Origin of the sequence: Bradyrhizobium sp. (assembly GCF_035570375.1) — a bacterium.
In the GTDB taxonomy this organism is placed as follows: Bacteria; Pseudomonadota; Alphaproteobacteria; order Rhizobiales; family Xanthobacteraceae; genus Bradyrhizobium.
Window position 1 is genome coordinate 1 of the sequence record NZ_DATMLW010000018.1, and the last position, 57337, is coordinate 57337.

Genomic DNA, 57337 nt, shown 5'->3' on the forward strand with positions numbered 1-57337 from the left:
TTTCGTTTGTTTTCAAGCGGGAAGCATTGTGTCTGTTGCGCCTATAACCAGCGTTTTCATATGCTTTATCCGCGGTTTTGCCTTGAGCGAGGGCGTGAGCGAATAGTTCTTGGCGCTGGTTTCTAAGTGCAGGCATTAGCTAATTCGTCAGATCACCGCACCAACAGGATCAATGACCCGCACCTTGGATGCCGCGCCCAATTTGCCAAGCCGCTTTTTGCAATAGCGACGATATCGGACATTTGCCCTCGGCTCTTTCGGACATTCAGCGCTCCGCCGACGCTCCTGCGCTATCGCATTGCCCTTGCGATGCAACCCCTGGCTCAGGCCACGATCGGCACGCCATTGCTCCTCAGCTTCGCGTGCGCGCTCGGGCAGCGATTTGGAGCTATTCTTCTTGGCACTGTTCTTCAGTTCTTGTTCGCTAATGGGCATCTCTGCATCTCCAGTTGATTGAGTGTTTAGGTTTCGCTTCGCGCTTCCGGTGAAGGCGCCCCTGTCACTGAGTTCGACCTGATCCGTGGACGCACCTCGCCTTCCCACAAGAAGAAGGCGGGGTTTGCGTTGGTTTCTGTCACTTGAGACAGACCGTCACCGGCCCTTTCGGGCGCGCGTCGATCTACGATCTGCTCAATTACTTGTTGAGCGCGGGCCGGGGTCATCCTGTCGGTCCTAATCGTGTCCTCGTAATTGCTTAATGGCGGCGGCAACGCATCACTGATCGACCGGCGATGCGTTGCGTCCGGCTCCTTCTGGGCCGGGTCTCTGGCGCGGCGTGCCTCGCTCTGCACGCTTTGCTCTTTCGGCGTACACCGGGTTTTCCCCGGCTTCTCCCCCCACGGTCGATGATCCCATGGTTCGGCCCCGGCTGCTTTCACGGGGGACACGGCACACATGCGCCGTTCATCCTCACCATGGATCAGTCAGGAAGTATCGATGTAGATGGTGGTCGCGGCCGGTGCGGAAATCGTGCGACAGGTCATGACCGCGCCCTCCGTTCGATCCGCTCTGGCAGTGAGGCCAGGAGGGCGGCCGCGGTGGGGTCAATGGCGCCAGCGTGCCTACGGGAGAGCCGATTTAAAGCCTGGCCGGTCCTGCAATAGCTCCGACCCTCCCAGCGCGCTCTCCCGTGCCTTTCTCCGGTACGGCGCTGCAAAACCCACTGGATGCCTGCTGCGCACAAGATGACCCGCCAATTGTCGTTCAGATCGACGACAACAGAGTGGTAGTCGTCCGCCTCTTCGGACGTCGAGTACGGCGTGACCGAATCTTGCTTACTTCGCACTTACTTGCTCAAGTTTTCGGTCAAGCGCAGCCATCGGAACGCGGCGATCGAGATGGGCGCTGAAACCGGCCAAGCGATGGACATGCCGGAGCATGATTTGCAAAACGCCCAGATTTACATTCGAGGCGAAGGCGCTCATGAATTCGCCCTCAGAAGTGGAAGGCTTTTTAACCAGTTTTCGGCGTCGTCCTCGGCGATGATCGTCCGCCTGCCGATTTTCCGAGCCCGCAGGCGGCCTTCTTTGATTTCTCTGTAGGTCAATGTCCTCCCAACAGCATATCGCCCGCAGAAGGCTTCGACGCTCATCGCCCTCTGCGGAGCATGGCACTGCGGTTCCGGTTGGGGGACCTTCTCGGGCTTATTTGGCTGCTTTGAACTTGTCTGGATCTCGAACAAAAACCACCTCCGTGTGCGAGGCGGATATCGACGCTGGTTCGAGGCTGATCGGCAAAAAAGGCAAAGCAAGCCGCGCACCGGTCAATAACCGCTGTTGGTTGCTCCACCGATTCTCGGCTCGAGAAACAGGAGGGTGGATTAAGTGCGACGACCGAAGCGCTCGGTCCAAGATCACGGAAACGGCCCGCGAATCACCACTTAACAGAACATATGTTACACGCCAAAGGTCACCAGCGAAAGGCAGTGGTGACCAATGGCCCGATCAGTTTCACCGCGACCTTCACCGAGGCGGTGACGGGAGTCTCGGCCAGCAGCCTCACCGCGACCGACGGCACGGTGGCGAGCGTATCGCCGGTGGATTCCAGCCACTACACCATCGTGGTCAATCCGAGCCGAGGCTGGCGTCCGGGGCCGTGGCGCTGAGTCTGGTGGCGGGCGGCGCGACTGACGCGGCCGGCAATGTCGCGGTGGCGGCGGGGGCGGCGGCGGTGACCGTCAATGTCGCCGGGCCAGCGGCGGTTAGGCGAGCAGTCTGGAACGGCCTTAATCCGAGTAGCCCGGGCATTAGGCGGAAGCCATAGTGTGGTCTCGTCGACTGCGCATGGGCTCACGCTTTATTGGCGCGGCGCGTCGGGATCACGTCAGCGCCGTCGGACAACCTGAGCACGGGGAAATTCGCCCGAATAGTCTGCGCGACGTAGGACGGTGCCAAGTGGGCGTAATGCTTTTCGGTCATGCAGGGTGTTGGCGCCTCCGTAGAACACCCGCTCGCAACCGCGGGTCGTATCATAGTTGTGTTTCGGAACGATGGCAGCGTCGAGTGCCACGATAGAAATCCGGACGTTTCGGGGCAGGGAATGGCTTCGCTTCGGCCAGGATGATCCCGCCGGGTCAGTATCGATCGTCGAGTTGGCAACCCAGGCAAGTCCGGTGGTTTCTCTACTGTTCGGAAACCCGACGTCCACCCGAGCAACGCCGGCTTTCATGTCACGCCTTGTTGGCGCGGCGCAGCGGGATCACCTCGGCGCCGTCGCCAATGCCAAGCACCGGAAAATTCGCTCGGATGGTTTGTGCGACATAGCTCGGTGCCAGGTGGGCATAGTGTTTTTCGGTCATGCGGGTGTCGGCATGGCCGAGCTGCGCGGCGACGACGCCCATCGGGACGCCGCTCATGGCAAGAAGCGATCCATGGGTATGGCGCAGGATGTGGAAATTCACCGGCGGCGAGATTGCGGCCCGCTCGCTGGCCTCGTCGAGCGGCCGCTTCTGGTGCGAGGTGCCCCAGACGCCGCCGTCGTCGCGCAGGAACACATGATCGGATGGGCTCTTGTTCTTGGTCCAGCCGGCAAACGACCCCTTGGCTTCGTCGGTCAGCACGACGTGACGGATTTTTCCCTTGCTGAGGCGGATCGCCAACGTGCCACTGTCGCTGTTGAAATTTGCGCATTTCAGGCGGGCGAGTTCGGAATAGCGGCAGCCGGTCAGCATTGCGGCCTGCACCAGCTTGCGGAATTCCCCGGGGCAGGCGTCGACCAGCCGGCGCGCCTCGGCCGCGCTGAGATAGCGCACCACGGCTTCGTCGACCTTTCCAAAGGGTTTTACCTTACGCCAGGCGCCGTCGGAGGAGACGCGGTCGGCCTGGAAGGCGCGGTTGAGCGCGGCCTTCAGCATCGTGAGGATGCGGTTGGTGGTGGCCTTGCGCGCCCGGCGGGCATCCTCGTCGTCGGCAGTCGCGCGAGTGGCCGGCTCGGTCGCGGTCCGCTTGCTGCGAACCCGCTTGGGCTGGGTCGCCAGCTTGTTGCGCCATCGGTTGATGCGCTCGGTGGTCAGTTTTTCGATCTGGATGGCGCCAAGCTCCGGCAGGATCCAGGCATCGAACACATACTTCGCCCCGCGCACGGCAGTCGGGCTTTTCTCGGCAGTGATTTCGGCGAGATAGTCCTTCACGGTGTCGGCGACGGAGTAGGTGCCTTCGCGGACCATGCCTTCGGCAATCAGCCGCTGCCGCTCGCCCCAGCGCCGTGCCTGTTCCTGGGCCTGCCAGTAGTCGAGCACCTTGATGCCATCGGCATCAACCGTGTCGTCGGCGACACCAAGCGCCTCGGTGGCGTAGACGCCGGCGCCGCGATAGCAGCGGGCGATCCATGAGCCGGCGACAGCGCCACGGTAATAACCGAGCCGCAGACCCTTCGCGATTTTTGCGAAATACGGCGTGCGGCGAATCCGCAATCGCGCGCGCGCGGTTCGGCTTTCGAGGAAGGAATTGCGGGCCGTGCGCGCCATCCGGCTTTGTTCCATTTCTTCAACTTTTCTCCAACAGACGGGAGAAAATCGCAATGGACTCTAGCGGACGCAGGCGACTTAAGCAATTGATACTATTTAGTTTGTGGACGTCCATGGACGTCCGCCAACGTCCGGGTTACAACTCTCTCAAGGCTGAAACAGGGGTTCGATTCCCCTTGGGAGCGCCATGTCTCGATGTCTGAACCCTTTTGCATCTAAACACTTGGCGGTGGCGCAGATGTCGATGGTCTTCCGCAGCTTGGGTCTAGCGCTCGCCTTGGCAGTGCTTTGTCTCGACGTGCGTGCGGTCCACGCCCAGGCTCTGCCATATTGGACCTCGACCTGGCCACCAAGCCTCAACTCGGCCGGATTTGGCGGCAGCGAGGCCACAGACAGCTTCTCGTCGCGCTACAACCTGCCGAACGGCTGGTTTGTCGGCGGCGAGCGCGGCGGGTTGGGTCTTGCCATCAACAGTTTCAGCCCGGGCGGAGCATGGGGAAGCACATCATTCGCATACGAAGGCGTGCAGTTCGGTTACAATTTCAAAAGCGCGCCCGTCACGGTCTATGCCGGTTTCGACACGTTGAAATACAACACCGGCATCGGCAGTCCTTTGGCCGGTTTCGACTCCTTGTCGTCGAGCTCGGCGCCCGGCTACGGCGCGCATGCCGGCGTCGAATTCCGCCCCACCTCAAATCTCAGCCTGTCGCTCGCGGTCGGTTTCGCCCAGCAGGGCGGCCGCATCGACAGCGACATCAATTCCTCGCTGCCGCCCGGCGCTACACCGCTTTATTTCGGCGCTCGCCGCTGACGCGCGCCTCTTTGTTGTCCTGCTAACGGATCTGGTGGAGCAGCTTTCGTTATGAAAGCTAACGACCTCGTCACGAAGCGCCGCGCGAAAACTCTCCGCACGGCGCCTTGAGCGCGCAAGCGATGAATCAGGGGGCGCGCGTTACTTCAGGTAACCGACGTAGTAGATGCCGATCGTCTTTTTCGAAGCGTCGAGGATCGGCTTGTATCCGGTGATGTAGGGTTTGCCGAGAATGTCAGCCTCGCCATAGAACGGCTCGTCCTTCCTGATGGACTCGATGGCCTTGCCCGCGGGGTCCAGGACGGTGCCGATGGCGCGGGAGCCATCATCCTTTTTAACGTTGGTCGCGACGCGCACATACTCGTTGCCCTGCTTGACGAAGATCGTGGCCGTGCCGCGTGTCTTCTTCGCCACCTCATCAACCAGTTCGAAATTGTTGTTCATCCTGGTGGAGCCGAAATAGATTGCGGGCACCTCCTTGCCCGCGACAGTATCGGTACCCTCGACTTTGGCCGGACCAAGTTGGGTCGCCATGGATTCCAGGAGCTGCATTGCGGACCTCACCCTTTCGTCCTGAGCCAGGCCACTCCGCGGCAGAAGCGCAAGCGCAGCGACGCACGCGAGCGCCAGAACAGCGAGTTTGATTTGCGTGATTTTCATGAGCTTCCCTCCTCTGAGAACGGAACAATTCCATCTGCGTGATCTCAGAATTGACCGCTGGAGTTTTTTCATTGGAGGTTAAAGCGTGTCGTCAGCTCGCTTTTCGCGAGCTTTCCCTGACCAAACAGACGCATTCGCTATCGCAGTGATTTTTGCTGGAGCTGTCAAATATTCGCCCACGATGTTTATGCGCCAAGGCAGACTCAAAGTTCAGCGATGGGACGAAACGTCGCGGGTGATGCCGTCCTCACTCCACGCTTTCGCGCTCTATCGAGGAGCGGGACGGATATCGCGCTGGTTTCGAACTGCTGTGACCTCGCTACCGACCCGATTGAGGCGAGAGAACAAGGAGTGTGGCGACCATGGGCATCTACTTCGAAATCCAGGCAGACCAGACCGACCGCGCCAAGCGTTTCTATACGGATGTCTTCGCCTGGAAGTTCACGAAGGCGCAAGGCACGCCGGTTGAGTACTGGCGCATCGAAACCGGCGAGGGCCGCGGCGGTCTTCTCAGACGTCCCGCACCCGCGCCACCTGCCCATAGTGGAACGAACGCCTATGTTTGTTCGTTTGAGGCGACCAGCTTCGACCAGGTGGCCGATGCGATCATCAAACATGGCGGCAGTATTGCGCTTCCGAAGTTCGCGGTGCCCGGCGTCTGCTGGCAGGGCTATTTTCTCGATACGGAAGGAAACACGTTCGGCGTTTTCCAGCCGGATTCAAGTGCCGGTTGATCAGGAGGCGCTCTGGGCGCGCATTTACTTCCCATGAAGCGGTGCTGCCCGGCGTATCGCCGCCGCGCTGTGGCCGCGGCACGCGCTGCATGGAAAGCGATAACAACAGAACGGACCTGACCCTCAATTCCGGTTCAGCGCGCCGACGGTGGTGCCGGCAAGAAGCTCCTTCACCGCTTGCGTCGTGGCGATGGTGGCCGCTTCGTCATAGGCCACCGTCGTTCCCCGCTCGACGCATGGATCGTTCAGATCGAAATGCTTGCCCGTCCTGCTGTTCAAAATCTCCCCGTTCTCACCTTCAACAAGCCGGCAGTTGCGCGTGGTCTGTGCCCGCTGAAGTTTCAGCGGCTGCTTCAGCATGAAGGCGTCGAAAGCGTGATACGCACCCGGAAATTCGGTCAGAACCACGTCTGCACCGGACTTTTTCAGACGGGCAACGTAGTCGCGGCACGGCTCGATGGAGACCCAATCATCGGCGATGCCATGGAAAAGACGTATCGGCTTTCCGGTGACCTTGTCGTCATCCTTCAGGGTGACGTTGCACGGTGTATAGAGGCCGATATGCGCGGCGAATTGCAGGTTTGGCGGACCGTACATTTTCCGGAATCGCTCGTTGCTGGAATAAACGGCCGCCACCGCGCCCTTTGAAAAGCCCATCACGGCGATGCGGTTCGTATCGATCCGAGGATGTTGGGCCAGCGTTGCTAACGCCCGATAAGCATCGACCATCATCGCAAGCGTAGCGAGCTGCGACTGATCGTCGATCGTGTTGTTGATGCCGCGTCCGGAGAAGCTGTCGACAACAAAAGTGGCCACACCAGCGCCGTTGAGTTCCTGAATCCATCGTTCATGGGTCGACCCAAGTCCTCCCGATCCGTGGACCAGGATGACGGCCGGAAGCCTGTCGGTCCCGGGCCTCGGAATACGCAGTTCTCCGCCCAGCACGGTGGAGTTGCCGCTGCTGTCACCGGTCAGGAATTGCGGCGTGCTGAGCGTGATCGTCTCTATCGGGCGAATTTCTATCCGCGCCTGTGCATGGGCCTGGCTCGGCAGGTTGATGAAGAGGCCCAACGTCATCGCGAGGGGGATCGAAAGAAGCCATGACCTGAACTTGGTTGGGTTCATCTGTTCCTCCTGGACCAGCTTGCCAATTATTTGTAGCACTTTTGTGCTCGCTGTGGAGGCTCGGCTCTTTCAGCGCCAACTGGCTATGACGCCTTGCGGAAGGGACGGGACGCCCGACCGTCCCATCCGAAGGTATCGATCGAGATCGCCTGGATTCCAGTTGCAAACCTGCAAGACAGGCGCAATCCTTGACCCGCAATAGGCGGGAAAAACAGGTCGGGAGGAAACGATGGCTTTGGAAACCAGTCGGCGCGCCTTCGTCAAAGGTGCGGCGGGCATATTGGCGACGCCCTGTCTTTCCCGCAAAGTGTTCGCGCAGGACGTGATCAAGCTGCGCTGCTCGCTCGATACGGCGCCTTCACACCCGCGCAACCAGGCGATAACAGACTATCTCGACAAGCTCGACCAAGCGAGCAACGGCAAGATCAAGTCCGAACTGTTCCACTCCGGCCAGCTGTTCGCCGATCTCAATGTCACCAAAGCCTTGATCCAGGGCCAGATCGACATGGCCGCTCCCGGCACCTGGACCATGACGGGGCTCGTGCCCGACAGCGACTTCTGCCAGTTGCCGGCCCTCTACAGTCCCTCGATCGACGTGTTTCGCCGTTGCAGCGACGGCGCGCCGGGCGAACTTGTCGGAAAGCAGATCGAGGCCAAGCTGCGCTCGCACATCCTCGGGCACTGGCTCGAACTCGGCTTCGAGAACTGGTACACGACCAGGAAGCCGATTCAGACCCTCGATGATTTCAGCGGATTGAAGATCCGCAGCCCCGGAGGCGCGGGGATCTCCTGGCGCATCGCGTTGGTGCGCGCAATCCCGAACGTCACGCCCTGGCCGAACGTGCCGCTCGCTTTGTCGCAAGGCACCTTCGACGGTTTTGTCAGCACCGACGAGAGCTGTACGTCGGCCAAGCTCTGGGAAGCCGGCGTCAGATATTCCTACGCCGATCACCAGTTCTTCGGCAATTACGTGCCGATGGTCAGCGATGGCTTCTGGTCGAAGCTTGGTGACGCCGAGCGGAAATTGATGCGCGATGTCTGGGCGGCCAACATCGCGCGCTACCGGGCAATGTCGGCAAAATCGCAAGCCGACGCCCGCGAAACCATGAAGTCGCACGGCGTCACGTTTGTCGATCCCTCAGCCGAGCAACTGGCCACCGATCGCAAGCGCATGATTGCGGCGCAAGCCGATCTCATTCGCGACGCCAAGCTTTCACCCGACATCGTCAAGCTCGTGAACGATACCGTCGCCAGTCACAGCTGATACCGACAGAAATAACCCGAAGGGAATTTGCCTTTGCGCGATCCGTGGTGGGACAGGGCCGAGCGGGTTCTGATCGGCCTGCTGGGCGCGCTCGCGATGCTGGTCGGGTTGGTGCAGGTCGTCGGGCGTTATGTCGCCCCGCGCTATGCCATTTCCTGGGCGGAAGAAGTGATCGTCTACCTGGTCGTCTGGGGCATCATGCTCGCCGCGTCCCAGCTTGTGCGCACCGATGGTCACGTCCGGCCCGATCTTCTGCTCAGGGCCGTGCCGCCGCGCGCCCAGCGCTGGATGGAGGTGACCAATTGCATCGCTGCGCTTTTGTTTTGCGCTGGTCTAGCCTGGTACGGCTGGAGCATCGTTGAGACCTCGTGGGAGCTGGACGAACGCAGTTCATCGGACCTGCAGTTTCCGATGTGGATTTACTCGGCAGCGGTCCCGACCGGGGCCGTGCTCATGACGGGGCGTTATCTGATCAGGCTCTACCGCTATCTTTTTGCTTTTGATCCGCAAACCATGACGGTCGGTCATATCCCCGCGCACGAACAAGCCGGCGGATCGAGCCCTTCTCCGCCGCAAGTCTAGTGGGGGGCGGGCGCGACCGGTCATGCTGTTGATTTTGTTTCTGGTGCTGTTCTTCGGCCTTCTCGCCGTTGGAATGCCGATCTTCCTCGTGCTCGGACTGTGCGCTGCGGTTCTCTACTTTGCCTCCGGTGAGCCACTGATCGGCGTCGCGCAGGTCATCATCGATCATCTCAATTCGCCGACGCTGATGTCGCTGCCCTTGTTCGTGATGGCGGCGACCTTCATGCGTCATGGCGGCGTCGCTAAGGCGCTGGTGGACTTTTCCGCCGCCTGGCTCGGCGGTATCCGCGGTTCGCTCGGGCTTGTGACAGTCGTCGCCTGCACGCTGTTTGCGGCGATCTCCGGCTCTTCGGTGGCGACCGCGCTCGCGATGGGAACGATTCTGCTCCCGGCCATGATCGAGAAAGGCTATCCGCGCAGTTTCGCGCTCGGCGTGGTCGGCGCCTCCGGCACCATCGGCATCGTCATCCCGCCTTCGCTGGCGCTGATCCTGTACGGCATCGTCGCCGAACAATCGGTGCCGCGCCTGTTTCTGGCCGGCGTGTTGCCGGGCCTGTTGCAGGCCGCGGTATTCTTCGGCTGGGTCTGGTACGACGCGCGGCGGCGCAAATTCCCGGTCGAGCCGACGCTGCCGTTCGCCGAACGCGTTCGGGTGACGGCGAGGGCGATTCCCGCCCTGATCGTGCCGGCGATCGTGCTCGTCGGCATTTATGGCGGGGTCGTCACCGTGACCGAAGCAGCCGCCATTGCCGCGGTGGTATCGCTCACGGTAAGTCTCGCCTATTACCGGGGCTTCCACTGGTCGGAAACGTTGTGGGTGGTGGCCGATGCGCTGAAAAGCGCCGGCGCGATCATGCTGATCGTCGCCACCGCATTGGCCTTCGGTCACTGGATGACGGCCTCCGGCATCCCGGCGGAACTCGTCAAGTGGGTTTTGGCGCGCAACATGGCGCCGTGGCAGTTCCTGCTCGCGATCAATGTGCTGCTGCTCGTGCTCGGCTGCTTCCTCGAGGTCATCGCGACGTTGCTCCTGGTGCTGCCGATCCTGGCGCCGGTGCTGCCCGCGCTCGGCGTCGATCCGGTGCATTTCTCGATCATTTTCACCCACAACATGGAGATCGCGCTGGTGCATCCGCCGGTCGGATTGAACCTGTTCGTGTTATCCACGATTTCGCATGCGCCGATCGGCGAGGTCGTGCGCGGCGTTCTGCCGTTCCTCATTCTGCTGCTGATCGTCCTGATGATCATCACCTACGTACCCGCGCTCACGCTGTGGCTGCCGCACGCAGTGTACGGGAACTAGATCCGGATGATCTTGTTTCACCTCTCCCCGCCGGGGAGAGGTGAATTTGCGTAGCAAATCGGGTGAGGGGCCATTGCTCTCACGAGAGATCGTAACCCCTCACCCCAACTCCTCTCCCAACGGGAGAGGGGGCGCACCTTCCGTTGCCGCGATCGTTCAATTTAGTCTCACCATGTTCATGGAAGGCGCGCCTCACTCCCAGCGAAACGCGCTTTTGATCCCGTCCACGACGAACTGCGTGGCGAACGCGGCGAGCACGATGCCGAGCAGCCGCGCCAGCACGATATTGCCAGTCCGTCCCAGCACGCGTGCCAATTGCCCCGCGAGCAGAAACGACAGGGCCGAGGCGAGCGCAACCGCGGCAATGATCAGGACCAGCGCGAGGAGGAGCGAGGGATCGCCACCGGTGCGGCTCGCCAGCAGCAGCGTGGCGGTAATGGCGCCGGGACCCGCGATCAAGGGGATCGCGAGCGGGAAGGCGGCAAGATCGGCGATTTTCTCGCGCGCGGCGCTCTCGGCTTCGCGGCTCTCCTGGCGCATGTGTTCGCCAAAGATCATCCGCGTCGCCACGCCGAACAGCAGGATGCCGCCGGAAATCTGGAAGGCCGCAAGTCCAATGCGAAGCTGCGCCAGGAACCAGTTGCCGAGCAGCGCGGTCACGATCAGGATCGCTGCGGCAATGACGGAGGAGCGCAACGCGAGCGCGCGCTTTTGCGTAACTTCAAGCCCCTGCGTGAGCGCGATGAAAGCGGGCGCGAGCCCGATCGGATCGATCACGAGCACCAGTGGAGTGGATTTGACATTCGCGACCCACCTAGCCGCAAGCTCGCAACGCGAATGTCAAATCCTAAACTCCACTGGAATCCTATATTTGCTAGTGGTCCTCTGATTCTAACATTCGCAAGAGTGCCTGCAGCAATGGGAGGCGAATGTTAGAATCGGACCACTAGCGTGACAAAGGATGAAGTCACGTAGTTCAGCATGGATCACGACAGTGGTGGATGCGTAACCGGTTTATCGGCTGAGTTGGACCGTCTTGTGTCGTTCTCTATCGGCGGATAGCCTGTTCAGCGGCCTCAGGGAAAGCAACATGACCATTGAGAGAATTCAGCCCGCCTTCCTGTCCAAGCGAAATGTCGGCATCGGCTAACCTCGGATTTGGAACAATCTCACCATGCCTGATTTCCACGGCGTCTTTCCCTATCTGGTTTCGCCCGTCGACGCCGACGGGCGGGTCCGCGACCGCGTGCTCGGCCGTCTGTGCGAGGATCTCATCGCCTCCGGCGTGCACGGATTGACGCCACTCGGCTCGACCGGCGAATTTGCCTACCTGAACAATGCGCAGCGCTCCGACATCGTGCAGGCGACGATCGAGGCGGCACGCGGCCGCGTTCCCGTGGTCGCCGGCGTCGCCTCGACCTCGACTTGGGATGCGGTGGCGCAGGCGAAATCGTACCAAAAGCTCGGCGCCGATGGCATTTTGGCGATTCTGGAAGCATATTTTCCGCTGACCGATGCGCAGGTCGAATCCTATTTTCGCAGCGTCGCGGATGCGGTCGACATTCCCGTCGTGATCTACACCAATCCGCAATTCCAGCGCTCCGACCTTTCGCTTGACTGCATCGCGCGGCTTTCGGCCCATCCGCGCATTCAATACATCAAGGACGCATCCACCAATACCGGGCGGTTGCTGTCGATCATCAATCGCTGTGGCGATGCAATCGGCGTGTTCTCGGCTTCCGCCCACATCCCGGCCGCGGTGATGCTGATCGGCGGCGTGGGATGGCGGGACCGGCCTGCATCATTCCACGGCAAAGCGTCGAGCTCTATAATCTCTGCAAGGGGAAGCGCTGGGACGACGCGATGGCGCTGCAACGCAGACTATGGCGCGTCAACGAAGCTTTCGCGCGCTACAACCTCGCCGCCTGCATCAAGGCCGCCCTCGCCATCCAGGGCTATGAGGTCGGCGATCCAGTGCCGCCGCAGGCGGCGCTGTCGGCGGAGGAGCGCAAGGTGGTCGAGGCGGTGTTGCGGGAGGTGGGGTGAGGGGACTCTCGTCATGGCCGGGCATAGCCGCTCGAAGAACGGCGTCGCTTCCGCTCGCCTGTGACCCGGCCATCCACGACTTTTTTGGCGTGACAGAACACCAAGACGTGGATGCCCGGCACAAGGCCGGGCATGACGATTCGTGCTGCAGGGCTTGGCCTCCTCCGTCTCGATCCGCTAAGAGAACCCTAACAAGAACGGACTCGAAGGATACAGCGGATGAACATTCTTCCCGGCAATATGCGTTTCGGTGCGGGCCAGCCCGTCAAGCGCCTTGAGGATCAAAGGCTGCTCACCGGAAAGGGCCAGTTTCTCGACGACAAGCCGGAAGATGGCGCGCTGTGGCTGCATGTGCTGCGCTCGCCGCATGCCCATGCGAAGATCGTGTCGGTTGACACCCGGCCGGCCGCCGGCATGGCCGACGTGGTTGCCGTCTATACCGGCGCAGATCTCGTCGCCGACGATGTCGGCACGCTTCCGACCTTGATGGTTTTTCAGCGGCCCGACGGTTCGCCGATGAATGTGCCGCCGCGCCGCTTGCTGGCCCATGGGGTGGTGCGCTTTGCTGGCGAAGCGGTGGCGGCCGTGGTGGCAAAATCGCGTGTCGCGGCGCAGGAAGCAACCGAAGCGATCGCGGTCGAATATGAAGTGCTGCCGGCGGCGGTCGATCCCGTCGCCGCCACCCAAGAAGGTGCGCCGGTGGTGTGGGAGGGCGCGCCCGACAATGTCGCGGCGGCGATGAGCTATGGTGACGCGGCCGCGGTGGAAGCGGCGTTCGCCAAGGCCGCCCATGTCGTCTCGCTCGAAGTCGTCAGCCAGCGCCTGGTCCCTTCCGCCATGGAGCCGCGCTCATCCATTGCCGAAGTCGAGAAGAAGAGCGGCCGCCTTCTGTTGCATGTGCAATCGCAGACGCCGGGTTCGACGCGCGATCTGCTTGCGGATGCCGTGCTGAAGCGGCCGAAGGAAAGCGTGCGCGTGCTGGTCGGCGATATCGGCGGCGGCTTCGGTCAGAAGACCGGGCTTTATCCGGAAGACGCGCTGGTGGCTTATGCCGCAACCAAGCTGAATCGCAAGGTGCGCTGGCGCGGCGACCGCACCGACGAGTTCGTCGGCGGCACCCACGGCCGCGACCTGACGTCAACCGCCGAGATGGCGCTCGACGCCAAAGGCCGCGTGCTGGCCTATCGGGTGCGCTCGATCGGCGGCACCGGCGCCTATCTGTCGGGCGCCGGCGCCATCATTCCGCTGGTGCTTGGGCCGTTCGTGCAGTCGGGCGTGTACGACCTGCCGCTGGTGCACTACGAGGTCAAGGCGGTGATGACACACACGGCGCCGGTGGGCGCCTATCGCGGCGCGGGACGGCCCGAGGGCGTGTTCGTCGTGGAGCGGTTGATGGATGCCGCCGCGCGCCAGATCGGGATCGATCCACGCGCTATTCGTAAAGTCAATTTCATCAAGCCGACGCAAATGCCTTACACCAATCCCGTTGGCCAGGTGTACGATTCCGGCGCGTTCGCGCACATGCTCGACCGCTCCGCCAAGCTCGCCGATTGGGATGGTTTTGCCGCGCGCAAGCGGGCGGCGAAGAAAAAGGGCCTGCTCTATGGCCGCGGCCTGACAAGTTATATCGAATGGACCGGCGGGCGTGCCCACACCGAGAAAGTCAGCCTGCATGCGACCGCCGAAGGGCGCATCGTCCTGCATTCGGGCACGCAGGCGATGGGGCAGGGGCTGCAAACCGCCTATTCGCAAATGATCGCGGCATCGCTCGGCATTCCGCTGGAGCGGATCGACGTGGTGCAGGGCGACACCGATCTCGCAGTTGGATTCGGCAGCGTCGGTTCGCGCTCGCTTTTCGTTGGCGGCACGGCCGTGGCGGTCTCGGCGAATGATCTGATCGCAAGCGCGCGCGACAAAGCCTCGCATCTGCTCGAGGCCGCCATTGGCGATATCGAATATCGCGACGGCTTTCTCACCGTGGTCGGCACCGACAAGCGCGTCGGCCTGTTCGAGATCGCAGAAAAGGAAAAAGGCGGCAAGCTGAGCGTCGACAGCGAAGGCGAAGTCGACGGGCCAAGCTGGCCGAATGGCACGCATATCTGCGAGGTCGAGATCGATCCCGAGACCGGCATCACGCGCGTGGTGCGCTACACGACGGTCGACGACGTCGGCGTCGCCGTCAATCCGATGCTGGTGACGGGACAGGTTCACGGCGGCGTCGCGCAGGGTATCGGGCAGGCGCTGTATGAGGCCGTGGCCTACGACGCGGAAGGCCAGTTGCTGACCGCGAGCTATCAGGATTACTGCCTGCCCCGCGCCGGCGACATCCCGCCTATCGCCGTCACGCTCGACGATTCCGCGCCCTGCCGCACCAACCCGTTGGGTGCCAAGGGTTGCGGCGAATCGGGTGCGATCGGCGGACCGCCCTGCATCACCAATGGCGTGATGGATGCGCTGAGCGATCTCGGCATCAAATCGATCACCACGCCCTTGTCGCCCATGAAGGTCTGGCAGGCGATACGGGACGCAAGGGCGGCGGGTGGTTGACGCGCAAATAGCGGGTCCCCCGTCATGCCCGGGCATAGCCGTTCGAAGAACGGCGTCGCTTCCGCTCGCCTATGCCCGGGCATCCACGTCTTGGTCTCATGCGCGATGAAAGTCGTGGATGGCCGGGTCAAGCCCGGCCATGACGATTGCACTACCATTTCCAATTGGTTGTCAGGCACCGTTGAATGACGGTGTTCGCTGTCACATCGTTCTGATACCCTGCACTGCAGTCAAGCAGGAGGGATGCGATGCGCAAATTATGGACGATGCTGGCGGCGCTGGCGATGCTGAGCCTCACCAATTGCGGCTACAACACGATTCAGTCCAATGACGAGCAGGTCAAATCGGCCTGGTCCGAGGTTTTGAACCAATATCAGCGGCGCGCCGATCTCGTGCCCAACCTGGTCAACTCGGTGAAGGGTTTTGCGCAGCAGGAGAAGGACGTGCTCTTGGGCGTGACCAACGCGCGCGCCAAGGTCGGCAGCGTCCAGGCGACGCCGGAAACCATCAACGATCCCGGCGCATTCGCCAAATTCCAGCAGGCCCAGGGCGAGCTTTCGAGCGCGCTGTCGCGGCTTCTGGTGGTGACCGAGAATTATCCGCAGCTCAAATCGGATGCGCTGTTTCGCGATCTGATGTCGCAGCTCGAAGGCACCGAGAACCGCATCACGGTGGCGCGCAATCGCTACATCAAGTCGGTGCAGGATTACAACGTCGGCATCCGAACCTTCCCGAACAACCTGACCGCGATGATGTTCGGATACAAGGAGAAGGCGAATTTCACGGTCGACAACGAAAAGGAAATCTCGACCGCGCCGAAAGTGGATTTCAACCCCTCGCCGGCACCAGCGAAGTAACTCCAGCGAGCGGAGCTGGCTCGCGATGATGGTCTCTGCAAGAGCATCCCTTCTCGCGCTTCTGGTGTGCTGGGCCTTCGTGGCGCTGGCCGATGTCGCCGTGCCGCCGCTGTCGGGACGCGTGGTCGACCAGACCGGTACGTTGTCGGCTGGCGACATCTCGTCGCTAACGCAAAAGCTCAAGGATCTTGAAACGCGCAAGGGCAGCCAGGTCGCGGTGCTGATCGTGCCGACCACCGAGCCCGAGACCATCGAGCAATTTTCGATTCGCGCGGCGGAAGCCTGGAAAATCGGCCGAAGAAGAATCGACGATGGCGCCTTGCTGGTCGTTGCCAAGAACGACCGCAAGCTTCGCATCGAGGTCGGCTATGGGCTCGAGGGTTCGCTCACCGACGCCACGGCCAGCCGCATCATCAACGAAATCGTCGTGCCGAAATTCCGAAGCGGCGATTTCGCCGGCGGCATTTCGGCCGGCGTCGACAAGATGATCGCGGTGATCGACGGCGAGAAACTGCCGGCGCCGGTGTCGCAGCGGCAAAATGCGGATTGGGTGAACAATTTCGATCTGCTCAATCCGTTTTGGCTGTTCGCCCTGCTGATCTTCGGCGGTATCCTGCGCTCGGTGCTGGGCAGGCTGCTGGGAGCGCTCACCATGGGTGGCGTCGTCGGCGTGTTGGCCTGGTTCATCGCCGGATCGCTGGCGGCGTCGCTCATTGTCAGTGTCATTGCCTTCCTCCTGACGATGTTCGGCGAAACCATGGCCTCGCCGGGCGGCGGCAGGGGCGGATGGGTCTCCGGCGGCGGTTCGTGGTCCGGGGGCAGTTCGGGTGGAGGCGGGGGATTTTCCGGCGGGGGTGGTGGTTTCGGCGGCGGCGGCGCGTCGGGAAGCTGGTAGGCAACCATGAGCATGAAGCGCATCGGCAAGCATCTCGTCGAGCATCACTGGCGGGCCAGGCGGATTTTTCCGCCGCAGGCGCTTTCGCTGATCGAGCAGGCGATCAAGACGGGCGAGGCGACGCATTCCGGCCAGGTCCGCTTTGTGGTCGAAGGCGCGCTCGACGGCAAGCCGCTGTTCAGGAACCAATCGGCGCGGGAAAGAGCGCTCGATATTTTTTCGCACTTGCGGATATGGGACACCGCTCACAACAATGGCGTGCTGATCTATCTTCTGCTCGCCGACCACGACGTCGAGATCATCGCCGATCGCGGCATTGATGCCAAGGTCGGCGCTGCCGGCTGGCAGAAGATATGCACGGCGATGGAAGACGACTTCAAGGCCGGCAACTTCTCAGGCGGCGTGATCCGGGGCATTCAGGCGGTCTCGCGTGAGCTTGCCGCGCATTTCCCGAAACACGGCAGGGGTCCGAACGAACTTCCGGACGCGCCGGTGGTGCTTTGAGATTTTAGATAGTGCTGACATTGCGAACCAATGGGCCGCGCGAATCCGCGCCCAAAGACCGGCTCCGCGAAGCAATCCAGGGAGCGTCTTCAAGGAAGTCGTCATCACCGGGCCTGTCCCGGTGATCCACGTCTTGCTTCCTATTCGTGAGACAAAGACGTGGATGGCCGGGTCAAGCCCGGCCATGACGGAAAGGAGAGACTCGCTTTGACGGCGAGCTAAAGGATGCTCAGCTACGCCTTCGCCGACGCGCGCTTGCCGACACGCTCAAACCACGCCGCGAGATTGCTATTGGCGGGATCGAGCGGCTGGCCGACCTTACTGCCGAAATCGAGCCAGCAATAGAGCAGGATGTCGGCCAGCGTGAAGCGCTTGCCGCAGAGATATTCCCTGCCGTCCGCCATCTGGCCGTCGAGCCATTGCAGGCGGTTGGCCGCGATCATCTTCAGCCCCGGCGAGGCGTCAGGTGCCACCGGAATCCGCTTTTCGAAAAATGCCAGCGCCTCGCCGAAGCGGTAGCCGTTGGCAAGGTGCTCGCAGATATTGAGGTCGACGCGGCGCGTCCACATCCGGCACTCGGCGCGCTCTTCGGCGTTGCGTCCGATCATCGCCGGCTCCGGCTTCTTCTCTTCGAGATATTCGCAGATGGCGGTGATCTCGGAAAGATAGCTGCCGTCGTCGAGCTCGAGAGCAGGCATCTGGCCGTGCGGATTGCGCTTGAGATGGTCGGCTTGCCGGTTCTCGCCGCCGCGCAGGTCGACGGCCTGTTTCGGCATTTCGATGCCCTTCTCCGCCATGAACATGCGGACAATGCGCGGGTTTGGCCCGATCGAATCGTAGAGCTTCATGAACTGATCCCCCATTTGTGTCGGCCGTTCTGCTTTGAGCAGACCGCAGGCGCCCTTGTCAAACCTCACGGCCAGGCTTTAGAGCATGATCCGGACCCGAAGGGCCGCGCTGGCGCAAAGTGGAAACCGGCTTTCCCTTGGCTAACAAACGCGAAAACGCGTTTGCGCGGAGATCATGCTCAAACAAAGAGATGGGATCACGATGCGATTGCATTTGATCGCATCATGATCTAGTTGTCGTCGAGCTTGTTGAGGTCGCGCACCGACTGCATGATCGGCTCGAAATTCGACCGCGCGTCGAGCGCGTCGAACAACTGCCCGGTGTCAGACAGCAGCGCATGCGACCGCTGGATCGCGATCCTGACGTCTTTCTGTGGCGTGTCGGAAAGCCGGCCGTGGCCAGACAGCAGGATGTTCGAATTCAGGCCCTTGAGCCGCTCAAGCGAGTGGATGTAGTCGCTGATGCTGCCCGATCCGAACACCCCGCCCATCACGCCGCCGGGCATCAGCGTGTCGGCGGCGAAAAGCAACCCGCTACCCTGATCGAACAGGCTAATGCACGCGGAAGTGTGGCCCGGCGTGTGCATCACGTCGAGGCGGAAATCGCCGATGTCGAGCAAATTGCCTTCCTCCAGCCAGATATCGACATTGATCGGCACGTTCGGCTCGTTGAACATCTTGCGCAGCATCGAGAAATCATCGCGCAGCATGATCTTGTTGGAGGCAAGGCGATGCGCGGCGATCAGGGTGCGGCCGCCGAAATGCCAGGCCGCGCCGATGTGATCGATATGCTCATGGCTCAGCACCACGATATCGATTTTTTCCGGTGGGCAGTCGAGGTGATGCAGACATTCCAGAAGCGAGGGATAGTCCGAGGACAGTCCGACGTCGATCATGATGGTTCTGGATTTTCCCCTCACCAGATAAGCGTTGGCGCCGCGGTTCTTGAAGCGGACCTGGTAGACGTTCTCGGCCGCCTGGATCAGCGAGCAGATGTCGTTGTTCAGGAGGATCGGAAACGGACTCGGCTTGCGGTCGCTCATGGATTGCCGGTCCCGAAATTGACAGCGTTGGACGCGCGCAGCCGCTTGCTCAGCGCATCCATGACCATCAGCGCGAACGCGGGTTGCTGGCTGACCAGATAGACGAAGCGGGCATGGTTGATCCGCATCACGCGGGTCCCGGGCGCGGCCGCAATCGCGGTCGCCGAGCGGGACGATCCGTCGATCACCGCCATCTCGCCGAAAAACTCGCCCTTGCCGAGCGTAACGATCACGGTCTTGCCGGCGCCGTTGACCTTGGCGATGTCGACCCTGCCGTCGAGCACGACGAACAGTTCGCGCCCGGTCGAGCCTTCCTCGAAAATGATCTCGTCGACCTCAAATTCGTCGATGCATTTTTCGATGGCCATGGTGACCCCGCGCCCCTTGCGGCCATGTTCCGTTTTCGAAACGCACGCCACGCGGGAACTTCGACCCGCAAGCATACTTCCGCGAAAGCATGTTAGTCGGGAAAGGCGGCGCTGCAAACGACCGGGCGGATACGGCTTAAGTTGAAAGCCGCATCCCCCGAGGTTTCCTTAAAGTTCCGTAAGAGGGTCGACCATTAACGATTTGGCAAGAAATCAGGTTACCAAATGGTCAATCAATTCTGGAGATTGTGATCATGGATGAAGAAAAGGCCAAACAGACCAGTGGTTCACTCAGCATCCAGCCGGCCCCCTGCGGCTTGTCGGAACCGAACCATGAGGTGGCAGCTGACAGCGTCGGGGAAATGACGCAAGAACCGGCGAAAGGGTTGGTCGAGGCACCGGTATCGCTGCAGCCGGCCGATCTTGAATCACCTCTGGTCGACGAGCCGGTCGTGGAGGTGGAGATCGCGGAGGCGGTCGCCTGCGAGGCGGCACAGGTCGTAAACGAAGATGCGGCAGGCGCTGGCGCAGAAGTTGCCGAAATGTCCCCCGCCGATGCCGCCACCGATGCCCCTGCCGCCGCGGAAGCGGAAGCGGAAGCACCTCGCGCCGCCGGCAAGTTCCTCGTGCTGGCACCCCGGAATCGTGACGGGACGCATGATGGCGCCCGTTCGCAATCCCAAAAGCGCGAGCGGACGTTCGACGAGCGCCGCATCGCGGCCGTTGCGGCGGTCGTGGTGGTGGCGACGGTGGCCGGCGCGGTTGGCGGCGCGATGGCAACCGCTGCGCTGATGCGCACCGGTGGCCAAATCACAAACGGCAATCACGCGCTTGAAGCGTCCGTGGCGCGGATCGATGCCGAAATCCTCGCGCTGAAGGTGAGCCTTGAAAACAATTCCAAACTCGCCGCCAACCAGTTCCACAAGGCCGGCGATCGCCTCGACAGGATCGAAAAGGCGCAAGCCGAGCCGACGGCCAGGCTTACAAGACTGAGCGAAGCGGTGGAAAAACTCCGCGCGGCGCCCGTGCCTTTGCCCGCACCGCCGCCGATTGCCGCCCCGGCCACGACCACCGCCGTCAAGGATGTGACCGGCTCGATCACGCCAACGCCAGCCCTACCCAAGACCGAAGTGGGCCGGTTGCCGACGGTTGAAGGCTGGGTGCTGCGCGATGTCGCCTACGGGGGTGCGCTGATCGAAGGCCGGCGCGGCATCTACGAGGTATATGCCGGCGATCCGGTTCCCGGCCTGGGCCGGGTCGATGCCATCCGCCGCCAGGACGGCCGCTGGGTGGTCGTGACCAGCCGGGGCCTGATCGTCGCGCGATAACATCACCGCGCTTCACCGCAATGTGAAGCGCAGCCGATGATGTTGATCTTCGTGCGAACCAACGGTTCGGTTGGACTGTTTTCCTGACATAGCATGGCCGCGCGTACGAGGTTCGTTTGGTTGAACTTCGAGCTTCCCTCTGGCCCGGTCAAAAGCCGGGCCATGACTTCGCATGGTCAGACCGCTATCGTGGAATGAGATTTTTGCCACGGTGTTTGTCACGATATGGTCCGACTGTTGCGAGTTCCTGCCGTCATATTGGTTCTGCTTTGCCTTGCGCTGTCAGAGGCCCAGAGCGCGCCTGCGCTCGAACGCGGCGCGGCGATCACCGATCCCCTCGCGCTGCGCGAACTTGATCGCGACCGGTTTGGCCTTGGGCGCATGCTGGTCCCGGACCGGTCGGCAGACGAGGCGCTGAACGACAGCGGGCTGTTCGCTCTGCCTGCGCTTCGTCCCCTCCGCAAGGCGCTCGACGAGGAGTTCGAGCGATACGTTGAAGAGCACAAGGTCGCCTCTCCCGAAAAGACCATCGGCGTCGGAGAGAAGTTCGATGTTCAGTTGTTCGATCGCGAAAAACTCTATTCCGCTTCGACGCGTTTCGTTTTGGCGGGAATCGTCAACCGGATGGACCGCGCGTACCTGTCGAAGGAAAATTGCGGAGAGATCCGGCTGATCTATCGCCTGGTCGAGGTCGATGCGGCTCCGGTCGGCGATCATTTGATCTCGCCGCGACTTCCGATGACGCTCAATATCGTGCTCAAGGCAAGACCCGACCATGCTGTGGATGGCAAGGGAGCAGCGCTCAGCTGCGCCGAGATCGCGCGTCGCTGGTTGGCCGCAGGCGAGGCGACACTGACCGGCGCTGCGCTCGCGGAAAGACTGACCGCAAACGGTGGCCCGCTGGAACTGATCGCGCCTGCCAACATCGACCGCCTGGAGACCAATCTTCAGATCGCGCACCCGTCGAGTTCGGCGAAGGGTGATTTCCGCGCCGACTATCTCCTGAAGGTTTTTGATTATAACGAAGGGACACGCGCCTTCGAGGAGGCGACGCTCGAAAATCAGATCGACCGCGAGAAGATCCTTGCCGACGAGAAGCTGAAGCGCGAATTCAAGGCGTGGGTGCTCGAGCCAACGCATTTTGCCGAGCTTGACCGCGGCACGATCGTTATTCCGAAAGATTTTTTGGCAAGGCGCGCGATCGCGCCGACCCCGGTCGGCTTTTCACCCTCCACCCTGCAACCGGCCTTCGGTCTGGTGGAGGGCGAGGGGAGCGCGGCTGCCGTATTTGCCGCCGGCGACGTCGTCACAGCACTGGAAAAGGCAGCGGCGCGTGGCGTGAACTTGCAGAACATTCGCTCAGTCGCGGGCTTCGAGCGCCGTCTCAACGACATCACTTGCGCGGGATGCCATCAGAGCCGCGGCATCGGCGGTTTCCATTTCCCGGGCGTCGACTGGATGGCGGCCAATCCCTCCAACTCGACCGTGGTGCCGGGCTCACCGCATTTCTTCGGCGATCAGGTCCGCCGCCGCAGCATTCTGGCTTCGATCCGCGATGACGGGCCGGTGGACTATTCGCGCGGATTTTCCAGCCGGCCGCAATTGCGCGGCAGCCGTGAACTCGCCGGCACCGAATACGAGGACGGCTGGGGCGCGCCCTGTTACAGCCCGGGTGTCAACGCCGCCGAGAGCGACCGCAGCTTCAAATCGTGGACCTGCTCCAAAGGTCTCGCCTGCCAGGTCATGAGCGACGTCTCGCGGATGGGAATGTGTTTTGTGGGAAATCGGTGACAAGTCCCCCACGCCGTCATTGCGAGCCAACGGGTCGCGCGAATGCGCGCCCGATGACAGGCTCTGCGAAGCCATCCAGTTCTCGTCGTCATGGCCGGGCTTGACCCGGCCATCCACGTCTTGGTCTCGCGAAGGAAGAACCAGGACATGGATCACCGCGACAAGCGCGGTGATGACAGCTAGTATGTAGAGGCAAGCGGGATTGCTTCGTCGCTAGCGCTCCTCGCATGACGCATGTGGATCCCAACGAGTTGAACCGGTGAGCTTTCGACTAGCGGGTAACGCTCGCAAATAACCGCCGCCACGGTAGCGGGGCAAGCAGCAAGGCGATCACAAGGAGCGCAGGGCTCGCGGCCCACCTGATCCGCTCCCTCGCGCGTGCGCGGACTTCGCCCATCACAAACTGCTCGCCCTTGCGCATTTCGGCATAGGATTTCAAAAACGAGGAAATCCGCTGCACCGTCGTCTCATCCATCGCCTCGCCCTGGGTGCGGCTGCGTCTTTCCTGTTCGATCAATTGCTCCGCCGCCAGACGATGGCGCTCGGCGGTCTCGACCGCGTCCTGATAGGCGGCAGCCTCGGCTCTGGTGAAATAGAGGTGGCGCAAGGAGGGCGCGGCTTGTTCAAGCATGTCCAGCAGCGGCTGGTCGGCACGCGGCGCGATCAAAAGCTCAATCGCCGAGCCCGCAACCACGGCGGCAACCACCCAGCGCGCGGCACTGAGCGTGGTCCTGACCGCAGCGACGCGGTCGCCGCGGATGAACGGATAAGCGAGCCCGGCAAGCGCCAGTGCCGCGCCGAACGCGCATACAATGGCCGCACCCGTCGGCAGGTCGAAGGCGAAGGAGGCGGCGAAGCCAGCGGCGCTGGTCAGGATGCCCGCGACCCATCCGATCGCAAGCTGCCGTGTCAACGTCGAGGCAAACATCACGCCGATCGCGGCCGGGATGATCAGGAAGGAAAAAACCAGCAGCACGCCGGCGAGCGCGACCGAGCTCGTCACGACCATGCCGAAGGTGGCGTAGAACACGAACTCCCAGAACAGCGAGCCGGACTTTGCGAGCCTGTGGCGAAGAAGAAAATGCAACAGCCCAATCGCGAGGTAGAGCGGAACGATCACGGCGATTTCGGAAAGCCCGCTGGTCAGGATATTCCCGGTCAGGATCTGCTTGAGATGCTCGGCGCCTTGCGGGGCGCGGTCGATCAAGAGGATCGATGCAGCCGCCGCCACGACATAGATGACCCCGATCAGCGCTTCCTGCGGCACGCGTACGGCCCAGGCGCGGGTGAACGCCAGCAGCACGGCCGCGAGCATTGTAAAGCCCAACGAATAGCCGTAAGTCGCAAGGCTTTGCGCGCCATGGCCGAGCATGAAGGCCACCGTTGCGCCCAGCGCCGCGATCTGCGCCAGCGCGAGGTCGACGAAGATGACGTTGCGCGCGAGCACCTGAATCCCGAAATAGGCGTGGATGCCGACGAGGCACACCGCCACCAGGAAGGACGGCCAGATAAATCCGATCGCTTCGATCATCTTGATCCTGCCGCGTTGACGAGCGCGGCGACATCGGTGTCGAACAAGGCGAGGTAATCGCCCGTTCCCGGCAGCGCGCCGACGGAAGTGGCGAGCACCACCACCGACGCTCCGGTTTTTGCCGCCACGAAAGCGACGTCCCGTTCCGGCTCGTGCGGCTCGCGTACGACAAGACGCACGTTGCGGGCCTGCATTTTTTCGATGATGCCGGCAAGGTGCGACGGCGTCGACGGCACGCCTGGCTTGATTTCGAGAAAATCGATGAAATCCAGCCGAAACCTGCGCGCGAAATACGGCCAGCTGTTGTGATAGGCGACGACCGGCGTGGTTCGCAGCTGCGTGAGTTTCGCTTCCCATTCGGTCAATTTGGCGGAAAGGCGAGCGAGAAACGCACTTCGGTTCGATTCATACGCCTTCGCGTGAAGAGGGTCGATGCGCGCGAGGCCCTCCAGAATATTGGCGGTGATGAACTCAGCATTTTTGGGATCGAGCCAGTAATGCGGATTGCCGCTGCCATGGGCGTGGCCGTCGCCCGGTCCGACCGCAACGCCACGCACCTCGAGCGGTGCAATCGCGAACGAGGCGTCGACATAACCCTCGCCACCGCGTCTCAGGTCGCGCTGACGCGCCGCCTCCAGCAGGCGATCGAACCACAGGTCGTAATCGAGCCCGACACGCACGACAAGGCGCGCTTCCTTCAAACGCAGCACATCCTGCGGCTTTGGCTGATACTCCTCCGCATCGAAATTGGCCGGCACAAGGCTCACGGCTTCGACGAACTCGCCACCCACGGCTTCCGTCAGGCTGCGCAGATCGGTGGTCGTGGTGACGACGCGAATGCGATCCTGTGCCCATCCCGGCATCGGCCCAAAGATCAGACCAAAGGCCAGGCATAGTGCGACAACAAATTTGCGCATTACGATGAGCTGGCGAACGCAGGAGACGTCATTGCAAGCGCGAGCGAAGCAATCCAGAGCCTGTCGAGAGGCAACATGGATTGCTTCGTCGCTTCCGCTCCTCGCAATGACAGTCTCCTTGGCTGCGATCCGACATTCAGCCTACTGCTTGACCCAGATGCTCTTCGGCATGAGGCAATGAACGTTTTTCTCGGCATCCGAGATCGCGCCGATCCGGCAGTCCATCGCGACGCTGGCCAACCCATAGGCATCGAGGCGCGCGATCTTCCTGTCGTTTTCGAGCATCTTGATCATGCCCATCGAGGCCGTGTCCATCGCCTTGTTGAGATCCGCATCCTTGGCGTAGGAGACGAGATATTTCGCCGTCTCCTTGGTCGGTCGCTCCATGTCTTCCGTCTCGCGCGGGTTTTTCGGCGTGAGGCAATGGATGCCCTTCTTGACATTGACCACCTGGGAGACCCGGCAATCGGAGACAGTGGGCATCAGCTTCTCGGCCTGTTCGGCCGAGACGCCGCGCAGCTCAGAGATCACTTTCACCGTCTGCGCCTTGGCCTGCGTCCAGGCCTTGTTCATATCCTGGTCAAAGCCCATGCTGATCCAGGATTTCCTTGTTTCGATGCGCGGGAAGTCGAGCGGCTTGCCCTTGATGACTTCGACCGTGATGTTGAGTTCCTTGTAGGCGGTTTCAAGCGCGGTGAGATTGATCTCGCCGTTGCCCTGGCCGGCATGGGAATCGCCGGTCCACAGCAACGCGCCCGGCATGAACACCGGCACGTAGAGTGAGGAACCGGCCACGAAATCGCGGATGTCCATATTCCCTGCGTATTCCCCGGGCGGCACGCTGCCGAACCGTCCCGGCTCCTTGCGCGCCACGCCAATCGTGCCCGGAAACGGCTTGAGCGGGATCACGACGCCCGGCAGGAACTCGGTCGTCATCTTGCCGAGGTCGAGATAGAGATATTTGACCTGGCCATCCGAATAAACCGAAGGAAACTCGCCGAACATGCCGGGCACGTTGAAGTTCGTCGCGTAAGCGCGTGGCACGATCTTGTTGAGCGTCACCTTCAGCACGTCGCCCGGTTGCGCTTCCTCGATATAGATCGGCCCGGTCAGCGTATGCGGCCCGCGGCCGGGGAAATCCGTGCGCGTCTTCTTGATCTGTTCGATGGTCGTGCCCGGCACCACCTGATTGTGGCTGTGCATCATGGTTTCGAGCGCGATGGTGTCGCCGGAATGAACGCGAAGGACGGGCGGTTGCGCGCTGTCGTACCAGCCCCATTGCGTGGTCTCGAGGGTCGCGGGCAGCAAGTGGATCTTCTTGCCGTTCGGCTGGTTGGTGACGCGGAGGTTGAAGTCGGCTGGTCCGACGCCGGGGTAACCGGGCGTGGTGATGGTTGCGGTTGGCGGGAATGGCGGGGAGGCGGCGGGCGCAGCAGACGCAGGGGAAGATGGAGAGGTCTGCGCCAGCGCCAGATTGCAGGTGATGATCGTGCCAAGAACGAGAGCTCCGCAGGCGCCGAAGGCGTTGCGGGAGGACGACGTCAGTGATTTCATGTTTGCCCCTTGATCAGCCGAACGGCTGCTTTTTTGTTTGGTTCAAGTATAGGGCAGTCACGCGCTTTACGGCAATCCTCTGCCGCCTCCGTTTTTGCCCACAACAGGCCCGCCGCGCCCGATCGACGTACAACGTCAGATTGACAGTAGGCTCACTGTTCGTGTTTCATCTGGCTTCAACGGGCAGTGTCCAGCGAATGTTGGAATCAGGCCGCTGGAACATGCCGGGAGGAAACATGGACGACATCATCATCGTCGGCGGCGGCATCGGTGGTCTGACGCTTGGGCTTGCGCTGCATGCAGTGGGAATTCCCTGCAGGATATTCGAATCCGCTCCCGAAATCCGCGCCGTCGGCGTCGGCATCAATCTTTTGCCGCACGCCACCAGGGAATTGGCTGCGCTCGGGCTAGAGGCCGATCTGGCGCGGGTCGCAATCGCCACGCAGGATGCGACCTTCTTCAACCGCTTCGGCCAGTTGATCTATCAGGAACCGCTCGGCCGCGCCGCCGGCTACGACCATCCGCAGTTCTCGATCCACCGCGGCGATCTGCAAATGGTGTTGCTGGAAACCTTCCGCTCCCGCGCCGGCGCGGAGCGGCTTTTTACCAACCATCATTGCATCGGGCTCGAGCAAGACGATTCCGGAGTGAGAGTGCATTTCTCGGCGGGTCCTGGCGGCGCGAGATGCGGCACCGTGCGCGGCCGCGCGGCGATTGCCTGCGACGGCATCAATTCCGTCGTCCGCAAGCAGTTGTTTCCGGACGAGGGCGAGCCGCGCTACTCCGGCGTCAACATGTGGCGCGGCGTGACGCGATGGAGGCCCATCCTGTCGGGCGCGAGCCTGGCCCGCGCAGGATGGCTGTCGCACGGCAAGATGGTGATCTATCCGATCCGCGCCGCGGGTGATGACGGGTTGCAACTCGTCAACTGGGTAGCCGAAATCGAAACGCCCGTCTATCGCAAGCGCGACTGGAACCGGGAAGGGTCGCTCGACGACTTCATCGGCGCATTCGCCGACTGGCATTTCGGCTGGCTCGATGTTCCCGCCTTCATCCGCGCCGCCGATCATGTACTCGAATTTCCGATGGTCGATCAGGATCCGTTGCCGCGCTGGAGCTTTGGCCGCGTGACGTTGCTCGGCGACGCCGCGCACCCGATGGTGCCGCGCGGCTCCAATGGCGCCGGACAGGCGATCCTCGATACGCGGGCGCTGACCGCGGCGCTGGTCGAGCACAGCGATGTCGTGGCCGCGTTCGCCGCTTACGAGCAACAGCGACTGGAGGCGACCACGCGTGTGGTGCTGACCAATCGCACCAATCCGCCGGACGCGATCCTGCGTGAGGTATATCAGCGCACCAACGACTCCCCGTTTACGTCGATCGACGACGTCATCAGCCGCGCGGAGCTGGTCGCCTTGTCCGAGAGCTACAAGCAGATCGCCGGCTATTCGAAGGAAGCCTTGCGCGCGTGAGTGGTCATTTCCGTCCTGCGGCCGTCATTCCGGGATGCTCCGAAGGACCAGATCCGGAATCCATACTTGCGATGGTGGTTATGGATTGCGGGTTCGCTCGGTTCACTCGCGCCCCGGAATGACGAAAGACGAAATACTGGATCGCTTCGTCGCTTTGCTTCTCGCGATGACATAAGGAAGAAGGAGAAAGACGGAATACATGTCCGCAGTTCAGCAGAATGACACCGCAATAATCGAGGTCGCCGAGTTCATCGATGCGCAACCTGTTGGCGGCTTTCAGATCAGGCTGCTCGCAACCTGTGCGGCGGTGCTGTTTCTCGACGGCTTCGACACCCAGGCGATCGGGTTCGTCGCGCCAGCGCTCGCGAGGGAGTGGGGCGTGACCAAGGTTGCGTTGGGGCCGGTGTTCAGCGCGGGCCTGTTCGGACTGATGATCGGCGCGCTCCTGCTCGGACCGCTCGCCGACCGCGTCGGGCGCAAGAAGATCATCATCGTGTCCACCGTCGCCTTCGGCCTCGGTGCGCTGGTCACCACCTTGGTCCAGGATGTCTCCAGTCTGATCGTCATCCGCTTCCTCACCGGCCTAGGGCTCGGCGGCGCGATGCCGAACGCGATCGCGCTGACCTCCGAATTCAATCCGCGCCGCCGCCGCGCCACCATGGTGATGATCATGTTCTGCGGATTTTCGGTCGGCGCGGCGCTCGGCGGGCTGTTGGCGGCGGCCTTGATTCCGCAATTCGGCTGGCGAAGCGTGTTTGTCGTCGGCGGCGTGGCACCGCTACTGCTGGCGCCGATCCTGGCAGTGAAATTGCCGGAGTCGGTACGCTTTCTTGCGCTCACGCGCGGGTTCGATGCGCGCGTCGCGCAATTGCTCCTGCTCGTCAATCCGGGCGCGGTGTTTGCGCCCGCAACCGGCTTCATCGTCGACGAGCCAAAGCTTTCGGGAATTCCCGTAAAGCATCTTTTCACGTCCGGAAGAACGGTTCCCACGCTGCTTTTGTGGGTGGTATTCTTCATGAGCCTGCTCGATCTCTATTTCCTGTCGAACTGGTTACCCACGGTGCTCAACGATTTCGGCGCGTCATTGTCGCAGGCTGCTGTTATCGGTTCGATGCTGCAAATCGGCGGCGTGGTCGGAACCGTCGCGCAGCGTCATCGATCGCTTCTCGTTTCGTGCGCTGGCGCTGGTGTATTTCGCCGCCGTGTTCGCGGTCGGCGCAACCGGCCAGCTCGGACATTCGGCCGTCTTCGTCACGGTGGCGATTTTCGCGGCGGGCTTTTGCATCGTCGGCGGACAGATCGCCGCCAATGCGCTGGCCGCGGGATACTATCCGACCTCGGTGAGGGCGACCGGCGTCGGCTGGGCGCTCGGAATCGGTCGGGTCGGCGCGATCGTCGGGCCCCTCATCGGTGGTGCACTTCTGGACATGAAATGGAGCGCGGGCGAGGTGTTTTTGATGGCCGCCGCCGCAGCCCTGTGCGCGGCGCTGGCGGCATTCTCGTTGAGCCGGCTGGCTAGTGTGGCGGTTCAGAAGTCCGTATCATTACCGCCGCAGATCCGTCATGCGGACTTCTGAACCGAAGCCACAAATGGCGAGGACGCGATCCAGCCCGCAGGAACCGTTCGAGCCGGCCTTGGAATCCTCGGCGACCGGGCGGGCGTAGATCAGATATACTAGGGCCCGGTTCAACCCGGGAGCGAGGCCGTGAGCGAAACGAGCGGAGAAAACCAGGAGCGCAATCGCGAGATTGCCCGCAACGAGGCAGATCGACAAATTACCGGTGACATCCGCGTCAGCGTGTGGGCGATCGCCACTGCGGGGATCATCGTGGTGATCGCCGCGGCCATCCTATGGGCCTGGCTTAACCGCTGATCCCCTGCGCTTGTGCATAGTGCTTCAATCGCTGGCCGGGCAACAGATCGTAGGCGGATCGCCAGCCAGGCAAAGCGGCGATGCGCAGAAGCCAGGCAGCCACGGCCGGATGGCTTGTGGCGAAATCATATCCGGTCTCATCCGCAGGAAAGTGCAGATACGCCATCATCGAAATATCGGCGATGGTCGCCCGCTCGCCGATGGCGAAGGCCTGTCGCTGCAAATGCTGCTCCAAAATCCCAAGGTAATCGTCGAGGCGCTTGCGTAAAAAGGTGAGGACCTGCGGGTCCGGAGATGGCGTGAATGTCCGCAAGAATCGATAGGTTGCCATGGTGCCGGTGAGCTTGTGATTGTCCCAGAACAGCCAACGCAGCAGCTCAAATTGCTCTGCTTCGGTTTCGCCCCCGAAGCGGCCATACTGCCGCGCGAGCATAAGCAGGATCGGTGCCGTCTGAGTCAGACGTTCGCCATCGACTTCGAGAACCGGAATTTCCCCCAGCTCGTTGACGCTCCGCCGCCATTCCGTCGTTCGCGTGATGCCGCCGCCGAAATCGGTCCAGACCGGCTCAAACGTCTGGCCGCAAAGAGTGAGCATCAGTGCGAGCTTGTAGCTGTTTCCCGATTCCGGGAAGTAATGCAATCGGTACGCTGGCATCCTGATTTCCCGTCCGCTCTATGGCGCCGGTGATACGGAATCGCCTGGCGACGATTTCCGCCATCTGCCTCTTTTCGTCATGCGTACCCCATAACGTCACGCCACCGCGCCGGACTCGCGCAATTTGAGGATCGAGGCGTCGTCATAACCGGCTTCGCGCAGGACCTCGTCGGTGTGCTCGCCGATGTCGGGTGCGCGCCGCGGTTTGATCTTGTCGCTGCCGTCGATCCAGATCGGGCTGTTGACCGTGAGCATGGTATCGTTGTCGAACGGCACCAGCACCTCGTTCTCGATCATCTGCCTGTCGCGCGGCATGTCGTCGAGAATCCCGACCACGCCGAATACCAGGCCGTTGCCGTCGAGGATGGCGCGCCATTCGGCGAGACTTTTCATGGCAAAGACCTCGTCGAAAATCCTGATCAGTTCGACCGACCTCGCATGGCGATCGGCCTTGGTGATGAACCTCTCGTCCGCAATCAGATCTTCGCGGTCGAGACAGCGCGCGAGCGTCGGCCATTGCCGCTCCTCGTTGAGCAGGGACAGGATGAGCCAGCGTCCGTCCTTGCACCGGTAGTGATTGGTGACGGCGTTGAGCGCGCGCTCGCGCGGGCGCCGTTCCTGGAATTTCGCACCGCAAAGTTTCGCCTGCGCCAGCACGCCGGCCGCCCAGACGCCGTTTGCCATCAGATTCGAGCTGACATGCGAACCCTTGCCGCTGCGCTCGCGCTTGTAGAGCGCGGTGACGATGGCGCCGTAAAGCGCCATCGCGCAAGGATGGTCGCCCATGCCGGCGACCGAGCGCGCGGGCGTCGTGTTCTCGTCCGCGCGCACCAGATCCATCAGTCCGGAGCGCGCCCAATAGGCATTGCTGTCGAAGCCGGGCTTGTCGGCCTCGTCCCCTTTCTCGCCATAGCCGGTGAACGACGCATAGACGAGACGGGCGTTGAGCGGTTGAAGCTCCTCAAACGTGATCCCGAGCCGTCGGCGCACCGCAGGCGGAAAGTTCGTGATGAACACATCGGCTTGCGCCACCAGCCGATACAGCACCGCCTTGTCTTCGCCTCCGGAGAGGTCGAGCGCAAGGCTGCGCTTGTTGCGGCCGTCCAGGAGCCAGGCGAAATTGTGCGCGCTGACCGGATAACCCGGCAGGTTCGGCAGGTTGCGGTAGGGATCGCCGAGCCCCGGCGGCTCGATCTTGATCACCTGCGCGCCGAAATCCGAAAGCACGGTCGCGGCCGCGGGCGCGGCGATAAAGCTCGCGCAATCCAGAACTTTTAGGCCTTCGAAAATGCCGTCCATGGCGAGGTTGCTCCGGTCGTGCTCGTTTTAGAGCGATTGAATTGCTCTGGTTTAGCGTCATTGCGAGCGAAAGCGAAGCAATCCATGTGCAAAAAAGTTTGGGTCGCAATCGTGCAGCCTGGATTGCTTCCGCCTACGCGCAAGGGCGCTTCGGCGGACTCCAGCCGCGCCATAGCTCGCGCAAGCCGAGCGACGGCGGGTCCTCGCTCGCGCTCCTCGCAATGACGGTCATTCCGTATCCGACATCAGCGCCGCATTGCCCCCGGCAGCCGCCGTGTTAACGGTCACGGTCTGCTCGGCGGCAAAGCGCGGCAGATAGTGCGGGCCGCCGGCCTTGGGGCCGGTGCCCGACAGTCCGACGCCGCCGAACGGCTGCACGCCGACCACGGCGCCGATCATGTTGCGGTTGACATAGATATTGCCGACGGCAAGCCGCTCGACGATGGCTTCGATCCGGTCGTCGATCCGCGAGTGCACGCCGAGCGTAAGACCGTAGCCCGTGCTTTCAATGGCGCGCAGCACGTCTTCGAGCCTCTCCGCGCCGTAACGCACCACGTGCAGGACCGGTCCGAACACTTCTTCGGTCAGATGCGCGGCGCTTGAAAGCTCGAAAATATGCGGCGCGACATATCGGCCGGCGGGCGCGTGCCCTTCAAAATGCAAGCGCGCCTGGCTTCGCATTTTCGCAATATGCGCCTCGAGCCGCGTTTTCGCATCGTCGTCGATCACGGGTCCGATCTGCACCGAGGGGTCGCGGGGGTCCCCGATCTTCAGTTCGCGCGCCGCGCCCGAAATCATCTCGATCATGCGCTCGGCGACGTCGTCCTGCACGAACAGGAGCCGCAGCGCCGAGCAGCGCTGTCCCGCCGAGCGAAAGGCCGACGTCACGACGTCGTCGGCGACCTGTTCGGGCAGGGCGGTGGCGTCCACGATCATCGCGTTGATGCCGCCGGTCTCCGCGATCAGCGGCACGATCGGGCCTTCCTTGGCGGCGAGCGTTCGATTGATCAGGCGCGCGACTTCGCTCGAGCCGGTGAAGACGACGCCTGCCAGTTTGGGATGGGCCGTGAGCGCCGCGCCGATCTTGCCGTCGCCCGGCACCAGATGCAGCGCGGAAGCAGGCACGCCCGCCTCGTGCAGCAGGCGGACGGCTTCAAACGCGGTTCCCGGCGTCTGCTCGGCGGGCTTGGCCACCACCGCATTGCCGGCCATCAGCGCCGCCGTCACCTGGCCCGAGAAGATCGCCAGCGGAAAATTCCACGGCGAGATCGCGGCAAAGACCCCGCGGCCGCGCAGGCCCAACACATTGCTCTCGCCGGTCGGGCCGGGCATGACTTGAGGAGCGCCGAACAGCTCGCGCCCCTGGGCAGCGTAGTAGCGGCAGAAATCGCTTGTCTCGCGCACTTCGCTGACCGCATCATCGAGCGTCTTGCCGCCCTCACGTTGCAGCAGTGCGATGAAGCGCGCGCGCCGCGCCTCAAGGAGATCGGCGGCCCTTTCGAGAATGCTGGCGCGGGTCTCAGCCGGGGTTCTGTTCCAGCCGGCAAAACCCTCGCGCGCGGCTTCGATCGCGGCGTAGGCATCCTCGGGCACCGGCTCGATCACGCTGCCGAGCGCTGTCCTCTGGTCGATCGGGCTGACGAGCGGCCGCGGCGTGCCGGCGACAGCGAGGCCGTTGATGAGGCTGGTTGCCGCAACGGCGCTCGCTTCGGCAGCAATGGCGGCGAGCAGTTGTTCCACGGCGGCGCGGTCGCCGAATTCGATGCCGCGCGAGTTCTTCCGGCCTGGCAGATAGAGGTCGCAGGGCAAGGAAATATCGCGGCGGCGCGCGTTCTCGCTCCTGCCGATGATGTCGGCCGGGCGCCGCAACAGCGTGGCGAGGGGCACGCTGTCGTCGGCGGCGAGCGCCACGAAGGACGAATTGGCGCCGTTCTCCAATAATCGCCGCACCAGATAGGCCAAAAGATCACGGTGACTGCCGACCGGGGCGTAGGTGCGGCAGGCGAGGCGAGGATGGTCCTCGCTCAATCGCGCGTAGAGCGCCTCACCCATGCCGTGCAGGCGCTGGAATTCGAACCCGCTGTCGCCGTTGGCCAATTCGAGCAGCGTTGCGACCGTCAGCGCGTTGTGGGTGGCAAATTGCGGGAACAGCCGCGGGCGCAGGCCCAACAGTTTGCGTGCGCAGGCGACGTAATTGAGGTCGGTCATCGCCTTGCGCGTGAACACCGGATAGTCGGATAGCCCGCGTTCCTGCGCGCGCTTGATTTCCGTGTCCCAATAGGCGCCCTTGACCAGCCGCACCATCATGCGCCGGTTCAGGCCTTTGGCGAGTTCGTCCGCGTAGTCGATCACCGCGCTGGCGCGCTTTTGGTAGGCCTGAATCGCAAGCCCAAAACCGTCCCAGCCCGCGAGCGAAGTGTCTGTGAACGCAGCTGCAATCACTTCAAGGGAAAGCTCGAGCCGGTCGGCTTCCTCGGCGTCAACGGTAAAATTCAGATCGTGATCCCTGGCGCGCCTTGCAAGCTCGATCAGCCGCGGCGCCAGTTCCTGCATCACCCGCGTCCTGCTCAAGGCTTCGAAGCGCGGATGCAATGCCGAGAGTTTTACCGAGATGCCGGGCCGGTCCGGCAAAGGGCGGTCATCGGTGGTGCCGCTGATGGCAACAATCGCGCTGGCGTAAGCGTCGAAATAACGCTTCGCATCGGCGGCGGTGCGGGCGCCTTCGCCGAGCATGTCGAACGAATAGCGCATCGCGCCTGTCGAACGCGCCCGCGCCAGCGCCGCCTCGATGGTCTCGCCGAGAACAAAATGGCTTCCCATCAGACGCATGGCCTGCCGCGTGGCGGCGCGCACGGTCGGAACGCCCAGGCGTTTGACCAGCCGTCCGATCGTGCCTTGCGGGGTTTCGCCTACCTGAATGACCCGCGCCGACATCCCGAGCGCCCACGCCGAGGCATTGACAAGGAATGCGCTCGACTTGGTTTCGTGATGCACGAAGTCGCCTTCGCCGAGCTTGTCCTCGATGAAGTTGTCGGCGGTGCGCGCGTCGGGCACGCGCAGCAGAGCTTCCGCCAGCACCATCAGCGCGAGGCCTTCCCTGGTGGAAAGCGCGAATTCGCGTAGCATGTCCTCGACCCCGCCGAGCCGGTCGTCGCTGGAACGGATGGCCTCAATCAGGCGAGTAGCGGCAACGTTGATCCGCGCGTCCTGTGCCGCGCTCAGGCGGGGCTGCTTGAGCAGCCCTTCTGCGAGGGCGCCGTCATCCGGCGCAAAAGCCGCCGTGAAGCGCGGAACTCTGGCGGCGTCGACGGTCATCGCAGGTCCTATAGTGAAGTTAGGTTCGATTATAGCCGCAACGAAGCATGCTCCCTCTCCCTTTGGGAGAGGGTTGGAGTGAGGGGTTACGGTCTCTCGTAAGATTGCCCCTCACCCGGATCGCTATCGCGATCCGACCTCTCCCCGTCGGGGAGAGGTGAACTGCTCGGCTGACAAAAGCGATTCAACCGAAAATCACGCTCTGGTGTCCCGATTCGGCGGAGCATACCGCCAAGCCGAACGCAAAGGAATCAGCCGTTTCGAGCCGCGACCGGACACTCACAAAAATGAAATGGTCCCGTTGCCGCGGGGGGAGCCTGACCCAAGCTGCCGGATCGTTCAGCCGGCCTCGAGCGAGGGCGAGCGCACCATGCGCCTCGACAGCGCACCGTCTTGCCGCTTGGACCATGAGACGTAAGTGGCAACAAATGTCATGATCGCAATGCCCGAGATGCTCACCAGGATCTGCTCGATGAGCGAGCCGGAATTGGTGATCAGGACCAGACGGCCGGCAAAGGAGAGAAACACGCCGGCGCAGAACACGGCAAGCGATTGCTGGCCGCAGATGATCAGTGGCCTGAAGACCGGCCAGTTTAGCCCACGCCAGTCTTTCGGAACGAGCCGGGTCACGAACATCGCCACCACGATGAAATGGATCAGGCGATAAGGCGCGAGATTGGTCTTTTCATTGGGAATGAACGCATCGTGCAGCCAGATGGGCAGTGCCCGGCCCAGTTCAGGGAAGCGGCCGGCCATGGTCATGGCGAGCGCAAAAACCAGATAGGCGACTGCGAAACAAGCCAACGTCCTCGATACGAAGGTGGGGAGCCGAACCCTCGCTCCGCCGAGCGCGCAAGCCGCGCCAAGCACAAACAGCAACTGCCAGCACAGCGGGTTGAAATACCAGCTCCCGTCCGGGAACGAGGGCAGATTCCAGTCGAACTGACGTGCGGCAAGATAGAGCACAAGCGAGCCGGCGAGCGTGAGGGCGGGCGTTCGCAGCATCGCCCACAGCACCACGGGAAAGCACGCCATCAGCAACACATAGAGTTGCAGCACATCGAGGTTCAGCGCCCTCGATTGCAGAATGAGCCCATGAGTGACGGTCCGGACCGGATCGTCGAGAAGGCCCGCTACGTTGAAGTCATAGATGATGTCGGGCGCGGCATAGCGGCTGGCGACGTCTGCGATGGTCACGACATAGATCGCAAACAAGACCACAAAGGCGGCGTAGAGCTGCCAGGTACGCCGAAGCACCCTGGTTGCGCCGACGGTCACGCCGCGTTCCAGCATGATCGTGGCGTAAGTGGCCGCGGCCATGTAGCCCGAGATGAAGATGAACACGTCCACCGCGCCGCTGAAACCGTAGTTTCGAAGCGTGATCCAGCTCGCGACATTGTTTGGAATGTGGTCCAGAAACAGGAACCAGTTCGCCATTCCGAGAAACAGATCGAGCCTCGTATCGCGCGCAGTTTGCGCGAGAAGTTTGGTATTCATCGAAGTCTTTTTGAATTTTGAATCGGCCGAATCAGCGATTCCGGAAGGAGCCGCTCATATAGGGTACGGTGCTCGCTCCCCAATCGTTTCGCCGGTAGACTTTATGTGAACGGACCGTCTCCGGGATCAAGTCGGTTGCACGCTGTCGTGAGTGGCGCTGGCCCGCGTTGACGCAATCGTGAGTGCTGAGCGCACGAGCAGGCTCAAACATCTCAAACAAAGAGATGAGATCATCACGATGCGATTCCGCTTAATCGCATCATGATCTAGACGAGACGGGCTTGCACGGCCTTTTCGTTCCACTCCAACCCGATCCCCGGCACGTCCGGTATGTGCAGGAAGCCGTCCTTGAGCTGGTAGGGTGTCTTCAGGATCGGATCGGCCCAATCCTGCCACTCCAGCCAATGCGCCGTCTCGGTAACCCGCATCATGTGGGCGGCGACTTCGGGGTAGAGATGAGTTGATACGGGTATTCCGGCGGCACCGGCGATGGCGGCGGCGCGCATCCAGCCCGTCACGCCGCCGATTCGCATGAAGTCGGGCATGACGAGGTCGCACGCCTGCTTCTGCAGCGCCTTGTGCATCTCGCGTGGTCCGTAAAAATTCTCGCCGATTTGCAGAGGGGTTTTCAGCTCCGCCGCAAGGCGCGCGTAGCCATCGAGGTTGTCATAGACGATCGGCTCTTCGATCCAGGCCAGTCCATGATCGTCGATCATGTGGCATCGCTGCAGCGCTTCGGCGAGATCAAGGCCCTGGTTGAAATCGACCATCAGGTGCATGTCCTCGCCCACAGCCTTGCGGACGCAATCGAGCGCCGCAAGATCATCGGCTGCTCGCTCGCGGCCGAGACGAAGCTTGAGCCCGGCGAAGCCGCCCTCATCCCTCAATTCCAGCGATTCCTCCGCAAGCGCCCCGGGGTTCTTCAGCCAGAGCCCGTTGCTGTTGTAACATTTGACCTTCCCGATCGAGCCGCCGAGCATCACGCAGAGAGGGAGGTTCGCGGCCTTGGCGAGTGCATCCCAGGCCGCCATGTCGAGGCCGGAGGCAGCAATCATTGAAAGGCCTTCATAGCCGACGAAGTGAAGCGACTTCCTGGCCGCGTCGAAAAGCTCGATCGGTGCGACTTTCCGCCCCCTGAACAACGCATCGAGATCATTGAGCGCCGGCACGAGATATCTCATGGATTTAACGATGTATGGCTCCAGGTAGCTTCGTCCGACGATACCCTCTTCGGTCAGGATATCGATCAGGATAAGCGGCCATTCTGTGATGGTGGCGATTCTGGCCACGACCGGCCGCTTCAGGCGAAGCACGACGGGCCGCGCGGTGATGCTTCTCACTGTCAGGGCAGCGCAGGACATGCGGCACCTCCGGTTGAATGCGTGTACCTTTATTCGATCACATCGTCAGCGCGCCCAAGCAACTGCGGTGGCACGGTAAGACCCAACGCCTTTGCCGTCCTTAGATTGACGACCAGTTCATATTTTGTCGGAAATTGCGCCGGCAACTCGGCGGGCTTTGCACCTTTGAGAACGCGGTCCACATACGACGCCCCATCCCGCCACACCAAAAGCGTATTGGTCCCGTAGGAGAGCAGGCCGCCGCTCGCAGCGAAGTTGCGAAACGCATAGACAGCCGGAAGGCGAAAGCGTGCCGCCAGATCGACGATCACGTTGCGGTTGGCAAAGGTGATGGCATGCGGCGCAACTATCAAACCCCCATTGGGTTGCGCGGCGAACTCTGTTACCGCGCGCTCGATCTCGGCGGTGTTGTGCACGCCAAGCGCAATCAACTTGATTGCTGACGTTGCCGCAGTTTCGGCGCCCCGCAGCAAACCAGTATTGGCGGATGTTTCCGGGTGCAGCATGAAGCCGACGCGGCCGATTGCAGGAGCGACCTCTAGCAAAAGCTCCACCCATTTGCCGCCGATGGCGTTCTCCAGAACGGCGAAACCAGTGAGGTTGCTGCCGGGCTGCGCCATACTTGCGACATAGCCGCTACCGACCGGATCGCCGACAAGTATGAAGACAATCGGTATGCTGCGCGTTTCCTGTTGCATGATCGTCGTTACCAGGTTTGAGCTCGGCACGATCACGTCTGGTTTCATGGCGACCAGCTCTTTGGCGAATGTCCGCGCCTTGTCGGGATCGCCGCCGGCCCACCGAACCTCGAATCGGATATTGCGCCCCTCCGTCCAACCCAAATCCTGCAGTCCGCGCTGAAACGCTGCGACGACAGCCTTCCCTTCGGCGTCGCCGTCAAAATATGGAAGCAATATCCCGACCCGCCGCGGCAGCGCGCCCTGCTGCGCGCGTGCTGTGCGCGGCAATGCGGCCGCCGCGCTGGCAAGAATGCTTATGAATTCGCGCCGCCGCATTGCTGCTTCCGATTCCCTGCATCAAGGCACCTAAACTAGCATACGGAGGATCGCAGGTCGCGCCCCCCTCGACGTTCGTTCTGGGCCATTTGCAGGGGATGCCCACGATTCGAAGGCAGTCATCGAGTGCGCGCGCTCAATAAGTCGTCGCGAGATATTCGACGATTTTGGGCACGTCGGCTTCCACGATCGGCGCCCCGTATACCTTGATCATCTTGTCGACTTCGGCCCTCCAGAATTCTTGCTTGAATTTCGGTCCGCGCGGCTGAGTGGCGATGTAGTCCGCCGAATGACAGGCGGTGCAATTGTTCACGACCACGTCGAGATTCGGCCCCGGTTTGAAGGCGGCAGTTTCCGGCGGGACTTCGTAATTGATCGGGGGGGCGCTGAGCGCGGCAGGACCAATAAACGCGATGGCCGCAAGCGCGAGCAAATTCGCAAGATGAAGTGGATTTGTACGTGGCATCTACTCGCCTCAGGCAGCCGTGACGCGAACGGTTTCGACGACATTGCGCAAATAGCCTGCCGGATTCCACGTCGGTTGCATCGGCTGCGTTTCGCCCGAATTGTTGGTGGCGCGAACCCTCAAATCATGGGTGCCAGCGCCCAATTTCACCGGCAGCGTCCATTGGCGGAACGAATATTTGCCGAGATCCTCGCCGAGCTTTGCCGGCGTCCAGTTCCTGCCGTCATCGGTCGAGACTGCGACCTCCTTGATGCCTCTGCCGCCGTCAAAGGCTATTCCCTTCAGTTTCGTCGTCTTACCTGCCTCCAATCTTGCATCATTGGTCACACTGGTGATGAACGAGCGGACAGTGAAACGATTGATCGGAATCGTGGCCTTTGGCGCGGTGCCCGGCTCGACGCATCCGCATGGACTGTCGGGAATCCGGTAGGCAGTCTTCATCCAGAAGCCGTCGAACTCGTTGTCGATCACGGTGATCTCGTCAAGATGCTTGACCCAGTAGGTCCCGTAATAGCCGGGCACGACCAGGCGCAGCGGAAAGCCGTTGAGGAACGGGAGATCCTCGCCGTTCATGCCGTAGGCCAGCATCACCTCGCCGTCACGGGCGTGGTCGATGTCGAGCGACTTGACGAAATCGGGCGTCGCGTCCATCACCGGCTTGTCCATGCCGTCCAGCGTGATCTGCCTGGCGCCGGCTCGCACGCCGGCCATGTCGAGCATGGTTTTCAGCGGCACGCCGCGCCATCGCGCATTGCCCATCGCGCCATTGCCGAGTTGGCCGCCGGCGACGCGCGGCTCGAAGAATCCGCGGCTGTTGCCCGAACATTGGTTGATCGCGACGAGCTCCACCGCCGGCAGTTTCCTGATTTCCTTCAGCGACAATTGCAGCGGACGCTCGACCTTGCCCTTGACCTTGAGGGTGAATCGATCGCGATCGAGCTGGTAGGGGATATCGGCCAGGTGATAGCGGACGAAGAACGCGCTGTTCGGCGTGATCGCGCCGTCGTTGAGGACGGAGAATGGCGTTTCCAATTGCGGCGGCCGGCTGGTCAGGCCGATCATCGGCCTTTTCTGCGGGTATTTCACGAGCCGCCGCTCGCCATTGTCGAAGGGCAAAGTCACGGAGTTTTCGTCGAGTGCCACGGCTCGCGACCAGGGAAGAGCGGCACCAAGCGCCGCCAGGCAGGCGCGTTTGACGATCTCGCGTCTGTCGAGCATGGCATTTCCTTCCAAGTTTTCTTGGCAAGACCGTTTCCCACGGGGCGAATTGCGGAACTTGCCGTGGTTTTCGATCATACAGATGGGCGATTGCGGACGAAAAGCGCACTCCGCCGCGGGTCATGATGTCGCGGGCTTAAGCGAGTTCCGCTGCCGCTTTGGTCGGTGTCTCGATCAGCTCCGACAACGTCTTTGCGCTCGCGACCACACGGACCGTCATCGGCTCGTTGCGGCCGCGGATCTCCACCTGCTGCCGCGGCAGGGCATCGGCCGCAAGACCGGCGGTGACCAGGACGTCTTCCGATACGACAGCCTCGCAACTGAGACTCTTGGTCATGTCCTGCAGGCGCGCTGCGACATTGACGGCGTCGCCGAGCGCGGTGAACACCATGTGATCACGATAGCCGATGTCGCCGACGATCACCTCGCCCGAGTGGACGCCGATGCCGAAACGGATCGGCTCGCGCAGATCGTGCTTCAGAAAGCGGTTCAGTTCCTCGATATTGGCGCCGATCATGGCGGTCGCCTTGAGCGCCTGACGGCAGGCGACTTGCCGGCTGGCGGCAAGTCCGAACAGCGCCAACTGCCCGTCGCCCAGAAACTGGTTGGGCTGGCCGCCGCATTCGATCACGGCCTGCGAAACCGCACCGAGGAAACGGTTGACGACAAAGACCGTGTCGAATGGAAGCCGGTTCTCCGCCAGTCTGGTCGAGCCGCGCATATCCACGAACATGCTGACGAGGTAGCGTTCCTCGCCGATATGCGAAGGGCCGGACGCGCTCGTTGGCGCAGTATGCGGCGTGAAGATCTGGAAGAAGGAAAGGTCAGTCTCGGGCCTGAGCTGGCAGGCGAGCCGGATGGCGGGGTCCGAACCCGCGCCAACGCGGTTGAGCACGAAGGTTTCGCGATTGGAGGGCGCGGGAAGCGAACTGTGGTCGCCGATCACGCGAATCCGGCAGGTCGAGCAGCGGGCACGGCCGCCGCACACGCTCGCATGCGGGACCTGATGGCGAAGGCTCGCCTCGAGTACGGACAGGCCCTTTGGGACCCGTATGGTGCGGCCATTGCCGTAGGACAGGCTGATCATGCCGCCGCGGCGCTCGTGGAGCGCACGCGCTCCCCTTGCCAGGAGAACGAACGCGATCAGGCCAAGATAGAAGATCAGGAAATAATCCGTGAACTTCTCCAGCGTGGCCTGTTGGGCCGGCGTGCCCACGATGGTTTGCGACAGATTGGCAGCTCGCCATTCGGCGCTGGCGCTTTCGGCAATAATGGTCCGACCGGCCTGGTAGAGGCCAAGCATAGCCAGCGTCGGCACCAATACAGCTGTGGCAAGCAGAAACGGCGCTGCGCGTTTGAAAAACGACTTCATCCGCAGCCAGAAATAAAGGCCGATGCTGCCATGGATCCAGGAGATGATCAGAACCAAAAGTGTCATCCCCATTCGGTGGGGCCACACGACCAAATATCCATGAAGCACTTGCGGATAGAGTTTTGTCTGTCCGAACAGCGTATGGCCGAGCCGGACGCCGACCACGTGGGCGACGATCAGCGCCGGGATGCTCAGGCCTAGCACGAGTTGCAGCGGTTCCATCGCCTTCCAGCGAAATTCGCGCCGCTCGTAAAGCGCCCAGATTCCAAGGCCCGAATGAACCAGCGCGGCTGTGTAGAACAGGATCGCGACGGGCAGGAACTGCCAGAACAGGATGTGGTAGTGGACGCCGACGGCGAGCGCATCGAGCGAGATATTGCCCAGCGCGTGGTTGAGAAAATGGCTGACCAGGTAGGCATAGAGCACCAGCCCGCAGGCAAAGCGGACCTGGCGGACGCTGATGCCGCGGATGAATTTGACGAAGCTGGCCCGGCTGCGTTCGGTCATGCGTTTTTCATTTCGAGATATAGACCCCGCCAAGGCGGTGTTTAATTCCCTCCAGCCCGGCGAAGTGGTGTCAACACGTTGACACGGGCTAGTGCGGTGAATTTGAAGTTCCTATCAGTGCTGCTGCAATCTCATCATAGGAACTTCAAATTCAAAGCCGCACTAGAATCAACTAGTTGCTAGAGCTCCTTTGATTCCGAAGTTCGCATCAGAGGTCGCCGCGATAGCTTGCGAACTTCGGAATCGGAGCTCTAGTGTGGTGGATTTGACATTCGCTTCAGTATCGCAGCGAGTCCTCGAGGCGAATGTCAAATCCAAAACCACACTGGAATCCTATATTTGCTGGTGTCCCCCTGGTTCTGACATTCGTAAACGAACCCGCCGCGATGTGATACGAATGTCAGAACCGGGACACTAGGGGAGTCGGGGAGAAAGCACCGTGACGATTGCACCTCCCGATAGCGCCTACAAGCCGGAAAATCCTGAGTTTCGGCAGTTGCTTGCCGTCTTCGCGCTGATCGCGGCAATGACCGCATTGCGCCTTGCCTATGCAGGCCTGACCGACCTGCGGACGGACGAGGCCTACTACTGGACATGGTCGAAGGAGAGCGTGCTTTGCTTCCTCGATCATCCGCCGATGATCGCGTGGTTCATTCGGCTTGGGACCCTGATCTTCGGCGATACCAATTTCGGGGTGCGGTTTGCTGGCCTCTTGGCGATGCCGGTGACCCAATTGCTGCTTGCCGATATCGTGCGCCGCGTGACCCATGACTGGCGAGCGATGGTCATCGTGGTGCTGATGATGGAGGCCGCGCTCTATTACGGCCTGCTGATGGCCAAGGTCTCGCCCGACATCGCGCTGATCCCGTTTGCGACCGCCATGGTGTGGGCGCTGGTGCGGCTTGCCGAGAGCAATGACGGGCGCTGGTGGCTGGTGGCGGGGGTTTTCGCAGGGCTTTCGCTGTTGTCGAAATTCACCGTTGCACTGCTGTTGCCGGCCATACTTGCTTTCACGCTCGTACCGCGATGGCGCGGCCACTGGCTGAAGAGCCCCTATCCTTATCTTTCGGCGCTGATCGCCTTGGTTCTGTTCCTGCCGGTCTTGATCTGGAACATGCAGCACGACTGGGCCTCGTTTCGCTTCCAGTTTGTGCGGGCGGCGGCGACCCATGAATGGTCGCTGCGCACGCTCGGCGAATTCATCGGCCTTCAGTTTGGACTGGTCGGATTCGTGCTTTTGCCCGTGGTCCTGCTCGGAGTCGCGTTGACGGCATGGCGGGGATATCGGCAGCTGGACGCGGTGGCCATTCTGCTGTCGACCGCGGTGATTTTTCCCTTCCTTTATTTCCTCTGGAAATCGCTGGCCTTGCGGGTCGGCGACACCTGGCCGGCCTTCATCTGGCCGTTCGGATTTGCCGCCGCCGCGATCAATCTTTCGATGATGCGCAAGGAGCACTGGCCGCAAGCGCTGGTCCGCGCGTCGTTCTGGTGGGCGAGGGTGGCGATCGGCTCAGGCATTGCGTTCGTGGTCGCCGTGTTTCTCTATTATGTCGCCGCACCCTGGAATTTCATCGGCAGGACCGATCCGGTCGGCGGCGAGGCCGGTTATCTCCCGGTGATCGAGCGGGTCGAGGCGCAGCTGCAAAAGACCGGTGCGAGCTGGATCGCCACCACCGACTATCGCACCTATTCGATGCTGCGCTGGTATCTCGGCGACCGCCTGCCGGTGATCCAGATCAACGAGCGCGGACGTTATCTCGGCTTTCGCGAGCCCGACATGAACCTGATCCGAAACCATACCGGCCTCTACGTGGCGCTCGAGCCGTACGACAGTCCTGGTTTTCAGTTGTGGGCGTCAGTGCCGGCGAAGCGCGAGACGCTCGAGCGGGTCGACCGGGTCTGGCGCGGGATCGTGATGGATACTTACGCGCTGCAAAAATTCACCGGCTGGACGCCGGAGCTTTCACCGCCGCCGGGTTCGCCGCTCTATCGCTGGCGCGAGCTGGCGCGGGAGATTCGTGGTGATTCGTTATCGGCGTAGCGAAGTCTGCAATTTGTCATGGCCGGGCTTGACCCGGCCATCCACGTCTTTGTGCTCCCGCAAAAGAAGTAAGACGTGGATGCGCGGGTCAAGCCCGCGCATGACGTGAAGCGAACTCACTCCTCTTCACTCTCCCGCTTGCGCAACAGGTCCTTTGCAAGATCGGTGAGCGAGGGCCGCGGCAGCGCGGTGAACGGCAGCGGGCGGGTGACGTCGATGGCGGCGAGCCCAAGCCGGGCCGTGAGCAGGCCGTTGAGAACGCCTTCGCCGAGCCGCTGCGACAGTTTCGCCGCCAGCCCATGGCCGAGCATCTGCTGGACCAGGCTATCGCTGGCCGCCATGCCGCCGGTGATTGCGACATGCGAGACGACATGGCGCATCAGCCGGATCATGCCGAGCGCGCCGGGCCGCCCGCCGTAGAGCCGCGCCAGCTGCCGGATCAGCCGAAGCGATGCCGCGAACACGAAGGCCACATCGATCAAGGCGCGCGGGCTGACCGCGGTGACGATCGAGACGCGTTGCGCGGCGAGCGAGACCAGGCGCCGCGCTTCGGCATCGAGCGGCGTCATCAATTCGCGCTCGGCAAGGCGGATCATGTCGGCACCGTCGATGATGTCGTCGGCATGGCCCTGCAACGCGGCGCGGGCGCGCGCCAAATGGGGATTCTGGTGCGCAATCTTCAGGAGATCGCGCACCACGGCGCGGCTTTCGCTGCGGTCGTCGCTTGCGAGCACGCGAGCTGCGCGCAGGTGCAGCTTTTCGATCGTGGCCAGACGAATGAGGCCAAAGGCTTCGCGCGCAACCACCACGACAAACGCAACCGCCGCCGCAAAGGTGAATGCCAATCCGACAAAGCCGAGGCCTTCGCTGCGTGCAAAGAGATCCTCGATCAGATGCGTTACCGCCAGTCCAAGGCCGAGCGCGGCGAGGCCTGCGATTGCGATGGCGAACAGCGTTCCCCAGCGAAATCCTCTTGTCACCGGAACGAGCGGCGCCTCGACCGTGACCGGCAGCATCGAAGGTTCGCTTTCCGGCGTGACCTGAACGGTGCCGCGCGCCGGGCGCCCCATATGGTCCGGATCCACCACGACCACGCTGGCCTCGTCGAGTTTGAAGGTCGCAGGCCGCCGGTGATGGGTGCGCTCGCTCATTGCAGCCTGTCTCCGATCAAAAACTGCAGCGCCCGGTCAAGGCGAATATGAGGCAGCGCCGCGCCCTCCGGGCCGTCATTTTCGAGGCGGGGCGGGCGAAAACGAAGAAAGCGATAATCGGCCTTCTCGGCGCTGGCGCTCGAGAGCCCGCGAAAGGCGCCATTGAAAAGTGCCTCGGGATCGTCGGGCAGGTCGCCCGGAAAGGTCGCAACTTCAGTGTTGCCGTCGAAGGTCTCACTGCCCGCTTGCTCGCCCGAGGTGGGCGTTCCCAGGATCGAGGGCAGCCTTTCGCGGCCGCGCGCCACCTGCGCCTCCCGCGTGGCCCGGACCGCGGAGAGCGCAACGACGTCGATTTCGGCGCCGCTCGTATCGGCTTTCGCCACCGCCCTTGCAACAGAGCGCCGCAGCACCGCCTCAAGCCGGTCATGGCTGGAATGATGCAGGTGATCGGCCTTGGTCGCGGCGAACAGGACGCGGTCGATCCTCGGCCGGAACAGGGCGCTGAACAGCGTTCCGCGACCGACCCTGAAGCAATCGAGGATGCCACCGAGCGCCGCCTCGAGATCGACAAGGGCTTCCGGTCCCGAGTTGAACGCCGAGAGCGCGTCGACCAGAACCACCTGGCGATCCAGTCGCGCAAAGTGATCCCTGAAGAACGGGCGCACCACCACGTCCTTGTAGGCTTCGTATCGCCGGCGCATCATCGCCCACAGCGATCCTTCAACCGCTGCGCCATGCTTTGGCAAATCGAGTGGCGCAAAGGTCAGCGCCGGCGAGCCGGCAAGATTGCCCGGCATCAGGAAGCGGCCGGGCGGCAGCAGGCTCATGGCGAAGCGCTCGTCGCGGCAGGCCCGCAAATAATCGGTGAAGAGCCGCGCGGCGGCAAGCGCTGCCTGTTCGTCGGCCGGCGCTTCGGCGCTCAAGCCTGCCAGATGCGCGTGCCAGGTTTTTGCCAGCGGTGCGCGGGCGCTGCCGCGCGACAACGCAAGGCTTTCATTCGACCATTGCTCGTAGCTCTTGTGCAGCAGCGGCAAATCGAGCAGCCATTCACCGGGGTAATCGACGATGTCGAGGGTGAGATTGCGATCGGCGCCGTTCTGCCGCTGATAGTCGATCACGAGCCGCAGCTCGCTGATATCGACGGTGGAGTGCGGCCATTGCCGCTGCTCGATCAGGGTGCGGACGTGGTTCTCATAGTCAAAGCGCGGCACCGCGTCGTCCGGCTGCGGTTCGAGCCGGGCGCGGGCGATGCGCCCCGAAGCGAACGGCTCGAACACCGGAAAGCGGCCGCCGCGGGTGAGGCCGTGAACCAGCGCCGTGATGAAGACCGTCTTGCCAGCGCGCGACAGCCCTGTGACGCCGAGCCGCACCGTCGGGGAGAACAGGCTTTCGCCAAAATCCATCAACGCCCGCGCCGACAGGCGCGCTTCCTCCACGATATCGGAAAACTGCAGAGCCATGCGGGCCTGAAAAAACTCTATTTTACCGGAAGCAAATTGCAGGAGAACCAAATGGAAGGTGGCGAATTGATTGATCGAAATCAAGTTTTTCATATTTCAGGCATGATCTTGTCCGAAGAGTTGTCCGAAGCGTTTTAGGGGTTCCTTGACCTCCGGGACCGTACTATTTGCCGCGTTGTTGAAGTTCGTCGGGAGTCATGAGTGTGTTCAGACTGAAGCAGATCGCCTCCAATTCGGCGCATGCGGCGGCCGGCGCCATCCGCTGGAACTACGACCGGGCCGAACTGATCGCCGACGGTATCGTGCACGGGATCGGCGTGTTCAGCGGACTGATTGCCGCAACCGTCCTGATCGTGCTCGCCGGCGTGTTCGCTTCCGCCTACCAGGTCGCGCTGGTATCGGTCTATGCGGCCGGGCTGCTCACGATGCTCGGGTTTTCCGCTGCCTATAATCTGTGGCCGGTATCGCGGCGCAAATGGCTGCTGCGCCGGTTCGACCACGCCGCGATCTACATCCTGATCGCCGCAACCTATACGCCGGTTTTTGCCAAGATGCCGGATCGGGCCTTTGCGATGTCGTTGTTGGCCGGCGTCTGGGGCGTGGCGGCGGTCGGCATCCTGCTGAAGCTGTTTTTCCCGGGACGTTTCGATCGCGTGTCGGTTGGTCTCTACCTCGCAATGGGGTGGAGCGGGGCGATCGCCTACGACGCCTGCCTGTCCTCGCTGCCGCAACTGGCGTTCTGGTTTCTTATCGCCGGTGGCCTGCTCTACAGTTTCGGGGTAATCTTCCACGCATGGCAGCGGCTTCGCTTTCAGAACGTGATCTGGCATTCTTTCGTGCTGCTGGGCGCGGCGTGCCACTACACCGCCGTGCTCAATCTCGTGCTGGCCTGATACCGCTTTCAAAATCACAGGTGCCGCCATGCAGGTGAGTGGCAAGGTCGTGGTCGTCACCGGCGGCGCCAATGGCATTGGCCGCGCACTCTGCGAAGCCTTTCATCGCGCGGGCGCCGCCAAGGTGGTGGTCGCCGACAAGGAATCCGCCGGTGCCAGGGCCGTTGCCGGCCTGATCGGCGGCGCAGCCTTCAAATGCGATGTTGCGCAGGAGAAGGACGTTCTCCATGTGATCGAGGCAACCGAGCGGATGTTCGGCCCGATCGCCTTGTTCTGTTCCAATGCCGGCATCGGCGGCGGCTTCGATCCCTGTTCCGAAAATGCCGGCGGCGATTCCGACGAACCGTTCGCGCGAAGCTTTGCCATTCACGTGATGGCGCATGTCTATGCCGCGCGGCATCTGGTCCCGCGCTTCAAGGCGCGCGGCGGCGGCTATTTCCTCAACACGATTTCCGCGGCAGGCCTGCTCTCGCAGGTCGGCAGCCCCGCTTATTCGACCACCAAACACGCCGCGGTCGGTTTTGCGGAGAATCTCGCGATCTCGCACAAGGCGCACGGCATCAAGGTCTCGATCCTGTGTCCGCAAGGGGTCGACACCAACATGCTGCGCTCTATCCCGAAGGGGCCGCAATCCGGCGATGGCGACCTTTCGCCGGAGCAGGTGGCGCAGGATGCGCTCGCCGGCATCGAGCAGGAGACGTTTCTGATTTTGCCGCACCCGCAGGTGCTCGGCTACATGCGCAAAAAGACCGAGAATTACGACCGCTGGATCTCGGGCATGGCGAAGATCCAGGCCAGGATGCGGGAAGAGCACGGGAAGTGACCGAAGGTCATTCCGGGGCGATGCGCCAGCGCGAACCCGGAATCTCGAGATTCCCCGATGCGCAATTGCGCATCTGAGGTCTGGTGCTGACGCACCATCCCGGAATGACAGTGCTCTTCAATCCTTCCGCTCGTAAAGCAGTGGCACCGCTGAATCCACGATCACCTCGACCAGGCTCGTACCCTCGTGGATGAGCGCGCGCGTCAGCGCCGGCGCCAGCTCGGACGATCTTGCGACACGAACCGCGTCGCAGCCCATGCCTTGCGCGATTTTCACAAAATCGATGTCCGGCAAGTCAAGGCCGGGCACGCGGCGGACCTGCATCACCTGGCTGAACGAGCGCATCGCGCCGTAGCCGGAATTGTTGAGCACGAGAATCGTCAGCGGCAGCTTGCGTTGCGCCGCCGTCCACAAGGCCTGGATCGAATACATCGCCGAGCCGTCGCCGATCAGGCACACGGTCCTCACATCCGGCCGGCCGAGCGAAATGCCGGTCGCGGCGGGAAGGGCGTAGCCGAGGCCGCCGCTCGCCATGGTGTAAAAACTGTCTTGCCCGCGCATCGGCAAAAATTGTTGCATCGCCGGGCGATGCGAGGGGGCTTCCTCGATCAGCACGGCGTCCTCACGCATGGCGGAGGAGAGCGCGTGCAGTGCATATTCGGCGGAAATCGGATCGGTAGCGCGCGGGGCAGGCGGCAGGGTGCGCCCCCTCGGCACCGCGCGCCTGGTCTCGCCCAGCATCTCGAGCAGCATCGAAAGCGCGCTCCTGATGCCGGCGATGATGCTGGTGCCGACCGGCGTCATCGATGCCGCGTCGCCATCGTCGGTGATCTGGAACAGGCTGGTGGCGCCATCGAAGATCGAGGCGTGGCCTTCGACATGAAAGGTGAAAACCGGCGCGCCGATCACCACGACGAGATCATGACCCCGCAGGGCATCCGACAATTGCCCCGGCGAGGCTTGGAGAAAGCCTGCAAATTGCGGGTGCCTTTCCGGAAAACTGCAGCGCGCCGAAAACGGGCTGACCCAGACGGCGGCGCGCGTCTTCTCGGCAAGGCGCACCATCAGCTCGACCGCTCGCGCGCGATCGATGGCAGGGCCGACGACAAGTGCCGGCCGTTTGCTTGCCGAGAGTGCCGAGGCGAGATCTTTCATGGCATCGCTGTCGGGGTTGATTTCGCTCCTCACGCTGCGCGCTTTCACCGCTTGGGTTGGACGCGTCCAGTCGTCGATCGGCACCGAAACGAAGGTCGGCCCGCACGGCGGCTGCATCGCGACGTAATAGGCGCGTGCGATCGCTGCCGGAACATCCTCCGCGCGCGCCGGCTCGATCGAGAATTTGACGTATGGTCGCGGAAATTCCGACGCGCGCTCGGCATAGAGAAAGGGCTGCAGGGGGAGAATCGAGCGCGCCTGCTGGCCCGCGGTGATGACGAGCGGCGTCTGGTTGCGATGCGCGGTGAAGATATTGCCGAGTGCGTTGCCAAGGCCAGCCGCCGAATGCAGATTGACGAAGCCCGCGTTGCGCGTCGCCTGCGCGTAACCGTCGGCCATGCCGACCACCGAGGCCTCCTGCAAGCCCAGCACATAATCGATATCGTCGGGCCAGTCGCTCAGAAACGGCAATTCGGTCGAGCCGGGATTGCCGAACACCTTGCGGATGCCGAACGCGCGCAGCAGGTCCAGGGTGGCGTGTTTGACGGTGACTTGCGCGCTGGAGATTTCGCTTGGCTTGCGGGGCAAAAACCTACTCCGTCATTCCGGGATGGTGCGCAAGCACCAGACCCGGAATCTCGAGATTCCGGGTTGCTTCGCATCGCCCCGGAATGACGGGCCAGTCATCACCACGTCGCGGTGCCCTTCATGGTCGGCTGACCTTGCGAATTCGCCGTCCACAATTCCATGCCGTTGTCGCTCGTGCTGGCGTTGACGGAAAACTCCGAGCCTTCGAACAAAGGCTGCACGCCGCGATAGCTGAATTTTTTCGGCGCAGCGCCGCCATGCAGTTTCGCAGCAAATTCCACCAACAGCGCTGCCTGCATCGGGCCGTGGAAGATCAGCCCCGGATAGCCTTCGACCTTGGTGACATAGTCGCGGTCGTAATGGATACGGTGGCCGTTGAAGGTGAGCGCCGAATAGCGGAACAACAGCACGGTATCGGCCATATGGGTTTCGCGGTGCTGGGGCACGGGCGGCGGCGCTGCCTTTGCCGGTGGCGTCGTCGAGACATCGCGATAGACGATGTCCTGACGTTCACGGATCGCCGTGCCGCGCGGCGTGGTGACCAGGTGATCGACCGAGACGAAGCACAGCTGGCCGGTTGAGCCGGTCTTCATCGTCACCTCGGCAATGCGCGAGGTCCGTGTCACTTCATCGCCGACACACAAGGTATCGAAGAATTCGAGCTCGCCACCGGCCCACATCCGTCGCGGCAGCGGCACCGGCGGCAGGAAGCCGCCGCGCGCCGGGTGCCCGTCCGCTCCAAGCTCGGACATCGGGAAAACCGGCGGTGCCAGGCACCAATGCATGGTGAAGGGAGCGGCATCGCCCTTTTTTGGTTCGCCGATGTCGAGAAAAAGCGTGGCGCGCAGGCCTTTCACTTGTTGCGCGGTGACGATGTCGGAAACCTGTGTGCTGCGGCCGATCCATCTGCGCAAATGTTCCAGGTCGGGCTTCTCGGTCATGACGATTTGATCCCTGTCGGAACAGCCTTTTCGGATTTCGCAGCACCCGGGCGTTCGCCGATTCCGGGTACTGCGCCGTAGTGGCGAGGCTCGTCGACGACGATCGCGGCAGGCGCGGGATAGGTCACCGGGCCGTTCGGCGTGCCGACCTCGATGCGACGCAGATGCGGATGGGTGGCAAGACCGGCCATGGTGTTGACCTCGGCAAACGCGATGTCGGCATCGGCCAGGCGCTGCAAAAGCTCATCGCGCGTCATGGTCGCAAAGATTTCGCCGACCATGCCGTCGGTGAGGTGACGGTTGCGCACACGCTCCACCATGCTGGCGAAACGGGCATCGTTGGGCAATTCGGGCCGGCCGAGGACGTCGGCGCACAATTTCTTCCATTCGCGTTCGCTCTGGATCGAAATCAGGATGTCCTTGCCGTCTTTGGAACGGAACACGCCGTAGGGCGAAATCGAGGGGTGGGCGAGCCCCATCCGCTGCGGCGGTTGGCCAGCTTCGAAATTGAGCAGCGGCACGGTGAGCCAGTCGGCCATCACGTCGAACATCGAAATGCGAATATCGGCTCCCTTGCCGCTCTTTGAGCGTTTGATCAGCGCTTCGAGAATGGCGGCGTGCGCGGTCGCGCCGGTCGCGATATCGACGATCGACAGGCCGACGCGCGAGGGGCCGTCCGGCCCGCCGGTGATCGAGGCAAGCCCGCTTTCGGCCTGGATCAGAAGATCATAGGCCTTGCGATGCGCGTAAGGGCCCTCATCGCCATAGCCGGAAATGGTGCACAAGATGAGCGCCGGGTAATCCTTCTTCAGCCGCTCAATCGAAAAGCCGAGCTTGTCCATCGAGCCCGGTTTGAGATTCTGCAACAGCACGTCGGCGCCCGCGATCAGCCTTTCGAGCTGGCCGCGGCCCTCCTTTGTGGCGAGATCGATGACTTGCGAATCCTTGCCGCGGTTGAGCCAGACGAAATAGCTGCTCTGGCCCCGCGCCGCGGCGTCATAGCCGCGGGCGAAGTCGCCCTCCGGGCGCTCCACCTTGATCACATGGGCGCCGGCGTCCGCCAAACGCGAAGAGCAGAAGGGTGCGGCGACGGCCTGTTCGACGGCGATGACGGTTATTCCCTCAAGTGGCAGCATAATCTAGCTCTAATGGAGTGGATTTGACATTCGCCAGCCACCTAGCTGCAGACTCGTAAAGCGAATGTCAAATCCTAAACTCCACCAGTGTGGCGGTTCAAAAGTCCGTATCATTGCAGCCCGCGAGTTCGTCATGCGGACTTCTGAACCAAAGCCACACTAGAAACAATGGCTTGCCAGTGTCCTTTCGATTCCGAAGTTCGCAAACGAGATCGCCGCAAAACGATGCGAACTTCGGAACCAGGACACTGGAAACCCAAATTTGCCAGCGATCCTTTGATTCCAACATTCGCAAAGGCGTCCGCCGCAACGGGAAGCGAATGTTGGAATCGGATCACTAGTAGGAGCGGGGCATGCCTAGCACATGCTCGGCGATGAAGGACAGAACGAGATTGGTCGAGATCGGCGCAACCTGGTAGAGGCGCGTTTCGCGGAACTTGCGCTCGACATCGTATTCCTCCGCAAATCCAAAACCGCCATGGGTCTGCACGCAGGCATTCGCCGCTTCCCACGAGGCGTCGGCCGCGAGCATCTTGGCCATGTTGGCCTCGGCGCCGCAATCGAGCCCCGCTTCGTATTTGCGGGTCGCTTCCTTGACCATCAGCTCGGCCGCGCGCATGGCGGCATAGGCCTTCGCGATCGGGAACTGAATGCCCTGATTTTGCCCGATCGGGCGGCCGAACACCGCGCGTTCCCTCGCATAGTTCGAGGCCTTGTCGATGAACCATTTGGCATCGCCAACGCATTCGGCCGCGATCAGGATGCGCTCGGCATTCATGCCGGAGAGGATGTAGCGAAAGCCCTTGCCTTCCTCGCCGATCAGGTTTTCCGCCGGCACCTTGAGATCGGTGAAGAAGACTTCCGTGGTCGAATGGTTCATCATGGTGCGGATCGGGCTGATCGAAAGCCCATGATCCTTGGCCGCCTTCATGTCGACGATGAGGACCGACAGGCCCTCGGTGCGTTTCTTCGCCTTCTCCTTCGGCGTGGTGCGCGCCAAAAGGATCATCAGGTCGGAATATTCGGCGCGGCTGGTCCAGATCTTCTGGCCGTTGACGACGTAGCTGTCGTTGCCTTCGCGCCGCGCAAACGTCTTCAGCGACGAGGTATCGGTGCCGCTGGTCGGCTCGGTGACGCCGAACGCCTGCAGCCGCAACTCACCGCTTGCGACCTTCGGCAGCCATTTCGCCTTCTGCTCCTCGCTGCCATGCCGCAACAGCGTGCCCATGGTGTACATCTGGGCATGGCAGGCGCCGGCGTTGCAGCCGGCGCGGTGGATCTCTTCCAGGATCGCGGTTCCGGCCGACAGTTTTAGCCCGGCGCCGCCATATTCCTCGGGGATTAGCACGGAGAGGTAACCTGCTTCCGTCAGCGCATCGACAAACGCTTTCGGATAGGCCATTTCGCGGTCGAGCTTGCGCCAGTATTCGCCGGGGAATTGGCCGCAGAGTTTTGCCACCGCATCGCGGATGTCGGCGTATTCGTCGTCGTGATCCACGGCTGTCATCGGAACTCGGCTGGAAGATCGAGGGCGCGCATCGTGGCGGTGCAGAATGCGCAGAGGGTTTCTGCGCCTCCGTCTTTGCTGAAGATTTCGACCGTGGCAACCCCGATCGAGCCTGACATTTTCAGGGTTTTCGCCCGCGCCAACAACTCGGTGCCGCTGGCCGGCTCGAGGAAATTGATCTTCAGCTCGACCGTGACTCCGATCCGCCCCTTGGGCAGGCTGGACGTCACGGCCATTCCCGCCGCCTGGTCGGCCAGGGCCGTGATCACGCCGCCGTGAAAATGGCCGAAGAACTGCAGGAGATCGTCGCGGCGCGACAGTGCGAGCTCCGCATATCCCGGCTCTAGCGCTGCGACGCGAAATCCCGCCGCGCCCGAAAATCCCTTGGCGTTGATCGCCTCGGCGAGGCTAGGCGGGTTGAGGCCCTGGCTCATGCCGGGATGCGCACGGGTAACTGCTCGATACCTCGGACAAAACTCGAATAGACCCGTTTCGGCTCGCCGACCACCTCGATCCGCTCAAACCGCCTGAGGATCTCCTCCCATACGATCCGCAGCTGCAGTTCGGCGAGCCTCATGCCGACGCAGCGGTGGATGCCGAAGCCGAACGACAGATGGATGCGCGGTCGGGCGCGGTCGATGATGAACTCGTTGGGCCTCTCGATGACCTCTTCGTCGCGGTTTCCCGAGACGTACCACATCACCACGCGGTCGCCCTTGCGGATTGTCTTGCCGCCAACCTCGGTGTCGACCAGCGCGGTGCGCCGCATATGCGCCAGCGGAGTCTGCCAGCGAATGACTTCCGGAACCATGGAATCGATCAAAGCGGGGTTTTCGCGCAGCTTCCGATATTGGTCGGGATGTTCGTTGAGCGCCAGCACCGAGCCGCTCATGGTGTTGCGCGTGGTGTCGTTGCCGCCGACGATCAAGAGCACGATGTTGCCCATGAGATTGTCGGGCTCCATGTAGCGCGTGGCCTCGCTATGCGCCATCATCGAGATCAGGTCATTTCTCGGCTCGGCGTTGACGCGTTCGTTCCAGAGTTTTGTGAAATAGGCCGCGCACTCGTCCATCTCGGCGCGGCGCTGTTCGGCGGATTCGACCACGCCGCCTTTCGGTAGCGCCGTGGAGACGTCGGACCAGCGGGTCAGCTTGCGGCGTTCCTCGAACGGAAAGTCGAACAGCGTGGCCAGCATCTGGGTGGTCAATTCGATCGAGACCAGATCGACGAAGTTGAAGGTCTCGTTGCGCGGCAGTGAATCGAGCACCTTGCAGGTTCGTTTGCGGATCAGGATTGCCAGTTCGTCCAGATGTCCGGGAGTGAACATCGGCTGCACGGTCTTGCGCTGTGCCGAATGCCGCGGCTGGTCCATCGCAATAAAACTCGGCCAGTCATAGCCGGGGGGAACGTCGCGGATCGAGATACCGCCGAGCGAGACATCAGAAGAGAAGACGCCGTGGCTAGTGTCGACATGCATGATGTCGTTGTATCTGGTCACCGACCAATAGGGTTCGATCGGCGAGTTGGTGCAGTAATGCACCGGCTCTTCCTTGCGCAGCCGCTCGAAAAACGGCCACAGCGTATCGTCGCGGAACAGCTGCGGCGCGCCGGGGTGGAAATCCTTCAGCGGCATCGAATAGGCGGCTTCGCGCGCGGCGCGCTGCAGCGCCTCTTTCTTTACACTGGCAGATGTCTGGATATTCATGATCGATCAATCCCGAACACGCTCAGCCGGCGATGCGCTCTTTCGCGCTCACGCACACACGTTTGCAGGATTGGCTCACCCTCGAAGGTTGCGCGCATGGGCCGGCTGTTCCCTTGAATGTCCCTCCGTGGTTCTCGTCCGGAGGGTGTTTGTGGGCACGAATTACATCCCCTTGCGCGCATCAGGGCAAGAGAGAGTTTTGAGGCATTTTCGCTCCTTCGGCTCAAGCTGCCGGTAATCCGGAAAGCCCCTTCTCAGCCGCCGGCGCCCGTGACAAGCTGATGAGTGAGAATCTTGTTTCCGAAAGGCCTTCCGCCATGATCCCCAACGCGTATCGGATGTTCAATTTCGATCTCGGTGAAACCGCGGATGCGCTGCGCGAAACCGTCCACGATTTCTCCAGCCATGAGATTGCGCCGCGCGCCGATGAAATCGACAAGACCAACCAGTTTCCCAGGGACCTGTGGCCGAAGCTCGGCGCGCTCGGCCTGCACGGAATTACGGTCGAGGAAGAGTATGGCGGCTCCGGGCTCGGCTATCTCGAGCATTGCGTGGCGATGGAGGAGATTTCGCGCGCATCCGCCGCGGTCGGCCTGTCCTATGGCGCCCACTCGAATCTCTGCGTCAACCAGATCAGGCGCAACGGCAGCGACGCGCAGAAGAAGAAATATCTGCCCAAGCTGATCTCCGGCGATCATGTCGGAGCGCTGGCGATGTCCGAACCCGGCGCCGGTTCCGACGTGGTGTCGATGACGACGCGTGCCGAGAAGAAAGGCGATCGCTACATCGTCAACGGCGCCAAGATGTGGATCACCAACGGCCCGCTGGCGGAAACGCTGGTGGTCTATGCCAAGACCGATCCTTCGGCCGGGCCGCGCGGCATCACCGCCTTCATCATCGAAAAGGGCATGAAGGGTTTTTCCACCGCGCAGAAGCTCGACAAGCTTGGCATGCGCGGCTCGGATACGGGCGAGCTGGTGTTCGAGGATTGCGAAGTGCCGGATGAAAACGTGCTCGGCGACGTCGGCCGTGGTGCCAATGTGCTGATGTCCGGCCTCGACTATGAGCGCGCGGTGCTGGCGGCGGGTCCCTTGGGCATCATGCAGGCCTGCTTCGACGTGGTCATGCCTTACGTGCACGAGCGCAAGCAGTTCGGCCAGCCGATCGGCAGCTTCCAGCTCGTCCAGGGCAAGATTGCCGACATGTACACGAC

48 protein-coding genes and 2 pseudogenes (1 of these 50 cut by a window edge) are annotated in these 57337 nt (G+C 62.2%); 22 read left to right on the plus strand and 28 right to left on the minus strand.

What is annotated here, in order from left to right; translation table 11 throughout:
- Positions 1–147 precede the first annotated feature (147 nt).
- Positions 148–435 (minus strand): hypothetical protein, encoded by a 288-nt coding sequence (locus tag VNX23_RS01985; RefSeq protein WP_325627442.1) that lies wholly within the window; start codon positions 433–435, stop codon positions 148–150.
- Positions 436–1289: 854 nt separating this feature from the next.
- Between VNX23_RS01985 and VNX23_RS01990 the strand changes: the two genes are divergently transcribed.
- Both VNX23_RS01990 and VNX23_RS01995 read left to right on the plus strand, forming a co-directional pair.
- Positions 1290–1541, plus strand: coding sequence for a hypothetical protein (locus VNX23_RS01990; protein WP_325627444.1), 252 nt, complete (start codon positions 1290–1292; stop codon positions 1539–1541).
- A 350-nt stretch (positions 1542–1891) separates the two neighbouring features.
- Positions 1892–2104 (plus strand): Ig-like domain-containing protein, encoded by a 213-nt coding sequence (locus tag VNX23_RS01995; protein WP_325627446.1) that lies wholly within the window; start codon positions 1892–1894, stop codon positions 2102–2104.
- 564 nt (positions 2105–2668) lie between these two features.
- Here the strand turns inward: VNX23_RS01995 and VNX23_RS02000 are convergent.
- A complete protein-coding gene (locus VNX23_RS02000; protein WP_325627448.1) occupies positions 2669–3979 on the minus strand; it encodes a tyrosine-type recombinase/integrase in 1311 nt (436 codons plus the stop codon).
- 223 nt (positions 3980–4202) lie between these two features.
- On the opposite strand from VNX23_RS02000, the gene VNX23_RS02005 reads away from it, so the two are divergent.
- Positions 4203–4775 carry a hypothetical protein gene (locus tag VNX23_RS02005; protein ID WP_325627450.1) on the plus strand — a complete coding sequence of 191 codons (573 nt, stop codon included), beginning with the start codon at positions 4203–4205 and terminating at the stop codon, positions 4773–4775.
- A 141-nt stretch (positions 4776–4916) separates the two neighbouring features.
- Here the strand turns inward: VNX23_RS02005 and VNX23_RS02010 are convergent, their stop codons facing one another.
- Positions 4917–5435: a Cache 3/Cache 2 fusion domain-containing protein gene (locus VNX23_RS02010; RefSeq protein WP_325627452.1), complete on the minus strand. Its 519-nt coding sequence runs from the start codon at positions 5433–5435 to the stop codon at positions 4917–4919.
- Positions 5436–5797: 362 nt separating this feature from the next.
- Between VNX23_RS02010 and VNX23_RS02015 the strand changes: the two genes are divergently transcribed.
- The gene (locus tag VNX23_RS02015; protein WP_325627454.1) at positions 5798–6169 is read left to right on the plus strand and encodes a VOC family protein; all 372 of its coding nucleotides are present in this window, start codon (positions 5798–5800) and stop codon (positions 6167–6169) included.
- Positions 6170–6292: 123 nt separating this feature from the next.
- On the opposite strand, the gene VNX23_RS02020 is transcribed toward VNX23_RS02015, so the two are convergent.
- Positions 6293–7294 carry a dienelactone hydrolase family protein gene (locus VNX23_RS02020; protein WP_325627456.1) on the minus strand — a complete coding sequence of 334 codons (1002 nt, stop codon included), beginning with the start codon at positions 7292–7294 and terminating at the stop codon, positions 6293–6295.
- A 229-nt stretch (positions 7295–7523) separates the two neighbouring features.
- Here VNX23_RS02020 and dctP point away from each other — a divergent pair, with 229 nt between their 5' ends.
- The 3 genes from dctP to VNX23_RS02035 are packed head-to-tail and all read left to right on the plus strand — an operon-like array spanning position 7524 to position 10443.
- Positions 7524–8558, plus strand: coding sequence for a TRAP transporter substrate-binding protein DctP (dctP, locus tag VNX23_RS02025; RefSeq protein WP_325627457.1), 1035 nt, complete (start codon positions 7524–7526; stop codon positions 8556–8558).
- Positions 8559–8585: 27 nt separating this feature from the next.
- Complete coding sequence (locus VNX23_RS02030) at positions 8586–9140, plus strand: TRAP transporter small permease (protein ID WP_325627458.1); 555 nt, start codon at positions 8586–8588, stop codon at positions 9138–9140.
- Positions 9141–9162: 22 nt separating this feature from the next.
- Entirely contained in the window at positions 9163–10443 is a 1281-nt protein-coding gene (locus VNX23_RS02035; RefSeq protein ID WP_325627460.1) for a TRAP transporter large permease, read from the plus strand.
- Positions 10444–10635: 192 nt separating this feature from the next.
- Here the strand turns inward: VNX23_RS02035 and VNX23_RS02040 are convergent, their stop codons facing one another.
- Positions 10636–11226 (minus strand): MarC family protein, encoded by a 591-nt coding sequence (locus VNX23_RS02040; protein ID WP_325627462.1) that lies wholly within the window; start codon positions 11224–11226, stop codon positions 10636–10638.
- A gap of 391 nt (positions 11227–11617) precedes the next feature.
- Here VNX23_RS02040 and VNX23_RS02045 point away from each other — a divergent pair.
- The 5 genes and pseudogenes from VNX23_RS02045 (at position 11618) to VNX23_RS02065 (ending at position 17292) form a co-directional block, all read left to right on the plus strand.
- Positions 11618–12489: pseudogene (locus VNX23_RS02045) on the plus strand (dihydrodipicolinate synthase family protein).
- A gap of 219 nt (positions 12490–12708) precedes the next feature.
- Positions 12709–15036, plus strand: coding sequence for a xanthine dehydrogenase family protein molybdopterin-binding subunit (locus VNX23_RS02050; protein ID WP_325627464.1), 2328 nt, complete (start codon positions 12709–12711; stop codon positions 15034–15036).
- Positions 15037–15284: 248 nt separating this feature from the next.
- On the plus strand, positions 15285–15893 hold the full coding sequence (locus VNX23_RS02055; protein ID WP_325627466.1) for a LemA family protein: 609 nt from the start codon (positions 15285–15287) through the stop codon (positions 15891–15893).
- Between the two features lie 28 nt (positions 15894–15921).
- Positions 15922–16788, plus strand: a complete 867-nt coding sequence (locus VNX23_RS02060; RefSeq protein WP_325627566.1) for a YgcG family protein — start codon at positions 15922–15924, stop codon at positions 16786–16788.
- Between the two features lie 6 nt (positions 16789–16794).
- Entirely contained in the window at positions 16795–17292 is a 498-nt protein-coding gene (locus tag VNX23_RS02065) for a TPM domain-containing protein (RefSeq protein WP_325627468.1), read from the plus strand.
- A gap of 233 nt (positions 17293–17525) precedes the next feature.
- On the opposite strand, the gene VNX23_RS02070 is transcribed toward VNX23_RS02065, so the two are convergent.
- The 3 genes from VNX23_RS02070 to VNX23_RS02080 form a co-directional block, all read right to left on the minus strand.
- Positions 17526–18140, minus strand: coding sequence for a glutathione S-transferase family protein (locus tag VNX23_RS02070; RefSeq protein WP_325627470.1), 615 nt, complete (start codon positions 18138–18140; stop codon positions 17526–17528).
- 230 nt (positions 18141–18370) lie between these two features.
- Positions 18371–19183, minus strand: a complete 813-nt coding sequence (locus tag VNX23_RS02075) for an MBL fold metallo-hydrolase (protein WP_325627472.1) — start codon at positions 19181–19183, stop codon at positions 18371–18373.
- A complete protein-coding gene (locus VNX23_RS02080; RefSeq protein ID WP_325627474.1) occupies positions 19180–19551 on the minus strand; it encodes a cyclic nucleotide-binding domain-containing protein in 372 nt (123 codons plus the stop codon). Before VNX23_RS02080 ends, VNX23_RS02075 begins: the two co-directional genes overlap by 4 nt.
- Positions 19552–19805: 254 nt before the next feature.
- On the opposite strand from VNX23_RS02080, the gene VNX23_RS02085 reads away from it, so the two are divergent.
- Both VNX23_RS02085 and VNX23_RS02090 read left to right on the plus strand, forming a co-directional pair.
- Entirely contained in the window at positions 19806–20879 is a 1074-nt protein-coding gene (locus VNX23_RS02085) for a hypothetical protein (protein WP_325627476.1), read from the plus strand.
- 225 nt (positions 20880–21104) lie between these two features.
- Positions 21105–22670, plus strand: coding sequence for a hypothetical protein (locus VNX23_RS02090; protein ID WP_325627478.1), 1566 nt, complete (start codon positions 21105–21107; stop codon positions 22668–22670).
- Positions 22671–22941: 271 nt separating this feature from the next.
- On the opposite strand, the gene VNX23_RS02095 is transcribed toward VNX23_RS02090, so the two are convergent.
- From VNX23_RS02095 to VNX23_RS02105, 3 genes are all read right to left on the minus strand, one after another.
- Positions 22942–24201 (minus strand): metal ABC transporter permease, encoded by a 1260-nt coding sequence (locus tag VNX23_RS02095; protein ID WP_325627480.1) that lies wholly within the window; start codon positions 24199–24201, stop codon positions 22942–22944.
- The gene (locus tag VNX23_RS02100) at positions 24198–25118 is read right to left on the minus strand and encodes a metal ABC transporter substrate-binding protein (RefSeq protein WP_325627482.1); all 921 of its coding nucleotides are present in this window, start codon (positions 25116–25118) and stop codon (positions 24198–24200) included. The genes VNX23_RS02095 and VNX23_RS02100 overlap by 4 nt, the downstream gene beginning before the upstream one ends.
- 141 nt (positions 25119–25259) lie before the next feature.
- Positions 25260–26672, minus strand: a complete 1413-nt coding sequence (locus VNX23_RS02105; protein ID WP_325627484.1) for an acetamidase/formamidase family protein — start codon at positions 26670–26672, stop codon at positions 25260–25262.
- Positions 26673–26908: 236 nt separating this feature from the next.
- Here VNX23_RS02105 and VNX23_RS02110 point away from each other — a divergent pair, with 236 nt between their 5' ends.
- From VNX23_RS02110 to VNX23_RS02125, 4 genes and pseudogenes are all read left to right on the plus strand, one after another.
- Positions 26909–28144: a flavin-dependent oxidoreductase gene (locus VNX23_RS02110; protein WP_325627486.1), complete on the plus strand. Its 1236-nt coding sequence runs from the start codon at positions 26909–26911 to the stop codon at positions 28142–28144.
- A 199-nt stretch (positions 28145–28343) separates the two neighbouring features.
- A pseudogene (locus VNX23_RS02115) lies at positions 28344–29276 on the plus strand (MFS transporter); the annotation flags it as partial.
- Between the two features lie 70 nt (positions 29277–29346).
- Positions 29347–29721, plus strand: a complete 375-nt coding sequence (locus VNX23_RS02120) for a hypothetical protein (protein ID WP_325627567.1) — start codon at positions 29347–29349, stop codon at positions 29719–29721.
- Between the two features lie 129 nt (positions 29722–29850).
- On the plus strand, positions 29851–30018 hold the full coding sequence (locus VNX23_RS02125) for a hypothetical protein (protein WP_325627487.1): 168 nt from the start codon (positions 29851–29853) through the stop codon (positions 30016–30018).
- Here VNX23_RS02125 and VNX23_RS02130 read toward each other — a convergent pair.
- From VNX23_RS02130 to VNX23_RS02170, 9 genes are all read right to left on the minus strand, one after another.
- The gene (locus tag VNX23_RS02130; protein WP_325627489.1) at positions 30008–30673 is read right to left on the minus strand and encodes a glutathione S-transferase family protein; all 666 of its coding nucleotides are present in this window, start codon (positions 30671–30673) and stop codon (positions 30008–30010) included. The two genes, VNX23_RS02125 and VNX23_RS02130, sit on opposite strands and share 11 nt — an antisense overlap.
- Positions 30674–30769: 96 nt before the next feature.
- A complete protein-coding gene (locus VNX23_RS02135) occupies positions 30770–31972 on the minus strand; it encodes a CoA transferase (RefSeq protein WP_325627491.1) in 1203 nt (400 codons plus the stop codon).
- Between the two features lie 228 nt (positions 31973–32200).
- Positions 32201–35287: a bifunctional proline dehydrogenase/L-glutamate gamma-semialdehyde dehydrogenase PutA gene (gene putA / locus VNX23_RS02140; RefSeq protein WP_325627493.1), complete on the minus strand. Its 3087-nt coding sequence runs from the start codon at positions 35285–35287 to the stop codon at positions 32201–32203.
- A gap of 339 nt (positions 35288–35626) precedes the next feature.
- The gene (locus tag VNX23_RS02145) at positions 35627–36784 is read right to left on the minus strand and encodes an OpgC domain-containing protein (protein ID WP_325627495.1); all 1158 of its coding nucleotides are present in this window, start codon (positions 36782–36784) and stop codon (positions 35627–35629) included.
- A 266-nt stretch (positions 36785–37050) separates the two neighbouring features.
- On the minus strand, positions 37051–38145 hold the full coding sequence (locus VNX23_RS02150; RefSeq protein WP_325627497.1) for an enolase C-terminal domain-like protein: 1095 nt from the start codon (positions 38143–38145) through the stop codon (positions 37051–37053).
- Positions 38146–38174: 29 nt separating this feature from the next.
- Positions 38175–39161 carry an ABC transporter substrate-binding protein gene (locus tag VNX23_RS02155; protein ID WP_325627498.1) on the minus strand — a complete coding sequence of 329 codons (987 nt, stop codon included), beginning with the start codon at positions 39159–39161 and terminating at the stop codon, positions 38175–38177.
- Positions 39162–39297: 136 nt separating this feature from the next.
- On the minus strand, positions 39298–39627 hold the full coding sequence (locus VNX23_RS02160; RefSeq protein ID WP_325627499.1) for a cytochrome c: 330 nt from the start codon (positions 39625–39627) through the stop codon (positions 39298–39300).
- Between the two features lie 9 nt (positions 39628–39636).
- Complete coding sequence (locus VNX23_RS02165) at positions 39637–40845, minus strand: molybdopterin-dependent oxidoreductase (RefSeq protein ID WP_325627500.1); 1209 nt, start codon at positions 40843–40845, stop codon at positions 39637–39639.
- A 136-nt stretch (positions 40846–40981) separates the two neighbouring features.
- Positions 40982–42724 carry an adenylate/guanylate cyclase domain-containing protein gene (locus VNX23_RS02170; protein WP_325627504.1) on the minus strand — a complete coding sequence of 581 codons (1743 nt, stop codon included), beginning with the start codon at positions 42722–42724 and terminating at the stop codon, positions 40982–40984.
- 526 nt (positions 42725–43250) lie between these two features.
- On the opposite strand from VNX23_RS02170, the gene VNX23_RS02175 reads away from it, so the two are divergent.
- Entirely contained in the window at positions 43251–44765 is a 1515-nt protein-coding gene (locus VNX23_RS02175; protein ID WP_325627568.1) for a glycosyltransferase family 39 protein, read from the plus strand.
- Between the two features lie 116 nt (positions 44766–44881).
- Here the strand turns inward: VNX23_RS02175 and VNX23_RS02180 are convergent, their stop codons facing one another.
- Positions 44882–45916 (minus strand): TIGR01620 family protein, encoded by a 1035-nt coding sequence (locus VNX23_RS02180; protein WP_325627505.1) that lies wholly within the window; start codon positions 45914–45916, stop codon positions 44882–44884.
- The gene (locus tag VNX23_RS02185) at positions 45913–47376 is read right to left on the minus strand and encodes a YcjX family protein (RefSeq protein WP_325627569.1); all 1464 of its coding nucleotides are present in this window, start codon (positions 47374–47376) and stop codon (positions 45913–45915) included. The genes VNX23_RS02180 and VNX23_RS02185 overlap by 4 nt, the downstream gene beginning before the upstream one ends.
- A gap of 197 nt (positions 47377–47573) precedes the next feature.
- Between VNX23_RS02185 and trhA the strand changes: the two genes are divergently transcribed.
- Both trhA and VNX23_RS02195 read left to right on the plus strand, forming a co-directional pair.
- Positions 47574–48269, plus strand: coding sequence for a PAQR family membrane homeostasis protein TrhA (gene trhA / locus VNX23_RS02190; protein ID WP_325627507.1), 696 nt, complete (start codon positions 47574–47576; stop codon positions 48267–48269).
- 28 nt (positions 48270–48297) lie between these two features.
- A complete protein-coding gene (locus tag VNX23_RS02195) occupies positions 48298–49092 on the plus strand; it encodes an SDR family oxidoreductase (RefSeq protein ID WP_325627509.1) in 795 nt (264 codons plus the stop codon).
- Between the two features lie 117 nt (positions 49093–49209).
- Here VNX23_RS02195 and mdlC read toward each other — a convergent pair whose 3' ends face one another.
- The 6 genes from mdlC to VNX23_RS02225 form a co-directional block, all read right to left on the minus strand.
- Positions 49210–50835, minus strand: coding sequence for a benzoylformate decarboxylase (gene mdlC / locus VNX23_RS02200; RefSeq protein WP_325627511.1), 1626 nt, complete (start codon positions 50833–50835; stop codon positions 49210–49212).
- Positions 50836–50933: 98 nt separating this feature from the next.
- Positions 50934–51776, minus strand: coding sequence for an FAS1-like dehydratase domain-containing protein (locus VNX23_RS02205; protein WP_325627513.1), 843 nt, complete (start codon positions 51774–51776; stop codon positions 50934–50936).
- Positions 51773–52912: a CaiB/BaiF CoA-transferase family protein gene (locus VNX23_RS02210; protein WP_325627515.1), complete on the minus strand. Its 1140-nt coding sequence runs from the start codon at positions 52910–52912 to the stop codon at positions 51773–51775. Before VNX23_RS02210 ends, VNX23_RS02205 begins: the two co-directional genes overlap by 4 nt.
- Before the next feature lie 337 nt (positions 52913–53249).
- Positions 53250–54419 carry an acyl-CoA dehydrogenase family protein gene (locus VNX23_RS02215; RefSeq protein WP_325627517.1) on the minus strand — a complete coding sequence of 390 codons (1170 nt, stop codon included), beginning with the start codon at positions 54417–54419 and terminating at the stop codon, positions 53250–53252.
- The gene (locus VNX23_RS02220; RefSeq protein WP_325627519.1) at positions 54416–54853 is read right to left on the minus strand and encodes a PaaI family thioesterase; all 438 of its coding nucleotides are present in this window, start codon (positions 54851–54853) and stop codon (positions 54416–54418) included. The genes VNX23_RS02215 and VNX23_RS02220 overlap by 4 nt, the downstream gene beginning before the upstream one ends.
- On the minus strand, positions 54850–56124 hold the full coding sequence (locus VNX23_RS02225) for a cytochrome P450 (protein ID WP_325627521.1): 1275 nt from the start codon (positions 56122–56124) through the stop codon (positions 54850–54852). Before VNX23_RS02225 ends, VNX23_RS02220 begins: the two co-directional genes overlap by 4 nt.
- A gap of 317 nt (positions 56125–56441) precedes the next feature.
- On the opposite strand from VNX23_RS02225, the gene VNX23_RS02230 reads away from it, so the two are divergent.
- Positions 56442–57337: the 5' portion of an isovaleryl-CoA dehydrogenase gene (locus VNX23_RS02230; RefSeq protein ID WP_325627523.1), read on the plus strand. It continues 277 nt past the right edge of the window; only the first 896 of its 1173 coding nucleotides appear in the window; it begins with the start codon at positions 56442–56444; its stop codon lies off the right edge, out of view.

Bases quoted from the DNA above. Each gene is read 5' to 3' on its own strand.
- VNX23_RS01985 (WP_325627442.1), bottom strand. From the start codon at position 435: ATGCCCATTAGCGAACAAGAACTGAAGAACAGTGCCAAGAAGAATAGC.
- VNX23_RS01995 (WP_325627446.1), top strand. From the start codon at position 1,892: ATGTTACACGCCAAAGGTCACCAGCGAAAGGCAGTGGTGACCAATGGC.
- VNX23_RS02000 (WP_325627448.1), bottom strand. From the start codon at position 3,979: ATGGAACAAAGCCGGATGGCGCGCACGGCCCGCAATTCCTTCCTCGAA.
- VNX23_RS02005 (WP_325627450.1), top strand. From the start codon at position 4,203: ATGTCGATGGTCTTCCGCAGCTTGGGTCTAGCGCTCGCCTTGGCAGTG.
- VNX23_RS02010 (WP_325627452.1), bottom strand. From the start codon at position 5,435: ATGAAAATCACGCAAATCAAACTCGCTGTTCTGGCGCTCGCGTGCGTC.
- VNX23_RS02015 (WP_325627454.1), top strand. From the start codon at position 5,798: ATGGGCATCTACTTCGAAATCCAGGCAGACCAGACCGACCGCGCCAAG.
- VNX23_RS02020 (WP_325627456.1), bottom strand. From the start codon at position 7,294: ATGAACCCAACCAAGTTCAGGTCATGGCTTCTTTCGATCCCCCTCGCG.
- dctP (WP_325627457.1), top strand. From the start codon at position 7,524: ATGGCTTTGGAAACCAGTCGGCGCGCCTTCGTCAAAGGTGCGGCGGGC.
- VNX23_RS02035 (WP_325627460.1), top strand. From the start codon at position 9,163: ATGCTGTTGATTTTGTTTCTGGTGCTGTTCTTCGGCCTTCTCGCCGTT.
- VNX23_RS02050 (WP_325627464.1), top strand. From the start codon at position 12,709: ATGAACATTCTTCCCGGCAATATGCGTTTCGGTGCGGGCCAGCCCGTC.
- VNX23_RS02055 (WP_325627466.1), top strand. From the start codon at position 15,285: ATGCGCAAATTATGGACGATGCTGGCGGCGCTGGCGATGCTGAGCCTC.
- VNX23_RS02060 (WP_325627566.1), top strand. From the start codon at position 15,922: ATGGTCTCTGCAAGAGCATCCCTTCTCGCGCTTCTGGTGTGCTGGGCC.
- VNX23_RS02065 (WP_325627468.1), top strand. From the start codon at position 16,795: ATGAGCATGAAGCGCATCGGCAAGCATCTCGTCGAGCATCACTGGCGG.
- VNX23_RS02070 (WP_325627470.1), bottom strand. From the start codon at position 18,140: ATGAAGCTCTACGATTCGATCGGGCCAAACCCGCGCATTGTCCGCATG.
- VNX23_RS02075 (WP_325627472.1), bottom strand. From the start codon at position 19,183: ATGAGCGACCGCAAGCCGAGTCCGTTTCCGATCCTCCTGAACAACGAC.
- VNX23_RS02080 (WP_325627474.1), bottom strand. From the start codon at position 19,551: ATGGCCATCGAAAAATGCATCGACGAATTTGAGGTCGACGAGATCATT.
- VNX23_RS02085 (WP_325627476.1), top strand. From the start codon at position 19,806: ATGGATGAAGAAAAGGCCAAACAGACCAGTGGTTCACTCAGCATCCAG.
- VNX23_RS02090 (WP_325627478.1), top strand. From the start codon at position 21,105: ATGGTCCGACTGTTGCGAGTTCCTGCCGTCATATTGGTTCTGCTTTGC.
- VNX23_RS02095 (WP_325627480.1), bottom strand. From the start codon at position 24,201: ATGATCGAAGCGATCGGATTTATCTGGCCGTCCTTCCTGGTGGCGGTG.
- VNX23_RS02100 (WP_325627482.1), bottom strand. From the start codon at position 25,118: ATGCGCAAATTTGTTGTCGCACTATGCCTGGCCTTTGGTCTGATCTTT.
- VNX23_RS02105 (WP_325627484.1), bottom strand. From the start codon at position 26,672: ATGAAATCACTGACGTCGTCCTCCCGCAACGCCTTCGGCGCCTGCGGA.
- VNX23_RS02110 (WP_325627486.1), top strand. From the start codon at position 26,909: ATGGACGACATCATCATCGTCGGCGGCGGCATCGGTGGTCTGACGCTT.
- VNX23_RS02130 (WP_325627489.1), bottom strand. From the start codon at position 30,673: ATGCCAGCGTACCGATTGCATTACTTCCCGGAATCGGGAAACAGCTAC.
- VNX23_RS02135 (WP_325627491.1), bottom strand. From the start codon at position 31,972: ATGGACGGCATTTTCGAAGGCCTAAAAGTTCTGGATTGCGCGAGCTTT.
- putA (WP_325627493.1), bottom strand. From the start codon at position 35,287: ATGACCGTCGACGCCGCCAGAGTTCCGCGCTTCACGGCGGCTTTTGCG.
- VNX23_RS02145 (WP_325627495.1), bottom strand. From the start codon at position 36,784: ATGAATACCAAACTTCTCGCGCAAACTGCGCGCGATACGAGGCTCGAT.
- VNX23_RS02150 (WP_325627497.1), bottom strand. From the start codon at position 38,145: ATGTCCTGCGCTGCCCTGACAGTGAGAAGCATCACCGCGCGGCCCGTC.
- VNX23_RS02155 (WP_325627498.1), bottom strand. From the start codon at position 39,161: ATGCGGCGGCGCGAATTCATAAGCATTCTTGCCAGCGCGGCGGCCGCA.
- VNX23_RS02160 (WP_325627499.1), bottom strand. From the start codon at position 39,627: ATGCCACGTACAAATCCACTTCATCTTGCGAATTTGCTCGCGCTTGCG.
- VNX23_RS02165 (WP_325627500.1), bottom strand. From the start codon at position 40,845: ATGCTCGACAGACGCGAGATCGTCAAACGCGCCTGCCTGGCGGCGCTT.
- VNX23_RS02170 (WP_325627504.1), bottom strand. From the start codon at position 42,724: ATGACCGAACGCAGCCGGGCCAGCTTCGTCAAATTCATCCGCGGCATC.
- VNX23_RS02175 (WP_325627568.1), top strand. From the start codon at position 43,251: ATGACCGCATTGCGCCTTGCCTATGCAGGCCTGACCGACCTGCGGACG.
- VNX23_RS02180 (WP_325627505.1), bottom strand. From the start codon at position 45,916: ATGAGCGAGCGCACCCATCACCGGCGGCCTGCGACCTTCAAACTCGAC.
- VNX23_RS02185 (WP_325627569.1), bottom strand. From the start codon at position 47,376: ATGGCTCTGCAGTTTTCCGATATCGTGGAGGAAGCGCGCCTGTCGGCG.
- trhA (WP_325627507.1), top strand. From the start codon at position 47,574: ATGAGTGTGTTCAGACTGAAGCAGATCGCCTCCAATTCGGCGCATGCG.
- VNX23_RS02195 (WP_325627509.1), top strand. From the start codon at position 48,298: ATGCAGGTGAGTGGCAAGGTCGTGGTCGTCACCGGCGGCGCCAATGGC.
- VNX23_RS02205 (WP_325627513.1), bottom strand. From the start codon at position 51,776: ATGACCGAGAAGCCCGACCTGGAACATTTGCGCAGATGGATCGGCCGC.
- VNX23_RS02210 (WP_325627515.1), bottom strand. From the start codon at position 52,912: ATGCTGCCACTTGAGGGAATAACCGTCATCGCCGTCGAACAGGCCGTC.
- VNX23_RS02215 (WP_325627517.1), bottom strand. From the start codon at position 54,419: ATGACAGCCGTGGATCACGACGACGAATACGCCGACATCCGCGATGCG.
- VNX23_RS02220 (WP_325627519.1), bottom strand. From the start codon at position 54,853: ATGAGCCAGGGCCTCAACCCGCCTAGCCTCGCCGAGGCGATCAACGCC.
- VNX23_RS02225 (WP_325627521.1), bottom strand. From the start codon at position 56,124: ATGAATATCCAGACATCTGCCAGTGTAAAGAAAGAGGCGCTGCAGCGC.